Annotated in this window: 46 protein-coding genes and 3 pseudogenes (1 of these 49 running past the window's edge); 32 read left to right on the top strand and 17 right to left on the bottom strand. The window is 71.6% G+C overall.

Annotated features, from left to right (window positions below; all coding sequences use genetic code 11):
• On the bottom strand, nucleotides 1-136 hold the 5' end (the start) of the coding sequence (locus tag AB0I54_RS25520; RefSeq protein ID WP_363298468.1) for an HD domain-containing protein. The gene continues 269 nt to the left of window position 1, outside the view; the window shows 136 of its 405 coding nt (coding positions 1-136); the start codon lies at nucleotides 134-136; its stop codon lies off the left edge, out of view.
• Between the two features lie 448 nt (nucleotides 137-584).
• Here AB0I54_RS25520 and AB0I54_RS25515 point away from each other — a divergent pair, with 448 nt between their 5' ends.
• Together AB0I54_RS25515 and AB0I54_RS25510 are read left to right on the top strand one after the other, a co-directional pair.
• Complete coding sequence (locus tag AB0I54_RS25515) at nucleotides 585-758, top strand: hypothetical protein (RefSeq protein WP_110633937.1); 174 nt, start codon at nucleotides 585-587, stop codon at nucleotides 756-758.
• Between the two features lie 55 nt (nucleotides 759-813).
• Nucleotides 814-1,299 (top strand): GNAT family N-acetyltransferase, encoded by a 486-nt coding sequence (locus tag AB0I54_RS25510; protein WP_363298467.1) that lies wholly within the window; start codon nucleotides 814-816, stop codon nucleotides 1,297-1,299.
• 19 nt (nucleotides 1,300-1,318) lie between these two features.
• Here AB0I54_RS25510 and AB0I54_RS25505 read toward each other — a convergent pair whose 3' ends face one another.
• The 4 genes from AB0I54_RS25505 to AB0I54_RS25490 all read right to left on the bottom strand — a co-directional run bounded on the left by AB0I54_RS25505 (nucleotide 1,319) and on the right by AB0I54_RS25490 (nucleotide 8,959).
• The gene (locus tag AB0I54_RS25505; RefSeq protein ID WP_363298466.1) at nucleotides 1,319-2,662 is read right to left on the bottom strand and encodes an amidase family protein; all 1,344 of its coding nucleotides are present in this window, start codon (nucleotides 2,660-2,662) and stop codon (nucleotides 1,319-1,321) included.
• Nucleotides 2,663-2,791: 129 nt separating this feature from the next.
• Nucleotides 2,792-7,522, bottom strand: a complete 4,731-nt coding sequence (locus AB0I54_RS25500) for a trypsin-like peptidase domain-containing protein (protein ID WP_363298465.1) — start codon at nucleotides 7,520-7,522, stop codon at nucleotides 2,792-2,794.
• 2 nt (nucleotides 7,523-7,524) lie between these two features.
• Nucleotides 7,525-7,869, bottom strand: a complete 345-nt coding sequence (locus AB0I54_RS25495) for a CU044_2847 family protein (protein ID WP_363298464.1) — start codon at nucleotides 7,867-7,869, stop codon at nucleotides 7,525-7,527.
• On the bottom strand, nucleotides 7,853-8,959 hold the full coding sequence (locus AB0I54_RS25490; protein ID WP_363298463.1) for a LacI family DNA-binding transcriptional regulator: 1,107 nt from the start codon (nucleotides 8,957-8,959) through the stop codon (nucleotides 7,853-7,855). Before AB0I54_RS25490 ends, AB0I54_RS25495 begins: the two co-directional genes overlap by 17 nt.
• 221 nt (nucleotides 8,960-9,180) lie before the next feature.
• Between AB0I54_RS25490 and AB0I54_RS25485 the strand changes: the two genes are divergently transcribed.
• The 7 genes from AB0I54_RS25485 to AB0I54_RS25455 all read left to right on the top strand — a co-directional run bounded on the left by AB0I54_RS25485 (nucleotide 9,181) and on the right by AB0I54_RS25455 (nucleotide 19,149).
• On the top strand, nucleotides 9,181-10,473 hold the full coding sequence (locus AB0I54_RS25485; protein WP_363298462.1) for an extracellular solute-binding protein: 1,293 nt from the start codon (nucleotides 9,181-9,183) through the stop codon (nucleotides 10,471-10,473).
• A gap of 6 nt (nucleotides 10,474-10,479) precedes the next feature.
• Nucleotides 10,480-11,376, top strand: coding sequence for a sugar ABC transporter permease (locus AB0I54_RS25480; protein WP_363298461.1), 897 nt, complete (start codon nucleotides 10,480-10,482; stop codon nucleotides 11,374-11,376).
• A complete protein-coding gene (locus tag AB0I54_RS25475; RefSeq protein WP_363298460.1) occupies nucleotides 11,373-12,275 on the top strand; it encodes a carbohydrate ABC transporter permease in 903 nt (300 codons plus the stop codon). The genes AB0I54_RS25480 and AB0I54_RS25475 overlap by 4 nt, the downstream gene beginning before the upstream one ends.
• Before the next feature lie 30 nt (nucleotides 12,276-12,305).
• On the top strand, nucleotides 12,306-13,562 hold the full coding sequence (locus AB0I54_RS25470; protein ID WP_363298459.1) for a glycosyl hydrolase: 1,257 nt from the start codon (nucleotides 12,306-12,308) through the stop codon (nucleotides 13,560-13,562).
• Nucleotides 13,559-15,562 carry an endo-beta-N-acetylglucosaminidase gene (locus AB0I54_RS25465; protein WP_363298458.1) on the top strand — a complete coding sequence of 668 codons (2,004 nt, stop codon included), beginning with the start codon at nucleotides 13,559-13,561 and terminating at the stop codon, nucleotides 15,560-15,562. Before AB0I54_RS25470 ends, AB0I54_RS25465 begins: the two co-directional genes overlap by 4 nt.
• Nucleotides 15,563-15,591: 29 nt before the next feature.
• Nucleotides 15,592-18,615 (top strand): glycoside hydrolase family 38 C-terminal domain-containing protein, encoded by a 3,024-nt coding sequence (locus AB0I54_RS25460; protein ID WP_363298457.1) that lies wholly within the window; start codon nucleotides 15,592-15,594, stop codon nucleotides 18,613-18,615.
• A 66-nt stretch (nucleotides 18,616-18,681) separates the two neighbouring features.
• Nucleotides 18,682-19,149 (top strand): DUF4231 domain-containing protein, encoded by a 468-nt coding sequence (locus AB0I54_RS25455; protein ID WP_363298456.1) that lies wholly within the window; start codon nucleotides 18,682-18,684, stop codon nucleotides 19,147-19,149.
• 66 nt (nucleotides 19,150-19,215) lie between these two features.
• Here AB0I54_RS25455 and AB0I54_RS25450 read toward each other — a convergent pair whose 3' ends face one another.
• The gene (locus tag AB0I54_RS25450; protein ID WP_363298455.1) at nucleotides 19,216-19,917 is read right to left on the bottom strand and encodes an FCD domain-containing protein; all 702 of its coding nucleotides are present in this window, start codon (nucleotides 19,915-19,917) and stop codon (nucleotides 19,216-19,218) included.
• A gap of 164 nt (nucleotides 19,918-20,081) precedes the next feature.
• Here AB0I54_RS25450 and AB0I54_RS25445 point away from each other — a divergent pair, with 164 nt between their 5' ends.
• From AB0I54_RS25445 to AB0I54_RS25400, 10 genes and pseudogenes are all read left to right on the top strand, one after another.
• Nucleotides 20,082-21,152, top strand: a complete 1,071-nt coding sequence (locus AB0I54_RS25445) for a sugar ABC transporter substrate-binding protein (RefSeq protein ID WP_363298454.1) — start codon at nucleotides 20,082-20,084, stop codon at nucleotides 21,150-21,152.
• On the top strand, nucleotides 21,149-22,651 hold the full coding sequence (locus AB0I54_RS25440) for a sugar ABC transporter ATP-binding protein (protein ID WP_363298453.1): 1,503 nt from the start codon (nucleotides 21,149-21,151) through the stop codon (nucleotides 22,649-22,651). Before AB0I54_RS25445 ends, AB0I54_RS25440 begins: the two co-directional genes overlap by 4 nt.
• Complete coding sequence (locus tag AB0I54_RS25435; RefSeq protein WP_363298452.1) at nucleotides 22,644-23,669, top strand: ABC transporter permease; 1,026 nt, start codon at nucleotides 22,644-22,646, stop codon at nucleotides 23,667-23,669. The genes AB0I54_RS25440 and AB0I54_RS25435 overlap by 8 nt, the downstream gene beginning before the upstream one ends.
• A 38-nt stretch (nucleotides 23,670-23,707) precedes the next feature.
• Complete coding sequence (locus tag AB0I54_RS25430; protein ID WP_363298451.1) at nucleotides 23,708-25,048, top strand: L-fuconate dehydratase; 1,341 nt, start codon at nucleotides 23,708-23,710, stop codon at nucleotides 25,046-25,048.
• The gene (locus AB0I54_RS25425; protein ID WP_363298450.1) at nucleotides 25,045-25,800 is read left to right on the top strand and encodes an SDR family oxidoreductase; all 756 of its coding nucleotides are present in this window, start codon (nucleotides 25,045-25,047) and stop codon (nucleotides 25,798-25,800) included. Before AB0I54_RS25430 ends, AB0I54_RS25425 begins: the two co-directional genes overlap by 4 nt.
• Nucleotides 25,797-26,765, top strand: coding sequence for an aldo/keto reductase (locus AB0I54_RS25420; RefSeq protein WP_363298449.1), 969 nt, complete (start codon nucleotides 25,797-25,799; stop codon nucleotides 26,763-26,765). The genes AB0I54_RS25425 and AB0I54_RS25420 overlap by 4 nt, the downstream gene beginning before the upstream one ends.
• A 122-nt stretch (nucleotides 26,766-26,887) precedes the next feature.
• A pseudogene (locus tag AB0I54_RS25415) lies at nucleotides 26,888-27,013 on the top strand (aldo/keto reductase); the annotation flags it as partial.
• A gap of 122 nt (nucleotides 27,014-27,135) precedes the next feature.
• Nucleotides 27,136-27,261, top strand: a pseudogene (locus tag AB0I54_RS25410) (aldo/keto reductase); the annotation flags it as partial.
• Nucleotides 27,258-27,572: an L-rhamnose mutarotase gene (locus AB0I54_RS25405; RefSeq protein WP_363298448.1), complete on the top strand. Its 315-nt coding sequence runs from the start codon at nucleotides 27,258-27,260 to the stop codon at nucleotides 27,570-27,572. The pseudogene AB0I54_RS25410 and the gene AB0I54_RS25405, both read left to right, overlap by 4 nt.
• A complete protein-coding gene (locus AB0I54_RS25400) occupies nucleotides 27,569-28,408 on the top strand; it encodes an amidohydrolase family protein (protein WP_363298447.1) in 840 nt (279 codons plus the stop codon). Before AB0I54_RS25405 ends, AB0I54_RS25400 begins: the two co-directional genes overlap by 4 nt.
• Here the strand turns inward: AB0I54_RS25400 and AB0I54_RS25395 are convergent.
• A complete protein-coding gene (locus AB0I54_RS25395) occupies nucleotides 28,396-29,817 on the bottom strand; it encodes a lipase maturation factor family protein (RefSeq protein ID WP_363298446.1) in 1,422 nt (473 codons plus the stop codon). The two genes, AB0I54_RS25400 and AB0I54_RS25395, sit on opposite strands and share 13 nt — an antisense overlap.
• 125 nt (nucleotides 29,818-29,942) lie before the next feature.
• On the opposite strand from AB0I54_RS25395, the gene AB0I54_RS25390 reads away from it, so the two are divergent.
• From AB0I54_RS25390 to AB0I54_RS25380, 3 genes are all read left to right on the top strand, one after another.
• Complete coding sequence (locus AB0I54_RS25390) at nucleotides 29,943-31,256, top strand: DUF6777 domain-containing protein (RefSeq protein WP_363298445.1); 1,314 nt, start codon at nucleotides 29,943-29,945, stop codon at nucleotides 31,254-31,256.
• Nucleotides 31,257-31,315: 59 nt separating this feature from the next.
• On the top strand, nucleotides 31,316-33,403 hold the full coding sequence (locus tag AB0I54_RS25385) for a SpoIIE family protein phosphatase (RefSeq protein ID WP_363298444.1): 2,088 nt from the start codon (nucleotides 31,316-31,318) through the stop codon (nucleotides 33,401-33,403).
• A 240-nt stretch (nucleotides 33,404-33,643) separates the two neighbouring features.
• A complete protein-coding gene (locus tag AB0I54_RS25380; protein WP_363298443.1) occupies nucleotides 33,644-34,507 on the top strand; it encodes a DNA-formamidopyrimidine glycosylase family protein in 864 nt (287 codons plus the stop codon).
• A gap of 483 nt (nucleotides 34,508-34,990) precedes the next feature.
• Here the strand turns inward: AB0I54_RS25380 and AB0I54_RS25375 are convergent, their stop codons facing one another.
• From AB0I54_RS25375 to AB0I54_RS25365, 3 genes are all read right to left on the bottom strand, one after another.
• Nucleotides 34,991-35,644: a zf-HC2 domain-containing protein gene (locus AB0I54_RS25375; RefSeq protein ID WP_363298442.1), complete on the bottom strand. Its 654-nt coding sequence runs from the start codon at nucleotides 35,642-35,644 to the stop codon at nucleotides 34,991-34,993.
• A 141-nt stretch (nucleotides 35,645-35,785) separates the two neighbouring features.
• On the bottom strand, nucleotides 35,786-36,301 hold the full coding sequence (locus AB0I54_RS25370; protein WP_363298441.1) for a hypothetical protein: 516 nt from the start codon (nucleotides 36,299-36,301) through the stop codon (nucleotides 35,786-35,788).
• A gap of 146 nt (nucleotides 36,302-36,447) precedes the next feature.
• Nucleotides 36,448-36,996 (bottom strand): sigma-70 family RNA polymerase sigma factor, encoded by a 549-nt coding sequence (locus AB0I54_RS25365; protein WP_363298614.1) that lies wholly within the window; start codon nucleotides 36,994-36,996, stop codon nucleotides 36,448-36,450.
• Between the two features lie 228 nt (nucleotides 36,997-37,224).
• Between AB0I54_RS25365 and AB0I54_RS25360 the strand changes: the two genes are divergently transcribed.
• A complete protein-coding gene (locus AB0I54_RS25360; protein WP_363298440.1) occupies nucleotides 37,225-38,376 on the top strand; it encodes a CapA family protein in 1,152 nt (383 codons plus the stop codon).
• A gap of 18 nt (nucleotides 38,377-38,394) precedes the next feature.
• Here the strand turns inward: AB0I54_RS25360 and AB0I54_RS25355 are convergent, their stop codons facing one another.
• Nucleotides 38,395-39,807 (bottom strand): amino acid permease, encoded by a 1,413-nt coding sequence (locus AB0I54_RS25355; RefSeq protein ID WP_363298439.1) that lies wholly within the window; start codon nucleotides 39,805-39,807, stop codon nucleotides 38,395-38,397.
• 51 nt (nucleotides 39,808-39,858) lie between these two features.
• Nucleotides 39,859-40,821, bottom strand: coding sequence for a LysR family transcriptional regulator (locus tag AB0I54_RS25350; protein ID WP_363298438.1), 963 nt, complete (start codon nucleotides 40,819-40,821; stop codon nucleotides 39,859-39,861).
• A gap of 76 nt (nucleotides 40,822-40,897) precedes the next feature.
• Between AB0I54_RS25350 and AB0I54_RS25345 the strand changes: the two genes are divergently transcribed.
• Nucleotides 40,898-42,178, top strand: a complete 1,281-nt coding sequence (locus AB0I54_RS25345) for an MFS transporter (protein ID WP_363298437.1) — start codon at nucleotides 40,898-40,900, stop codon at nucleotides 42,176-42,178.
• On the opposite strand, the gene AB0I54_RS25340 is transcribed toward AB0I54_RS25345, so the two are convergent.
• On the bottom strand, nucleotides 42,114-42,584 hold the full coding sequence (locus tag AB0I54_RS25340) for a universal stress protein (protein ID WP_363298436.1): 471 nt from the start codon (nucleotides 42,582-42,584) through the stop codon (nucleotides 42,114-42,116). The two genes, AB0I54_RS25345 and AB0I54_RS25340, sit on opposite strands and share 65 nt — an antisense overlap.
• Nucleotides 42,585-42,671: 87 nt before the next feature.
• Between AB0I54_RS25340 and lysX the strand changes: the two genes are divergently transcribed.
• A complete protein-coding gene (gene lysX / locus AB0I54_RS25335; RefSeq protein ID WP_363298435.1) occupies nucleotides 42,672-45,950 on the top strand; it encodes a bifunctional lysylphosphatidylglycerol synthetase/lysine--tRNA ligase LysX in 3,279 nt (1,092 codons plus the stop codon).
• Nucleotides 45,951-46,039: 89 nt separating this feature from the next.
• Entirely contained in the window at nucleotides 46,040-46,873 is an 834-nt protein-coding gene (locus tag AB0I54_RS25330; protein WP_363298434.1) for a polysaccharide deacetylase family protein, read from the top strand.
• A gap of 27 nt (nucleotides 46,874-46,900) precedes the next feature.
• Here AB0I54_RS25330 and AB0I54_RS25325 read toward each other — a convergent pair whose 3' ends face one another.
• Nucleotides 46,901-47,578 (bottom strand): class F sortase, encoded by a 678-nt coding sequence (locus tag AB0I54_RS25325; RefSeq protein ID WP_363298433.1) that lies wholly within the window; start codon nucleotides 47,576-47,578, stop codon nucleotides 46,901-46,903.
• A 987-nt stretch (nucleotides 47,579-48,565) separates the two neighbouring features.
• On the opposite strand from AB0I54_RS25325, the pseudogene AB0I54_RS25320 reads away from it, so the two are divergent.
• Nucleotides 48,566-48,958, top strand: a pseudogene (locus AB0I54_RS25320) (hypothetical protein); the annotation flags it as partial.
• Between the two features lie 323 nt (nucleotides 48,959-49,281).
• Here the strand turns inward: AB0I54_RS25320 and AB0I54_RS25315 are convergent.
• Complete coding sequence (locus AB0I54_RS25315; RefSeq protein WP_363298432.1) at nucleotides 49,282-50,046, bottom strand: hypothetical protein; 765 nt, start codon at nucleotides 50,044-50,046, stop codon at nucleotides 49,282-49,284.
• Nucleotides 50,047-50,088: 42 nt separating this feature from the next.
• Nucleotides 50,089-50,580, bottom strand: coding sequence for a hypothetical protein (locus tag AB0I54_RS25310; protein WP_363298431.1), 492 nt, complete (start codon nucleotides 50,578-50,580; stop codon nucleotides 50,089-50,091).
• 321 nt (nucleotides 50,581-50,901) lie between these two features.
• Between AB0I54_RS25310 and AB0I54_RS25305 the strand changes: the two genes are divergently transcribed.
• From AB0I54_RS25305 to AB0I54_RS25295, 3 genes are all read left to right on the top strand, one after another.
• Nucleotides 50,902-51,867 (top strand): SCO0930 family lipoprotein, encoded by a 966-nt coding sequence (locus tag AB0I54_RS25305; protein WP_363298430.1) that lies wholly within the window; start codon nucleotides 50,902-50,904, stop codon nucleotides 51,865-51,867.
• A gap of 391 nt (nucleotides 51,868-52,258) precedes the next feature.
• Nucleotides 52,259-53,071: an SAM-dependent methyltransferase gene (locus AB0I54_RS25300; RefSeq protein WP_363298429.1), complete on the top strand. Its 813-nt coding sequence runs from the start codon at nucleotides 52,259-52,261 to the stop codon at nucleotides 53,069-53,071.
• Nucleotides 53,068-55,209 carry an EAL domain-containing protein gene (locus tag AB0I54_RS25295; protein ID WP_363298428.1) on the top strand — a complete coding sequence of 714 codons (2,142 nt, stop codon included), beginning with the start codon at nucleotides 53,068-53,070 and terminating at the stop codon, nucleotides 55,207-55,209. Before AB0I54_RS25300 ends, AB0I54_RS25295 begins: the two co-directional genes overlap by 4 nt.
• A gap of 152 nt (nucleotides 55,210-55,361) precedes the next feature.
• On the opposite strand, the gene AB0I54_RS25290 is transcribed toward AB0I54_RS25295, so the two are convergent.
• Nucleotides 55,362-56,246: a LysR substrate-binding domain-containing protein gene (locus AB0I54_RS25290; RefSeq protein ID WP_363298427.1), complete on the bottom strand. Its 885-nt coding sequence runs from the start codon at nucleotides 56,244-56,246 to the stop codon at nucleotides 55,362-55,364.
• 120 nt (nucleotides 56,247-56,366) lie between these two features.
• On the opposite strand from AB0I54_RS25290, the gene AB0I54_RS25285 reads away from it, so the two are divergent.
• Nucleotides 56,367-57,038, top strand: coding sequence for a succinate dehydrogenase (locus AB0I54_RS25285; protein WP_363298613.1), 672 nt, complete (start codon nucleotides 56,367-56,369; stop codon nucleotides 57,036-57,038).
• Nucleotide 57,039: 1 nt separating this feature from the next.
• Nucleotides 57,040-57,671 (top strand): FAD-binding protein (locus tag AB0I54_RS25280; RefSeq protein ID WP_363298426.1); only part of this gene is annotated, 632 nt, incomplete at its 3' end.

Below are 57,671 nucleotides of genomic sequence, written 5' to 3'. Positions count from 1 at the left end.
CGTGCACCAGTCCGGCCACCTGGAGCTCCTTGTCGGCGGGACGGCTGCGGCGCAGCAGGGCGGCGGTCCGCAGCGCGTGCTGGTGCCGGCAGGCATACAACAGGTCCATCAGCTCCTCGACGCTGCGCAGCTCCATGCGTCAGTCCTCCCGCGAGACAGCCGTTGCGGTACCTCAGCAGATCATGGCGAGCTTGCGGCGCGGCCAACGGCAACTGAACTGCACGACGTGGTCGCTCATGTACGCCAAGTGGGTGATCCGAACCAAGCAATATGTAATGAATAGTCCCAGAATGGTGCTGATGGAGTACCGAGCGACTCGAGATAGTTACACCTTGTTTGCACTCCCGATCGAGCGGACCCCCGCTCATTTGGTTACTCTGTACTCCGACGGACAGCAGTACGGGGTCCCACCCACACCCACGGTCCGTCCCGGGACGAGCCGGTTCACCACGGCCTGCCCTTGCGAGTAACCGGCGCCACCGCGTCCGAACTGGCCTTCAATCCAGACCCGAGCGGGCGTCAGGCACCGGATCGCAGACTGACCGGTACGCCCCGAGGGTGACCCGACACATAAGGAGTGCGCGGTGACACCGGAGAAGACGAATCGCGATCAGCGCCCCAAGGAACGCACGGAGCGCGCGGGCCGCAGGCCCGGAGAGCTCGGCAGCCTCGACGTGTGGGCCCGCTCCGCCCCGATCCGCCTCGCGGGCTACGAGGACGACCTCGCCGAACCCCACATCCTGCCGAGCGTGGACTGATCCACCGGTCGGCCGCATCGCGTTCGCCCGGCATGGGCGTGCGAGACTCACGCCCATGCTGATCAGAGAAGCCGTGGCCGACGACTGGCCACGGATCTGGCCCTTCTGGCACCGGATCGTCGCCGCCGCCGAGACGTACGCCTGGGACCCGGACACCTCGGAGGAAGCGGCCCGGTCCCTGTGGATGGGACCGGGCAAGCGGGTGTACGTCGCCGAGGACGACACCGGCGCCGTGGTGGGCTCCGCGTATCTCACCCCGAACTACGGCGGCCCCGCCGCGCGCGTCGCCAACGCCGGGTTCATGGTCGACCCGGACCGGGCCGGCCGCGGCGTCGGCCGCGCCCTCGCCGAGCACCTGCTGGCCGAGGCCGGGACGCAGGGCTATCGCGCGATGGTCTTCAACGCCGTCGTGGAGACCAATCCCGCCGTGAAACTCTGGACCTCCCTCGGCTTCACGATCCTGGGCACGGTGCCGGAGGCGTTCGACCACCCCCGGCACGGCCGGGTGGGGCTGCACATCATGTACAAGGCCCTGGGCTGACGGGCGCGGGACGCGTGCGCTAGTCGAGAGGCGCCGTGCGCTGCCACGGGTGCAGCTTCTCCAACTGCTCGGCCAGCTCCAGCAGGGTCGCCTCGGTGCCCGGCCTGCCCACCAGTTGCACGGCGCAGGGTGCGCCCGAGGGCAGCGTGCCGAACGGCACGGACATCGCGGGCCAGCCCGTGAGGTTCCACGGTGGCGTCAGCGGCGAGTAGTTGGTGTTGGCCAGGACGTTGGGCAGCCAGCCCCGCTCGTGCCAGGCCACCGACCGGGGGGAGCGGCGGGCCAGGGCCGGGGTCAGCAGGACGTCGTGCTCGGTGAAGAAGGGGGTCAGCCGGCTCCGGAGGCGTTCGCGCCGCTCGCCGGTGCGCACGCCCCGCACGAAGCGGCGGCCGACGGCCGCGTGCACCCGGGTCCGCCGGGCCAGCCGCGCCGGGTCGAGGCCCTCGGCGTCCACCGCCGTGCCCGCCGTCCAGTGCTGGAGCGCGGTGACGCCGAGCGAGAGGGGGTACGGCGGATTCGCCCGCCGCACCTGGTGACCGGCCCCGGCCAGCACACCGGCCGCCTCGCGGACCGCGGTCGTGTACGGCTTGGTGACCGTGACACCGGCGAGGGGGCTGCGCAGCGAGACCGCGATCGTGCGGGTCGCGGGCTCCTCATGCCGTACGAACTCCTCCTGGGCCAGCACCGAGAGCACCAGGCGCAGATCCTCGACGGTGGTCGCCAGCGGTCCGTTCTCCGACATGCCGAACCAGTCGCCGTTGCCGATCCCGGCCGGCACCACCCCGTGGCCCGGCTTCAGCGTGACGAGGCCGCAGTTGGCCGCCGGTATGCGCAGCGAACCCATGCCGTCGTTGCCGAGGGCGACCGGGACCATCCCGGCGGCCACCGCTGCCGCGCTGCCGCCCGAGGAACCGCCCGCCGTGCGCGAGGTGTCCCACGGATTGCGGGAGGTGCCGAGCACGCCCTCCGTGGTGCCGAAGATGCACAGCTCGGGCACATTGGTCAGGCCCACGACCAGCGCGCCCGCCGCCCGTAGCCGGGCCACGGTGACATGGTCGTCGTCGGCCGGCGTGTCCGGGGTCGCCACCGAGCCGACGAGGGTGGCCTCGCCGCGCACGGCCAGATTGTCCTTGACCGCCACGGGCACGCCCGCCAGGGGGAGTTCGGCCAGATCGGAGCGGTTCGCCAGCTCGTCGGCGGCCGCGAGCGCCGAGTCGGCCAGCACCTTGCGGAACGCGCCGATGCGGCCGTCGAGGCGCTCGATCCGCGCCAGGTGTTCCGCCACCACCTCCCGGGGAGTGGCCCGCTTCTCGCGTACGGCGGCGGCGATCTCGGCGGCGGTCCGACCGATCCAGCTGGTCACGGGCGCTCCTAGGGAAGGTGCGGGGTGGTGCGCGGGCGCGTACCGGTCGGTACGTAGGGAGAACTGTGCACGGTCGCGCGCGGCGCGTCGAGAGGTCGTCGGGGCCCGGGGTGTCTGTCGAGCCGCCGGTCATCCCCTTCGCTCGACGTACGCCCGCAGGTCGGCGGGCAGCAGGTCCGCGATGCGCGACCGTTCCTCCGGGGTCGCTTCCGGGGCGGGCGCCAGCCGCAGCAGCCCGAGGTGCGCGTCGGCGGGCTCGTGGGCCGCGATCAGCTTCTCGGCCGCCTCGATCCGCACGGTGACGGGCACGTCCTGGTCGGCGAGCACCGAACGCAGGGCTTCCCGCGCCCGGTTGCGTGCCGAACGCCACCTCATGAGGCCGTCCGCCGCCAGGACACGGTGGCGGGCGGGTGCGTGTCCGTCCTCCACGACCCGGCGGTAGGCGGCCTCCGCCTCGCACCCGACGTCCAGCTTCACCCAGGCGGCAGCCACGCCGAGATGGGCCTCGGGGTCCGCCGTGCCGGGACCGGAGAGCGACCGCAGGACGACACGGCCCTCCTCGCCCAGGTCCTCGACGAGCAGAGCGGCGGCCCGCGCGCGGACGTCGACCGGACAGGCCGTGTCCGCGGCCAGGGCGCGGACGACGGGAATGCGGTTGAGGGCGCCGCTCGCGGGGAGGTGCTCGCAGAGGGCGACCCGGAGTTCCGGTGGCGTGGTGCCCTCGGTGGCGAGGGCGTGGCAGGACTCGTCGAGGCTCGCGCCGAGGGTCGTCACCGCCGCGATCCGCTCGGCGAGGGGCGCCGTGGAGTCCCGCACCCATGAGATGAGCTGCTCCCGTACCCGCTCCGAGGTGCCCTCGTCGTGCACCAGCAGCCACAGATGGCCCAGCCGGGTGACCGCTTCCGGGCGCCGCCGTTCGACGGACTCGGTCCAGTACGCCGCGGCCGCACGGGGATCGACGCCGGCCAGCGCGCCCACCGGGACGATCACAGCCTCCTCGCCCTGGGCGAACGCGAGGGTCTGCCACACCGCCGGGTCGTACGCGGAGGTTCCGATTCCGCCCAGGTTCAGCTGGAGGCTCAGCACGTGCAGGGGGTCCGGGCCGACCCCGGCCATGAGGTCCTTCCAGCGCGGGTACGGAACCAGCCCGAGCAGAGCGCCGGCAGCCCGGGCGCGTGCCCACGGCTCGGCCGCGGGATCCTCCGCGATCCGGGTCAGGGTGTCCCGGAGGCGGGGGACGACGACGGCGACCTGCAGCAGGGACTCGGCCTCGATGTCCAGGAGGGATTCCGCGGGCACCGTCACGTCGTCGATCAACGCGTCCAGGCGCCTGCGCAGCGTCACGTCCGGGGTCATGGCATCGGCCAGGGCGAGCAGCCGCCACAGGTGCTCGTCGGGCAGCCCTGCCTCGTCGAGGACGCGGTTCAGGGTCTCGGCGGCGGCTCGCAGGTCGACGTCGGCCAGGTGGTCCAGGGCCCTGATGCGGTCGAGCATGCCGACGCCGGTGTCCTCGGCGATGCGGCGCAGCACAGCCGAGGCGGCGCCCCGGTCACCGGTCTTGAGGAGTTGGGCTGCCGCGTCGCGGCGCACCCGTCCCGGCACGGCGTCGTCCGCCGCGATGCCGTGGAGCAGACCGGCGGTGACGGCAGGGTCGACGTCCTCCAGGGCCTCCACCGCTTCGAGCCGGTCCGCCGCCGCGACACCGGCGTCCTCGGCCATGCGCAGCAGGTGCGTCCGCAGCAGGTCCGAGGCGCCCAGGCCGATGAGCGAGGAGACGTGTTCGAGACGGTCGGTGACCGTGTTGCGCGGATCCTCGAAGGCGTCGACCAGGATCTGCCGGGGTCCGGCCGACTCCCCGAGTTCACGCAGGAGTTCGGAGACCCGCGGAAGGTGCCAGCGGTCGACCGAGAGGGCGCCGAGGCATTCGGCGGCGACGGCCGGCCGGTCGAGCCGGATCAGCCGCCCGACGGCCCGGAGCCGGGTGTACTGGCTCAGCCGGTCGTCGCGTGCCACGCGCTCGACGAGGGCCGCGTCGTCGATGCTGTCCACCGCAATGGCGATCGCGTCCTCGGACGCCCCCGGGCTCTGCACGACCTGTGTGCACAGCAGACGCATCGTCTCCTGGTCCGGGTGCCCCCGCTGTCCGGGGAAGTACTGGGTGGCCCGGTGCCGCAGATACAGCGGAACGGCGGGGTCCGCGCACAGTTCCGCCAGGAGGTCCGGCCGGGCGCGCACCAGCAGAACACCGCTCAGATAGTCGATGATGTGCGGGTCCTCGGCCTGCAGGGGATGCCCGGCCAGGGCGTCGGTGAGCGCCGCGCACGTCTGCGGCGGCAGGTCGTCGGGGAGCAGCCGCAGCAGGTTCTCGACGCACGTCCGGGGGAAGTCCGCGGTGCGCAGGAGCAGGGCGAGCGCGTCGGTTCCCGCGGCCTCGTCCAGTGCGAGGAGCGCGACGGCGGCCTCCTGCCGGGTTTCCGGCACATGGTCGCGATCCCCGGCCAGAGCCGTCAGACGTCGGCACGCGGCCTCGGGATCGCCCGCCCGCGCGAGGTGGGTGGCCGCCACGACCCGCAGGTCGGCCGGAAGATCCGGGTCGTCGGCGAGTCCGGCGGCGAGGGCCGCGGCCTGTTCCGCGTCGCGCCGCACGTAGTGCCTCAGCGCCCCGGAGCGCGCCCAGTGCGGGACGGTGGGATCGCCGATGACGTCGACCAGGCCCTGAGGGTCGAGCACCGCGTACAACCGGTCCAGCACCGTGTCCACGTCGAGGTCGCCCACGGTGACGTCGCCGTCGTACAGCTTGAGCACGGCCCGGGTGAACCGCACCGTGAGCCGCTCGTCCGTGACGAGTTCGTCGCTGAGGATCGTGGCGCACAGCAACAGGTCGCGCCAGCCGCCCCCGTCCACCACCGCGCGCAGGAACTCGGCGATCGGCATACCCTGTTCGTGCCAGCGGGCGGCCATGAACAGGGCCTGGTTGGGACGTTCGGCCGCGATCGCCTCGCGCACCGTGCGCAGGGCTTCCGGATCCTTCGGATCGAGGCGGTCGGCCAGGGCATGGCCGGCCAGATACTCCTGGACGGTGTGGTGAAGGAAGTAGAGGTCCTCGCCGCGCTGTCGCACCAGACCGGTGAACGTCAGCGCGCGCAGCACGGTCTCCCGCGTCGCCGCATGGGGCGGGTCGTGGTCGGCGAGCACTTCGAGGACCTGGTCGAGCAGCGAGCGGGTGTCCCCGCGCTGCCTCAGCTCCGCCACCGGATGCAGGGCGTCGTACACCCGCTCCAGCAGCAGGGGTGTGATGCCGTGGACGGCCGGGTCGCTCCGTACGAGCCGCTGGGCTCCCTTCTCCCGGAGGATGCCGATGAACCGCGCGTAGAGCCCGGCGGGGTTGCGCGGCAGGTCCCGCACGGCGGCGACCGCACAGATCATCGTCAGGTACAGCGGATTGCGCGCCACCTCGGCGAGCCGTCCGCGGCGCAGATCGCCGGCCAGCGCGAACGCCCGCCGCCCCGCGTCCTCGACGTCGAGCGCCTCGAACCACGCGTGGGCGAGCTGCTCGATCTCGTCGTCGTCGAATTCGAGCAGGGCGTACCGCTCCAGCTCGTCCAGCCGGTTCAGCTCCGCCGTCACCAGCGACCGGCTGGCCACCACGAAGCGCAGATACGGCTCACGCGCCCACCGCTGGATCAACCGGATGACCCTGCCGCGGTCCCCGGGGTCCAGCACTTCGTCGAGCCCGTCGACGCAGACGAGCCAGTCCACCGTCGGCATCGGCCCGTTCTCGAAGAGCTCCGGTGCCGGCGAGCGGCGCAGACCCGGCAGATCCCGCGCCAGCGCGTCGGCCAGCGCCTCGGGCAGTGGGCGGTCCAGCAACTGGTCGGCGGCGACCAGCACCGGGACGTACGGGGGTGCCGCGGCGGGGTCCCCGAGCCATGCGGAGGCGGCGGCGAAGACCAGACGGCGCAGCAGGCTCGACTTGCCGCTGCCCGCGCCTCCGGTGAAGAGCACATGGCGGTGCTCGGCGAGCACACGCCCGGCGGCGGACCTGTTCCGGCCGGCCGGGCGGTGGCCCGGGCTCTCCTCGGCCCGGTCCTCGGTGTGCGAGGCCTCCTGGCGGACGTAGACCGTGGACAGCGGGACGCCGCCGGAATCGGTGAGCAGGGCGGCGTAGGGATGCTCGTCGGCGGCCTCCCGCGCCGCCTCCAGGTAGTCACGCAACAGCGCGCCCGGATATCTGAACCCGCCCGCGCGCAGCTGTTCGTCCGTGAGTGTCCCCAGCCAGGCGACCGGCGCCTGCGGAACCGGGCAGCGGGCCACGACCTCGGAGATCGGGACCAGGTGCGCGCTGCCCGCCTTGTTGGAGCGCGCCAGCATCCCGCACACCGCGCCCGTGCGCTCGTTGACGACCGGGCTGCCGCTGAAGCCCTCGCCGACCGGTGTGCCGTAGCCGCGGGGCATCGGCATCGCGCCGTCGAAGGCGAGCCGGGAGTCGCCCTGGTACTCCAGGCCGGCCCACTGGCCCGCGCGGTAGTCGCCCCTGGGATGGCCAAAGGCCCACATGCGGTCGCCGAACTCGACGTACGGGGAGGTCAGGGCGCACGGCGCCGAGGACACCTGCGGAGTGAAGCGCAGGAACGCGATGTCCAGGCCGTTCACCGCCCGGTACCGTTCGTCGTCCGACACCGTGAGCGTCAGTTCGACGCCCGCGCCGATACGCCCGCGCACACCGCCCGGCCCCGCCACCACATGGGCGCATGTCACCACGACGCCCGGGGCGATCACGAAGCCGGTTCCGCCGGAGCCCGCCTCCGGCAGGTCCAGCGCGACCGTCGCCGCCTCCAGCAACTCCCTCCAGCCGGCCACCCCTACGCTCCCGGAGCCTCCGGCGCGCTCCACTCCAGGGTCACCTTCCAGGTGGACCTGGACGACGCCTTGCCCACCACCGCCAGGAACTGTCCGGTGTCGAAGGAGACGTCGCAGCCGAACTCGACCGTGGCCTTCGACGCCCCCGTCTGCTGGAGCCGCGTGCCCATGGCACGGGCGACCGCCGTCAGGCCGTCGAGCACCGGTTCGAGACGGGGGCGGCGCCAGCCGATCTCCTGTTCCTCACCCAGGTCGAGCCCCGGCTGCCGTCCGCCGGGAGCGACCGACATCAGCACCGTCTGGCCGTCGATCTCGACCGGGACCATCGTCTCAGCGCCCTCGTCCAATCCCATGTTCCTTCCCCCGTGGCCGACTTCGGACGGACGGCTCATCGTAGCGAGCGGCGGCCGCGGTGCTGCCCCGGACCGTCAGGCGCGGCACCGGTACCCGCACCGCGCGCGCCGCGCCCCCGTCCAGCAGCGCGGTCAGCTCGCGTGCCGCCGTACGCCCGAACTCCCCGCTGTCCCGGGACAGCGCCGACAGCCACGGCTTGACCATGCGGCACAGCGCCGAGTCCTCCCAGGACACCACGGACACGTCCGCGGGCACGGAGAAGCCGAGTTCGGCGGCGGCGGCGACACCGGCGACGGCCATCACGTCGTTGTCGTAGATGAGGGCGGTCGGGGGAGGGGAGCCGCGCAGCACCCGGCGGGTGACGGCCGCGCCCTCGGCGTCCGAGTAGTCGGTGGTCACCGACGTCACCCCGGTCAGGCCGCGCCGCTCGGCCTCGGCGCGCAGGGTGCGGATACGGCGCTGGGTGTGCGCGAGCCCGGGCAGTCCGGCGATGTGGACGATCCGGCGATGGCCGAGGGCGGTCAACTCGTCGACGACCGAGGCCATCGCGCCCGCGTCGTCCGCCCACACCGTCGACAGCCCGGGGTGCCGCTCGTCGGGCGCGCCGCCGATCACCACGGCGGGCAGACCGAGTTCGTCCAGCAGGTCGGGGCGCGGGTCGTCCACGCGCGGGTCCACGACGAGCACTCCGTCCACCCGGTGCTCGGCCCACCAGCGCCGGTACACCGCGCACTCGTCAAAGACGTCCTCCACCACCTGGAACAGCAGCCCGAGATGACGCTCCGCCAGCACCTCCTGGATCCCGGAGAGAAGCTGCAGGAAGAAGGAGTCCACGCCGAGCGTGTGGGCGGGACGGGCCAGGACGAAGCCGACCGTGGCCGCGCCCTCCCCGGACAGGGCGCGGGCCGCAGTGCTGGGCCGCCAGCCCAGCTGCTCGGCGACCCGGCGCACCCGGTCGCGGGTGACCTCGGAGACGCCCGGACGGCCGTTGAGCGCGAAGGACACCGCGCTCTCGGAGACACCGGCGCGCTGCGCGATGTCCTTCATCGTCGGCCGGCGGGCGGGGGAACGCTTGGCTGTCACGTTGCTCCCATTTCTGCGCGGATTACAGCTAATGCGCTTGAGTGGAAGAACCCTAAAGCGCATTAGCGATCCATCGCAAGTTTTCAGCCACACCCGCATTGAACTGCACTAATGTCAGGAGAATTTCTTTAGCTGCGGCCAATCCATTGACTTCTCCCGAACGCCGCGGGCATGGTCGCTGGCGTCCCAGCCGCCGACGCCGCCAAGGGAGCCGTGTCACCGTGCCCACATCCCGCAGAGCCTTCGCCGCTGCCGCCGTCGCCGCCCTCGTCCTGCCGCTGAGTGCCTGCGGCTCCGGCGACGACGGCGGCGGATCGACCGACGCCTCCGGCAAGGTCGAGGGCGACATCACCTTCCAGACCTGGAATCTGCGCGCCAACTTCAAGTCCTACTTCGAGGGCGTGATCGCCGACTTCGAGAAGAAGTACCCCGGGACCCACGTCAAGTGGATCGACCAGCCCGCCGAGGGATACGCCGACAAGATAAGCGCCGACGCCGCCGGCGGCACCCTGCCCGACGTCGTCAACGTCTCACCCGACCTCGTCGCCCCGCTCGCGATGGCGGGCCTCGCGCTCGACCTCGACAAGGCCGCCGCCAAGTACAAGTCCGAGTACCTGGACGGGGCGTGGGCGAGCCACCGGATACCGGGGACGAGCGGGACGTACGCCTTCCCCTGGTATCTGAACACCGGCCCGCTGTTCTACAACAAGTCCCTGTTCGAGAAGGCCGGGCTCGACCCGGAACAGCCCCCGAGGACCTACGACGAACTCTTCGCCGACGCCCTGAAGCTGGCCGGGCAGAGCGACGGCAAGGTCGCCACCCTCGCCAACGTGCCCACGATCGAGGACTTCGGCCGCTACGGCGGCCGGCTCATGAACCAGCAGGGCACCGGCTTCGCCTTCAACGACACGAAGGGCGTCGAACTCCTCACCAAGTACAAGGAGTTGTACGACGCCAAGGCGCTCGACCCGCAGGCCCTGACCGCGACCCCGGAGTCCTCCGGCAAGAAGTTCCTCACCGAGGCCGTCGCCATGAACCCCGGCAGCGCCCTCGACCTCGGCAACTTCAAGAAGCAGGCGCCGAACCTGTACCGGAACATCGGCATCACCGACCAGATCACCAGCACCGGTCACGTCAACATGTATGTGATGGGCGTGATGGTCAACTCCCGCACCAAGCACACGCCCGCCGCGGTCGCCTTCGCGCACTATGTGACCGACGCGCGGAACCAGATGTCCTTCGCCAAGAAGGTCGCCATCTTCCCGAGCACCGCCGGCTCCCTCGACGACCCGTACTTCACCAAGGAGGACGGGACCGACGAGACGAAGGTGCGGATCGCCGCCGCCAAGTCCCTGAAAAACGCCGTCAATTACACACCGGTGCTGTTCAGCGAGCAGATGAAGACCGCGCTGCGCAACGAGGTCGCCAAGGCGCTCCAGGGCAAGGAGAGCCCCAAGACGGCTCTTGACAACGCTGTCAAGGCCTGCGACCGGCTCCTTCAGCAGCAGGGCTGAGCGGAGATGGCGGATCTCACGGTACGGTCCCGGGTGCGGCGCCAACTGCCCACCAGCCCCTGGCTCTTCGCGGCCCCGGGGCTCCTCGTCACCGGCGCCTTCGTGCTCTACCCCTTCCTCTCCACCCTGTACAACTCCCTCACCGACCGGCGCACCCTGATCCCGGGCCGCTTCGTGGGCCTCGCCAACTTCCGTGAGCTGCTCCACGACGACATGTTCTGGACCGGGCTGCGCAACAGCACGCTCTACGTCCTCGGCGTCGTACCGGCGCTGGTCGTCCTGCCGCTGCTGCTCGCCCTGCTGGTGCAGAAGAACATCCCCGGCATCACCTTCTTCCGGTCCGCCTTCTACACCCCGGTCGTCGCGTCGATCGTCGTGGTCGGGCTCATCTGGGTGTGGCTGCTGGACGAACGCGGGCTGGTCAACTCCCTCCTGGAGACGGTCGGGATCGGCCGGGTCGGCTTCCTCAGCGACCAGTGGCTGCTCCTGCTGAGCGCCATGGCCGTCACGGTCTGGAAGGGCCTCGGCTACTACATGATCATCTATCTGGCCGCGCTGGCGAACGTCCCCCGCGAACTGCACGAGGCCGCGGCGGTGGACGGCGCGGGCCCGGTGCGCCGCTTCCTCGCGGTCACCGTGCCCGCCGTGCGCTCCACCATGGTCCTGGTCGCCGCGCTCTCCTCGGTCGCCGCCTTCAAGGTGTTCTCCGAGGTCTATCTGATGGCGGGCCCGAGCGGCGGCCCGGCCGGCGAGGACACCACCCTCGTGATGCTCGTCCAGCGCACCGGCACCGGCCTGACCGGCCGCGTCGGCTACGCGTCCGCCCTGTCGGTCGTCGTCTTCGCCGTGACCGTCGTACTGATGCTGCTGGTCCTGCGCGCCGACCGGAGGGACGAGACATGAGCGTCATGGAGAGGGTACGACCCCCGCGGGCGCCCGCCGCCCGGGAGACCCGGGTCAGGGACGAGCACGGACGCCGCATCCGGGTGGGGGAACTGGTGCTGCGCTACACGCTGTTGCTCATCGTGCTGGCGCTCACCGTCGGACCGTTCCTGTGGCAGCTGTCCACCTCGCTCAAGGGCCCCACCGAGGACATCTTCGGCTCCCCGCCCACGTTCCTGCCCCGCCATCCCACCCTGCACAACTACGCGCGGGTCGCCGACACCATCCCCGTCTGGGACTACGCCCTCAACTCACTGAAGGTCGCCGGCGCCAACGTCGTGACCAACTGCGTCGGTTCGGCGCTCGCCGGGTACGCCCTGGCCCGGCTGCGCTACCGAGGCCGCGGGGTCGCCACCCTCGCCTTCGTCCTGGCGATGCTCGTGCCCGTCGAGGGCATCGTCATCGCCCAGTTCACCACCATGCGCGAACTCGGCCTCAACAACACCCTCATCGGCGTCGTCCTGCCCGGCTCCATCGGCGCCGTGAACGTCCTGCTGATGCGCAACGCCTTCCGCAACCTGCCGTACGAGATCGAGGAGGCCGCCTTCGTCGACGGCGCGAGCGCCTGGCAGCGGTTCCTGCGGATCGCCCTGCCCTCGGTGAAGGGGACCCTCGCCGTCGTCGCGATCTTCGCCTTCATGGGCGCCTGGGACGACTTCCTGTGGCCGCTCATCGTGCTCAGCGACCCGTCCAGGTTCACCCTCACCATCGGACTCAACTATCTGCACGGCACCTTCGCCAACGACGAACGGCTCGTCGCCGCCGGCACGGTCATCGCCGTGGCACCGCTCATCGCCCTCTTCGCCTGTCTCCAGCGGTACTTCTTCCGCGGGGTCGGCGAGGGCGCCGTCAAGGGCTGAACCCCGTTTCCCCGCTCGCAAGGACACCGCATGCCTCCTGCCGTGCGCTTCGGCGTCAACTACACCCCGAGCGAAGGGTGGTTCCACCACTGGCTGGACTTCGACCCGGACTCCGTGCGCGCCGACCTCGACTCGATCGCCGCACTGGGCCTCGACCACATCCGGGTATTCCCGCTGTGGCCGTACTTCCAGCCGAACCGCACACTGATCCGGCCGCGCGCCGTGGAGCAGCTCGTCGCGCTCGCCGACGCGGCCGCCGAGTGCGGACTCGACGTCAACGTGGACGGACTGCAGGGGCACTTGAGCAGCTTCGACTTCCTGCCCGCCTGGACGGGCACCTGGCACCGGCGCAACCTCTTCACGGACCCGGACGTGGTCGAGGCGGAGGCCGACTACCTGCGGACCCTCGCGGCCGCCCTCGCCGACCGGCCCAACTTCATCGGGATGACGATCGGCAACGAGGTCAACCAGTTCGCCGCCGGTCCCCACCCCGACCCCGACCGCATCACCTCCGAGCAGGCGGCACAGTGGCTGTCCCGGCTCCTCGCCGCGTGCGCCGAGGGCGCTCCCGGCCGGCTCCATCTGCACGCCTCGTACGACGCCGCCTGGTACCAGGACGACCAGCCGTTCACCCCGGAGCACTCGGCCCTCCTGGGCGACGTCACCGCCGTGCACTCCTGGGTCTTCAACGGCACCGCCCAGCGCCACGGCCGCGCCTCCGTGCCGACCGAGCACCACGCCGCGTATCTGATCGAACTGAGCAAAGCCTGGGCCGACCACCCGCACCGGCCCGTGTGGCTCCAGGAGGTCGGCGCGCCCGCACCGCTCGTCCCGGCCGCACACGCGGCCGCGTTCACCGAGGCGACCGTCGCGAACGCGCTGGACTGTCCCGATCTGTGGGGCATCACCTGGTGGTGCTCCCACGACGTCTCCCGCACCCTCGCCGACTTCCCCGAACTCGAATACACACTGGGCCTGTTGACCAACGACCGACGGCCCAAGGACATCGCGCGCGTGCTCGCGGCCGCGGCCCGCGAACCCCGGGCCGAACCCACCGCCCGCGGTACGGCACTCGTCGTACCGGCCGCACCGGCCCACCGCTCGCGGTGCGCCCCCGGCGGACCCGTCTTCGACGCGTTCTTCCGGCTGACCGCCGACGGCGCCCGCCCCACCACCGTCCTCGACTCCCGCGCGGACGACAAGGACCACCTCGCCGCCCGCGGCATCACCGAAGTCGTCACTTCCGACCAGGTACTCCCCACCCCACAAGGAGGCACCCGCTCGTGAACCCGACCAGACGCACCGTCCTGATCGCCGCCGGCGCGGCGGCCCTGACGCCGTCCCTGCCCGCCGCCGCGGCCCCGAAGGCCGGCGCCGCGACCCAGCCGTACGCCTCCTACTGGTACCCGGACTCGTTCCCCTCGGGCACCCCGGACACCGGCGTCACCTGGCGCAGCCTGAAGAGCTGGCGGGCCGCCGACGACCCCGACCTCGCCTTCAACGCGGCCACCGTGCCGCTCGCCGCCCGCTTCACCCCGACCCCGGCCAACACCACCGCCCGCGCGGGCCAGGCCCGCATCCAGGCGCTGGTCTCCTTCGGGCCCACGTCCGGCAACCCGTCCCAGGGCTCCGCCACCGCCGACCACTACGCCCTCACCCACTGGGCGTACCTGGACGAACTCGTCTTCTGGGGCGGCTCGGCGGGCGAGGGCCTGATCCTCGCCCCGAACGCGCCGATCGTGGACGCCGCCCACCGGCACGGCGTACCCGTCCTCGGCAACGTCTTCCTGCCGCCCGTCGCCTACGGCGGACAGCTCCAGTGGACCCGCGACCTCGTCCAGAAGGACTCCGCCGGGCACTACCCGCTGGCCGCGCAGCTCGTCGCCGTGGCGGCGGCACACGGCTTCGACGGCTGGTTCGTGAACGCCGAGACGGGCGGCGGGAACAGCGCCCTGGGCTCCGCCATGCTCGGTTTCGTACGGGAGCTGAAGTCCCTCGCCGCGGCGAAGGGGCAGCGGGTCACCTGGTACGACGCCATGACCGTGAACGGGAGCGTGAGCTGGCAGGGGGCGCTCGACAGCCAGAACCAGGCGTTCTTCCAGGCCGCCGACGACATGTTCGTCGACTTCCGGTGGAGCTCGGGCACGCTCGCCTCCTCGGGGCGCAAGGCGGTCCGAGTGGGGCGGAACCGCTATGAGCTGTGGGCGGGGGTCGATGTCGAGTCCAACGGCTCGAACACCTCCGTGAACTGGGACGCGATCGTGCCGACCGGGAAAGCCCATGTCACCTCGATCGGCTTCTACCGGCCCGAGTGGACGCGCAACCATCTGCCGGCGGGGCGTACCCCGGGCGACTTCCACGCCGCCGACGACCGGTTCTGGACCGGGCGGTCGCTGGATCCGTCGCGGCCGGACGGGAGCGACCCGTGGCGGGCGCCCGCGGTGTCGGTCGCGGACCGCTCGACCGTGTCGTCGGTGCCGTTCGCGAGCGTCTTCAACACCGGGCACGGGCTGCGCTGGTACGAGGAGGGGGCGGTCGCCTCGGACACGCCGTGGAACCACCTCGGCCTCCAGGACCGGCTGCCGTCCCGCCGGTGGGCGGTGCGCACCACGGGACAGCGGCCGACCGTCACCTTCGACTTCGCGGACGCGTGGCGGGGTGGCAGCAGTGTGCTGGTGGACGGTGAACTGGATCAACCGGTCGTCCTGGACCTGTATGCGACACGGCTGCCGATCACTGTTGACACGGTTGTCGAGCTGACGCATCGGGCCGACGCCGGAAGTGTGGACATCGAGCTGGCTGTTGCCACCGCCGAACCGGGCAGCGCCGGCGCGACACCGCCGTACACCTATCTGCCTGTGAACTCGGTCAACGCCTGGCACACATCGACCGTACGGCTCACCGGCCTGTCCGGGACGATCCACGCCCTCGGCATCCGTCTCACCGCACCGGGCGGCGGCTCCGTGCGCTGGCGGCTGGGCGGCCTCGCCGTCCGCGACACCGCCGCGGCTCCGGCGGCCCCCGCCGACCTGCGGATCACCGCCGCCTCCGGGGGCGGCGACCTGCGCTTCGCGTGGAGCGCCGCTCCCGGACCCGTACGCCACTACGAGCTGCACCGCCTCCTGCCCGACGGCACCCGCCGCTTCCTCGGCGGCACCTGCCAGCGCGTCCACCACGCGGCCGGTCTGCAACCCGCACCGGGAGAGACGACCGCACGATTCGAAGTGCGCTCGGTGGGGGAGCTGTACAACGCCTCGACTCCCGTGACCGTCACCCACACCTGGTAATCACCGGAACCCAGCAGGGAGCACCCCGCATGCATGACGACCGCAGCCTGGTCGAAGCCCGTCTGAGGCGCGTCCTCGACGAACGCGTCCGCCCCGCCGTGTACCCCGAGTCCGTGCCCCTCCAGGTCGCGGTGTGGCACGCGCCCGGCGAACCCGTACCGGTCGCCGAGGGGCTCGCGGCCGAGCCCGAGCCGATCGCGGTGGGCGCCCGGTGGGGTGCTCCCTGGGGCACCAGCTGGTTCCGGGTGACCGGGACCGTGCCCGAGGCCTGGGCCGGAAGGACCGTCGAAGCCCTCCTCGACCTCGGCTTCGACGAGAACATGCCCGGCTTCCAGTGCGAGGGCCTGGTCTACCGGCCCGACGGCACCCCGGTGAAGGGCCTCAACCCGCGCAACCAGTGGGTGCGCATCGGCGCGCCCGTCGAGGGCGGCGAGGAGGTACGGCTGCACATCGAGGCCGCCTCCAACCCCGTCATCCTCGACTACCACCCCTTCCGGCCCACACAGCTGGGCGACAAGGACACCGCGGGCAGCGAGCCGCAGTACACCCTCGCCCGTATGGACCTCGCGGTCTTCGACGAGACCGTGTGGCAGCTGGTGATCGACCTGGAGGTGCTCGGCGAGCTGATGGCCGAGCTGCCCCTGGAGTCGGCGCGCCGTTGGGACATCCTGCGCGCGCTGGAGCGGGCGCTCGACGCCATCGACCTACAGAACGTCAACCAGTCGGCGGCCGCGGCTCGTTCCTGCCTCACCGAGGTCCTAGCGGCCCCGGCCGTCCCCTCCGCCCACCGCATCAGCGCCGTCGGCCACGCGCACATCGACTCGGCGTGGCTGTGGCCGCTGCGCGAGACGGTCCGCAAGGTGGCCCGTACGACGGCCAACATGACCGCCCTCATCGAGGACGAGCCCGACTTCGTCTTCGCCATGTCGCAGGCCCAGCAGTGGGCGTGGGTGAAGGAGCACCGGCCCGAGGTGTGGGCGCGGGTGAAGAAGGCGGTGGCGGACGGACGGTTCGTGCCGGCCGGTGGCATGTGGGTGGAGTCGGACACCAACATGCCGGGCTCGGAGGCGATGGCCCGTCAGTTCGTGCACGGCAAACGGTTCTTCCTCGACGAGTTCGGCATCGAGAACGACGAGGCCTGGCTGCCCGACACCTTCGGCTTCGCGGCCGGGCTGCCGCAGATCATCAGGGCCGCCGGTGCCAAGTGGCTGCTCACGCAGAAGATCTCCTGGTCGCAGACCAACAAGTTCCCGCACCACACCTTCCAGTGGGAGGGCATCGACGGCACGCGGATCTTCACGCACTTCCCGCCCGTCGACACCTACAACTGCTCCATGCGCGGCGCCGAGATCGCCCACGCGGCCCGCAACTTCAAGGACAAGGGGTCCGCCCGGCACTCCCTCGCGCCCACCGGCTGGGGAGACGGAGGCGGTGGCACGACCCGCGAGATGGTCGCCAAGGCGGCCCGCCTGCGGGATCTGGAGGGCTCGGCGACGGTCGTCTGGGAGACCCCCGCGGCCTTCTTCGAGAAGGCGGAGGCCGAGTACGCCCATCCGCCCGTCTGGGTCGGCGAGCTCTACCTCGAACTCCACCGCGCCACCCTCACCAGCCAGGCGCGGACCAAGCAGGGCAACCGCCGCAGCGAACACCTCCTGCGCGAGGCGGAGCTGTGGGCCGCGACGGCCGCCGTGCGCACCGGATTTCCTTATCCCTACGAGGAGTTGGACCGGATCTGGAAGACGGTCCTGCTGCACCAGTTCCACGACATCCTGCCCGGTTCCTCCATCGCCTGGGTGCACCGCGAGGCCCGCGCCACGTACGACCGTCTCGCCGCCGAACTCGACGCGATCATCGACGCGGCCCAGCGGGCCCTGGCCGGTGAGGGCCCGACCCCCCTCGCCTTCAACGCGGCCCCGCACACCCGGGCCGGCATCCCGGCGGGCGGCGCGGGCACACCGGTGACCGAGGGCGGGACGACCCTGTCACCCGGCCCGGACGGCGGACACGTGCTGGACAACGGTCTGCTGCGGATCGTGATCGACGCCAACGGCCTGGTCGTGTCGGCGTACGACATCGACGCCGACCGCGAGACGATCGCCCCGGGCCGGGCCGCCAACCTCCTGCAACTCCACCCGGACTTCCCGAACATGTGGGACGCCTGGGACGTCGACGCCTTCTACCGCAACACGGTCACGGACCTCACGGACACCGACGAGGTGACCGAGGGGGAGGACGGCCGGTCGGTGCGGATCGTACGGTCCTTCGGTGCCTCCCGAGTCACCCAGGTGCTGTCGCTGCCGCCGGGTGAGCGGCGACTGGTCCTCGACACCGAGGTCGACTGGCACGAGACGGAGAAGTTCCTCAAGCTGGCCTTCCCACTGGATCTGCACGCCGAACGGTACGCGTCCGAGACCCAGTTCGGGCACTTCCACCGGCCCACGCACACCAACACGTCCTGGGAGGCTGCCAAGTTCGAGGCCTGCAACCACCGCTTCGTCCATCTGGAGGAGCCCGGGTGGGGTGTCGCGGTCGTCAACGACTCGACGTACGGCCATGACGTGACCCGTACCGTCCGCACCGACGGCGACCGCGGTACGACCACCACGGTGCGCGTCTCCCTGCTGCGCGCCCCGCGCTTCCCCGACCCCGAGACCGACCAGGGCGTCCACCGCTTCCGGCACGCGCTGGTACCGGGCGCGGGCATCGGCGACGCGGTCCGCGAGGGCTGGCGGATCAACCTCCCGGAACGCCGGCTGACCGGCGCCCACGAGGTCGCTCCGCTGGTGGCGGTGGACGACTCCGCGGTCGTGATCACGGCGGTGAAGCTGGCCGACGACGGCAGCGGCGACGTGGTGGTGCGCCTGCACGAGGCCCACGGAGGACGGGCCAGGGCGACGCTGACGGCAGGCTTCGAGGTCGCGGACGTCACGGCCACGGACCTGTTGGAGCGCGCGTGGGACGAGGGGGAGCAGCCGCCGCAGCGGGACGGCGACCGCGTCACCGTACGGCTGCGCCCGTTCGAACTGCTGACGTTGAGGCTGCGCAGGGGATGAACCCGCGGTACGCACGGCCCGCGCCCGGGGTTTCCCTGGCGCGGGCCCGGCCACGATGATGTGCCGATGAGACGAAGAAGGGTCCCGGACAACTCCTGGACCGCGGAGCCGGATCCCCTGCTCGCCCTCGCCCGACGGGAGTTGACGTTCTACGCACGGACCTGCGACCGGGCCAGGAAGCTGCACCACGTCACCGAACTCGGCGCTCTGCTCACCACGTCGGTGACGGTCGTGGCCGCCGGTCTGCACGCTCCCGCCTGGCTGACCGCGCTGATCGCGGGCGGCGCCGTCTTCTTCACCGGCATGCGCCAGCTGTACGGCGCCGGCTCGCGCTGGGTGCTGGCCGCGCAGGCGCGCGAGACCCTGCGCCGGGCGATCGACCGCTACCTCCTCCTGCCCGAGCCCGAACGAGACACCGCGGCCCGGCAGGCATTGCAAACGGTGGTCGAGGAGGTCGGGGCCAACGAGCTACGGGCCTGGTCCGAGGCACGCGGAGGGCGCCCGGAGCCACCGGTGCCGGTGGCGGGCGGGTGACCGGGTGCGGGTGGGGCGGGGCCCCGGCTGGGTCTTGAGCCGCTCCTCGATCTTGATGTGGGCTGGTCAGGGCCCCAGTTGGGCTCTGAGCCACTCCTCCACCTCGCCCACGTGCGCGGCCGCCGCCGCGCGGGCGGCCTCCGGGTCGCGGGCGGCCAGGGCGCGGTGGATCGCCGTGTGTTCGCGGCGGGTGCGGGCGAACGCGCCCTCCTCCTGGTAGCCGCGCCAGACGCGGGCGCGGAAGGTGCGGGAGGACAGGCCCTCCAGGATCGCCGCCATGGTGTCGTTGCCCGCGGCGGCCGCGATCTCGCGGTGGAAGGCGAGGTCGTGGGCGAGGATCTCCTCGGGGTCGTCGGTGGCGTTCATCGCCGTCAGATGCTTCTCCACCTCGGCGAGCCGGTCCGGGGTGATGCGCGCGGCGGCCAGGGCGGTCGCCGTGGACTCCAGGATCCGGCGCACCTCCAGCAGTTCGACCAGTCGCGGTCCCCGGGAGAGGTCGGCGACCACCCCGAAGGTCTCCAGGAGGTCGCCCGCCTCCAGCGCGGTGACATAGATACCGGATCCGTGCCGGGCCTCCAGGACGCCCAGCACGGTCAGCGCGCGGATCGCCTCCCGCATCGAGCTGCGGGAAATACCCAGCTGGGCGGCCAGATCCCGCTCGGTGGGCAGACGCTGGCCCGGTTCGAGGCTGCCGTCGGCGATCATCGCCTTGATCCGCTCGATGGCGCGCTGCGTCACGGTGCCCTTCTGCGGGGCTGCTTCCTCCACGCCATTCCTCCAGTCGCCGAGTGCGTCGCAGTCTAACCATCAAGGTGGTCCGACCACTACGGGCAAGAAGCGGCGAAATCTGCGTTCGGAGGCTGTTGTATTGCGGGAGTGGTCTGATAAGTATGCGGGCATCTGCTCGAACACGCTCGATGAGGAGCTGCCAGATGCCCGGCAGAACACTGAGGAAGCGGAACAGGACCCGGATCATCGGCGTGGCGGCCCTGGCCGTCGGCGCCTCGCTCGTACTCGCCGCCTGCGGCAGCACCAAGGACGACGGCGCCACGGGCGCCAAGGGCGGCGGCACCGGCAAGGTCGGGGTGATCCTGCCCCTGCTGACCTCGCCGTTCTGGCAGTCGTACAACGACTACGTGCCGAAGATGGCCAAGTCGGAAGGTGTCGACGCGCTGAAGACCGTCAACTCCAACAGCGACGCCTCGCAGCAGATCACCGACATCAACAACGAGCTCAACCAGGGCGTCAGGGGCCTGGTCGTCGCCCCGCTGGACAGCGCCGCCATCGAGGCCGGACTCGACCAGGCCGACCGCAAGGGGGTGCCGGTCGTCGCCGTCGACGTCGCGCCCGACAAGGGCAAGGTCGCCATGGTCGTCCGCGCCGACAACGTCGCCTACGGCACCAAGGCCTGCGACTACCTCGGCAAGCACATCACCGGCGGCAAGGTCGTGCAGATCATGGGCGACCTCGCCTCGGTCAACGGCCGGGACCGCTCCGAGGCCTTCCGGACCTGCGTGAAGAAGAACTACCCGAAGCTCAAGGTGCTGGAGATCCCCGCCAAGTGGGAGTCCGACACCGCGGCCTCCAAGCTCGACACGCTCCTCAACGCCAACCCCGACATCAAGGGCATCTACATGCAGGCCGGCGGGGTGTATCTGGCACCCACCCTGCAGACCCTCAAGTCGAAGAACATGCTCAAGGCGGCGGGCCGGCAGGGCCACATCGCCATCGTCTCCAACGACGGCATCCCGCAGGAGTACGACGCCATCCGCAAGGGCGAGATCGACGCCACGGTCTCCCAGCCGGCCGACGCCTACGCCAAGTACGGCATGTACTACATCAAGGCGGCGATGGAGGGGAAGACGTTCCAGCCCGGCCCCACCGACCACGACTCGACGATCGTCAAGCTGCCCAGCGGCATCCTGGAGGACCAGCTGCCCGCGCCCCTGGTCACCAAGGACAACGTCGACGACCCGAAGCTGTGGGGCAACACCGTCGAATGAGCGCACCCGAGTACACGCCGCTGGTGGAGGCACGCGGCATCGTCAAGCGCTACGGCCCCACGGTCGCCCTCGCCGACGGCCGGCTCACCGTGCTGCCCGGCGAGTCGCACGCCCTGGTCGGCCGCAACGGCGCGGGCAAGTCCACCCTTGTCAACGTCCTCACCGGCCTTCAGGCCCCGGACGAGGGCACCGTCCGCTTCGACGGCCGGCCCGCGCCCCCGCTCGCCGACCGCGACGCCTGGCGGAGCAAGGTCGCCTGCGTCTACCAGAAACCCACGGTCGTGCCGGAGTTGACGGTCGCAGAGAACCTCTTCATCAACCGTCAGCCGCTCAACCGGGGCTTCATCAGCTGGCGCAGACTGAAGACCGAGGCCGCCGAACTCCTCGGCACCTGGGACGTCCACGTCGACCCCGAGGCCCGCACCGCCGACCTCAAGGTCGAGGACCGCCAAATGGTCGAGATCGCTCGGGCGTTGAGCTTCGGTGCCCGGTTCATCGTGCTCGACGAGCCGACCGCCCAGCTCGACAGCCGGGAGATCGAGCGGCTGTTCAGCCGGATGGGGGCGCTGCAGGACTCCGGCGTCACCTTCCTGTTCATCTCCCACCACCTCCAGGAGGTGTACGAGGTCTGCCAGACCGTCACCGTGCTGCGCGACGCCCGCTGGATCACCACCGCCCCCGTCGCCGACCTGCCCAGGGCGGCCCTGGTGGAGTCGATGGCGGGGGAGACGGTCACCCGGTACGACCAGGTGCGCGCCACGGTCGCCGCCGATTCCCCCGTCGTGCTCGACGTGCGCGCCCTCCACTCGGCCGCGTACCGGGACGTCGACCTCACCGTGCGCGCTGGTGAGGTCGTCGGACTCGCCGGAACCAGCGGCAGCGGCAAGGTCGAGCTGGCCGAGTCGCTCGCCGGACTGCACACCCCGAGCGGCGGGTCGGCCCGGCTCGACGGGAAGGCGCTCCCCTTCGGCGACGTACGGGCCGCGCTGACGGCGGGTGTCGGCTGCGTTCCCCGCGACCGGCACGAGCAGGGCCTCGTCCCGTCCATGACCATCGGCGACAACACGACCATGAGCGTCCTGGACCGGCTCGGCCGTCACGGCTTCGTCGGCACCCGGCGCAGGCGCGGCTTCGCCACCGAGCTGATCGAGCGCCTCGACATCCACACCGAGGGCCCCGAACAGCCCGTGTCCGACCTCTCCGGCGGCAACGCGCAGAAGGTCGTCATGGCCCGCGCCCTCGCCTCCGACCCCCGTCTCCTCGTCCTCATCAACCCCACCGCCGGCGTCGACGTGAAGTCCAAGGAGTCCCTGCTGGCCCGCATGGACGGCGCCCGCGAGGACGGCACCGCCGTGCTCGTCGTCTCCGACGAACTCGACGACCTGCGCCGCTGCGACCGCGTCCTCGTGCTCTTCCACGGCCGCGTCGTCGCCGAGCACCCGGCCGGCTGGCGCGACCACGAGCTGATCGCCTCCATCGAAGGAGTGGACCATGGCTGACACCAAGGCCCCACCGCTCACCCCGGTACGCTCCCCCGACCCGCGGGCGGCCAGGGCCGTACTGATCCGCCGGGCCCGCGAACTCGCCCTCGTACCGGCCCTGTTGCTGCTGATGGTGCTGGGCGCGGTGGTCAACGACTCGTTCCTCACCGAGCGCAACCTCATCTCCGTCCTCGGCGCCTCGGCCGCGCTCGCGATGGTCGTGCTCGCCGAGTCGCTGGTGCTCATCACCGGCAGGTTCGACCTGTCCCTGGAGTCGGTCGTCGGCATCGCGCCCGCCGTCGGAGCGCTTCTGGTGCTGCCCTCCGCCCAGTCCGGCTGGGGCACCGAACTCCCGGCACCGCTCGCGCTGTTCGCGGTCCTCCTCGTCGGCGCGGCCGTCGGTGCCTTCAACGGCGTCCTGGTCGTCAGGTTCCGGCTCAACGCGTTCATCGTGACGCTCGCGATGCTGATCGTGCTGCGCGGACTGCTGGTCGGCGCGACCAAGGGCAAGACGCTCTTCGGCATGCCGGACAGCTTCTACTCGCTGGCGACCACCACCTTCCTCTCCGTCCCGATGTCGGTGTGGGTCGCCGCCGTCGCCTTCGCCGTCGCCGGGTTCGTACTGAAGTACCACCGCGTCGGCCGCGCCCTGTACGCCATCGGCGGCAACGCGGACGCGGCCCGGGCGGCCGGTATCCGGGTCGAGCGCGTGATGCTCGGCGTGTTCGTCGTCGCGGGGGTCCTCGCCTCGGTCGGCGGGATCATGCAGACCGGCTATGTGGGCGCGATCAGCGCCAACCAGGGCAACAACATGATCTTCACCGTGTTCGCGGCGGCCGTGATCGGCGGCATCAGCCTGGACGGCGGCAAGGGCACCATGTTCGGCGCGCTCACCGGCGTACTCCTGCTGGGTGTCGTACAGAACCTGCTCACCCTCGCCCAGGTGCCGTCGTTCTGGATCCAGGCCATCTACGGCGGAATCATCCTCGTCGCCCTCATGATCGCCCGAGTGACGACGGGCCGGGCCCAGGACTGACCCCCGCCGCCCCCTCTTCACCGACCGAAAGGCCTTCCGTGTCCCCGACCCCCGCCCGCGTCACCGCGCTCGACACCTACGACATCCGCTTCCCCACCTCGCGCGAGCTGGACGGCTCCGACGCGATGAACCCCGACCCCGACTACTCGGCGGCGTACGCCGTGCTGCGCACCGACGCGCCCGACGGACACGAGGGGCACGGGTTCACGTTCACCATCGGGCGGGGCAACGAGGTCCAGGTCGCCGCGATCGACGCACTGCGGGGCCATGTGCTCGGCCGCTCCGTGGACGACATGTGCGACGACCCGGGTTCGCTCTTCCGGGACCTGATCGGGGACAGCCAACTGCGCTGGCTCGGCCCCGAGAAGGGCGTGATGCACATGGCGATCGGGGCCCTGGTGAACGCGGTCTGGGACCTCGCCGCCAAACGCGCCGGCAAGCCGCTGTGGCAGCTGCTCGCCGACGCCGAACCCGAGTGGATCGTGCGGCAGATCGACTTCCGGTACATCACCGACGCGCTCACCCCCGAGCGGGCGCTGGACCTGCTGCGCCGCGGCCGGGAAGGTACCGCGGGGCGCCGGGCCCGGCTGCTGGAGCGCGGCTACCCCGCCTACACCACCTCCGCCGGCTGGCTCGGCTACGACGACGACAAGCTCACCCGGCTGGCCGCCCGGGCCGTCGCCGACGGCTTCCGGCAGATCAAGCTGAAGGTGGGCGCCGACCTGGATGACGACGTACGCCGCTGCCGGGTCGCCCGCTCGGTCGTCGGACCCGGCATCCGCCTGGCGATCGACGCCAACCAGCGCTGGAACGTCGACGAGGCGATCCGCTGGACCAAGGCGCTGGCCGAGTTCGACCCGTACTGGATCGAGGAGCCCACCAGCCCCGACGACGTCCTCGGACACGCGGCGATCCGCGAGGCCGTCGCCCCGGTGAAGGTCGCCACCGGCGAGCACGTCCAGAACCGGATCGTCTTCAAGCAGATGCTTCAGGCGGGCGCTCTTGACGTGGTCCAGATCGACGCGGCCCGGGTCGGCGGTGTCAACGAGAACCTCGCCATCCTGCTGCTCGCGGCCAGGTTCGGCGTCCCGGTCTGCCCGCACGCGGGCGGCGTCGGACTGTGCGAACTCGTCCAGCACCTGGCGATGTTCGACTACCTCGCGGTCTCCGGCACCACCGACGACCGGGTCATCGAGTACGTCGACCATCTGCACGAGCACTTCCTCGCCCCGGTGGTGATCCGCCAGGGTCACTACACGGCACCCACCACGCCGGGCTTCTCGGCCACCATGCGGCCCGAGTCCATCGCGCGGTACACCTACCCCGGCGGCACCTTCTGGGCCGCCGACCCCGACACACAGAAGGGACGGGCGGCGTGAGCGACTTCGAGGGACTGAGCGCCCTGGTGACCGGCGGCGCCTCCGGGATCGGCCGGGCCACCTCCGCACTCCTGGCCGCACGCGGCGCCCGGGTCGCCGTCCTGGACGTCGACCCGTCGTCGGTGGACAAGCCACTGCTCGGTCACCGGGCCGACGTCACCGACGACACATCGGTGCGCGAGGCCGTCGAACGGGCGGCCCGGGAACTCGGCGGACTGGACATACTCGTCAACAACGCCGGCATCGGCGCCCAGGGCACCGTCGAGGACAACGACGACGAGGAATGGCGGCGCGTGTTCGACGTCAACGTCCTCGGGATGGTCCGCACCGCCCGTGCCGCCCTCCCGCATCTGCGCCGGTCGCGGCACGCGGCGATCGTCAACACCTGCTCCATCGCCGCCACCGCCGGACTGCCGAGGCGGGCGCTCTACAGCGCCACCAAGGGCGCCGTGTACTCCCTGACCCTGGCCATGGCCGCCGACCACGTCCGCGAGGGCATCCGCGTCAACTGCGTCAACCCCGGTACCGCGGACACCCCGTGGATCGGCCGGCTGCTGGACGCGGCACCCGACCCCGCCGCCGAGCGTGCCGCGTTGGAGGCCCGGCAGCCCACCGGACGCCTCGTCTCCGCGGAAGAGGTCGCGGGCGCCATCGCCTACCTGGCGAGCCCGCTGTCCGGCGCCACCACCGGCACCGCCCTGGCCGTCGACGGCGGTATGCAGGGCCTCAGGCTGCGCCCGGCGGGCCGATGAGCGCCCTCGGCCGCAGCGGCGTCGAGGTCAGCGCGCTGGCCTTCGGCGCCGCCGGGATCGGCAACCTGTACACCGAGGTCGGCGAGGAGCAGGCGCACGAGGCGGTGGCCGCCGCCTGGCAGCGCGGCATCCGCTACTTCGACACCGCCCCGCACTACGGGCTCGGTCTGTCCGAACGACGGCTCGGCGCGGCCCTGCGGAACTTCCCCCGGGCGCGGTACACCGTCTCCACGAAGGTCGGCCGCCGCCTGGAGCCCGCGGACCTCCCCGGCGACGACCTGGCCAACGGCTTCGCCGTGCCCGCCACGCGGCGCCGGGTCTGGGACTTCGGCGCCGACGGCATCCGCCGCACCCTGGAGGCCAGTCTGGAACGGCTCGGCCTCGACCGGGTGGACGTCGTCTACCTCCACGACCCCGACGACCACGCCGAGCAGGCCTTCCACGAGGGCTACCCGGCCCTGGCGAAACTCCGGGACGAGGGCGTGGTCGGCGCGATCGGCGCGGCCATGAACCAGACCGCGATGCTCACCCGCTTCGTCCGCGAGACCGACGTCGACGTGGTGCTGTGCGCCGGCCGCTACACCCTCCTCGACCACAGCGCGCTCACCGACCTGCTTCCGGCCGCCCGCGAACGGGGCACGTCGGTCGTCATCGGCGGCGCCTTCAACTCCGGCCTGCTGGCGGATCCCCGGCCGGGAGCGACCTACGACTACGGGGCGGCGCCGCAGGAACTGCTGGACCGCGCCCTACGCCTCAAGTCGGTCGCCGACCGCCACGGCACCACCCTGCGCGCCACCGCCCTCGCCTTCTGCGCCGCGCATCCGGCGGTCGCCGGCGTCCTGGTCGGGGCCCGCTCCGCGTCCGAAGTTCACGACTGTGCCGACCAGTTCGAGGCCGCGGTCCCGGAGGCCTGCTGGCGGGAGTTGCGGGAGGCGGGTCTGTTGCCCGGCGAGGAGGTGTCGTGAGAGTCGCCCTGCACACCGGGGTCCGCGCGGACCGGGTGGCCGCGTCCGAGGCCGGGCACGGTGAGGTTCCGGCGGTGCTGTCGGACGTCATTCGCGTGGGGTGTCCGGTGGTCGTGAGGGGCCTGGTCGGGGCCGGTTCGGCGTCCGAAGTTCACGACTGTGCCGACCAGTTCGAGGCCACGGTCCCGGAGGCCTGCTGGCGGGAGTTGCGGGAGGCGGGTCTGTTGCCCGGCGAGGAGGTGTCGTGAGAGTCGCCCTGCACACCGGGGTCCGCGCGGACCGGGTGGGCGCGTCCGAGGCCGGGCACGGTGAGGTTCCGGCGGTGCTGTCGGACGTCATTCGCGTGGGGTGTCCGGTGGTCGTGAGGGGCCTGGTCGGGGCCGGTTCGGCGTCCGAAGTCCAGGACTGTGCCGACCAGTTCGAGGCCACGGTCCCGGAGGCCTGCTGGCTGGAGTTGCGGGAGGCGGGTCTGTTGCCCGGCGAGGAGGGGTCATGAGAATTGCCCTGCACACCAGGGTTCGCGCGGACCGCGTCGACGCGTACGAGGCCGCCCATCGTGAGGTTCCGGTGGAGCTCACCGAAGCCATCCGTGCCGCCGGCGCCTCGTCCTGGACGATCTGGCGCAGCGGTACCGACCTCTTCCACGTCCTGGAGTGCGAGGACTACGGCCGCCTCCTCGCCGAACTGGAGAAGCTGCCGGTGAACGTCGCCTGGCAGACGCGGATGGCCGGACTCCTCGACGTCGTGCACGACTACTCCGCCGACGGCGCGGGAGCCGGCCTGCCCGTCGTGTGGGAGCTGCCGTGACCGTCGACGCCCACCACCACGTGTGGGACCTCTCGGTCCGCGACCAGGACTGGATCACCGGCCCCGAACTCCGGCCGCTGCGCCGGAACTTCACTCTCGCCGAGCTGGCACCGCAGGCGCGGGCGGCCGGAGTCGACCGCACGGTCCTCGTCCAGACGGTCACCGTGCCCGAGGAGACCCCCGAGTTCCTCGCCCTCGCCGACGCGCACGACCTCGTCGGCGCGGTCGTCGGCTGGACCGACCTGACCCGCCCCGAGGTCGCCGACGAACTGGCCCGGCTGCGCGAACTCCCCGGCGGCCGGTACCTGAAGGGCATCCGTCACCAGGTCCAGGGCGAGCCCGACCCGCAGTGGCTGCTCCGTTCGGATGTCCGCCGAGGGCTCGCCGCCGTGGCCGACGCGGGCCTGGTGTACGACCTCGTCGTCCTGCCCCACCAGCTCCCCGCCTGCGCCGAGGCGGCCGCATCACTGCCCGGGCTCACCTTCGTCCTCGACCACCTGGGCAAACCTCCCATCGCCGCGGGGGAACCCGAGCCCTGGGCCACGGCCGTCCGGACCCTGGCCGCACTGCCCAACACCGTGGCCAAACTCTCCGGCCTGGTCACCGAGGCCGACCACGCCTCCTGGGCGGCCGGCGACCTGCGCCCGTACACGGACGTGGCTCTGGAGGCCTTCGGACCGCACCGCCTGATGTTCGGCTCGGACTGGCCGGTGTGCACACTGGCCGCCACCTACGGCGAAGTGGTCAGCGTCACGGGCGAGTTGACCCCACAGCTCAGCGAGCCGGAGCGCGCCGCCCTCCTCTCGGGCACCGCCACCCGTGTCTACCGCCTCTGAACGGCCTCGGCGAGCCGCGTCGGCGGCAGATAGTCCCGCACATACGTCCGCTCCCAGCACGCGCCCGTCTCCCGCAGCTCCCGCCAGGTCGTGTAGCGGTAGCGGAAGAGACGGGCCCGGATGTAGCGGGGCGGCTCGTCGGGCGGGAACGGGGAGCTGCGCAGCAGTTTCAGCGTGTCCCGGTCGTTCTCCAGCAGCCGCTCCACCAGTGCGCCGAACCAGGACCCGGCGTAGGCGGGCGAGAGCGCGGCGAACCACATCAGCCAGTCCAGCCGCAGGTGGTACGGCGCGAACTGGCGCGGCCAGCGCCGTGGATCGCCCGGCTTGCCCTTGAACTCGTACTCCCGCCACCGCGCGTCCTCGTGCAGGACGTCGTCGAGCGTGCCCTCCACCACCACCTCGTAGCGGATACGGCTGACGCTGCCGAACGCGCCGTAGGTGTTCACCAGGTGCAGCGGGTCGAAGGAGCGGTTCATGACCTGGCGGCGGGAGATCATGTTCAGCACCGGGTGGTAGCTCAGCCAGACGATGAGCGCGGCCACGGCAAGGACCACGACCTCGTACCAGAGCGGCGTCGGCGGCACGGACGGCGCGGCGGCGGGGATCCGCAGCGCCGACAGGGCCAGCACGATCGTGATCCAGTTCAGCCAGGAGAAGTTGCCGGACAACACGAGCCACAGCTGCGTGACGATCATCAAGGACGCGGCGGCCGTCGCGATCGGCTGCGGGGTGAACAGCAGGACCGGCACCACGAGTTGGGTGAAGTGGTTGGCGGCCACCTCGACACGGTGCAGCGGCTGCGGCAGATGGTGGAAGAACCAGCTCAGCGGGCCCGGCATCGGCTGGGTCTCGTGGTGGTAGTAGAGACAGGTCAGCTGCCGCCAGCAGGCATCGCCGCGCATCTTGATCAGACCGGCGCCGAACTCGACGCGGAACAGGATCCAGCGCAGCAGGAACAGCACCACGACGGGCGGCGCCACCTCGTCGTTGCCCACGAAGGCACCGAGGAAGCCGACCTCCAGGAGCAGCGACTCCCAGCCGAACGCGTACCAGGTCTGGCCGACGTTGACGACCGACAGATACAGCGCCCAGGGCACCAGCCACAGCACCAGTCCGCCCCACAGGGGCAGTTGTGAGTCCACGCCCGCCAGCAGCGCCGCCGACACGGCACAGCCCGCCCAGCAGCAGCCCGCGAACAAACGGTCCGAGTAGCGGAGGTGGAACAGGCTCGGCGCGTCCCGGAACCGCACCCGGCGCAGAAAGTGGGGGATCGGCAGCATGCCCCGCTCGCCCAGCAGCGCACGGAACTGCAGGGCCGCGGTCAGGAACGCGACGAGATACACGCCGGCCAGAGCCCGCTGGAAGATCAGTCGGCTCCACCAGTACTCGGGTGCGGTGAACCAGTCCACGGCCGTGCGCTCCTGCCTCCATTGTGGCGCCGCGAGCACGGCGCGCCCCACGTGCTCGTCACCCTGTGTACCGCACCGCTCCACTTGCGTAACCCAAGCGAGTGAAGCAGACAATAGTGAACAAATTGCCCCAGCTGATGTGGGAGAACGTGGTGCGGATACCCACCGGAACCACCGTCATGGCCTGTCTGCTCTCGGCGGTGCTCCTCGTCGCCGGCTGCGCCCGCGACCGCGCCGGGGGCACCGGTCCGAGCGGCGAGGTCTTCCTGCAGCCGGTCGCGGCCCAGGGCCCCGACCCCTTCACCGGTTCCACGGCGACCGGCGGCCCGGACCCCGCGGACCAGATCACCCGGACGGCGCAGTCGGTCGGCCCCATCGGGAACATCGCCCGGCCCGTGAGCGGGGTGCGGTCCGTCTCCGGCGGCACACCCGGCCTGTACGGCGGCACCGCACGGGTCGGCAGCTGCGACGTCGAGCGGCAGATCGGCTATCTGGCCGCCGACCCGGCCAGGGGCGGCGCGTTCGCCCGGGCCGAGGGCATCACCCGGACGGCCGTACCCGGATATCTGCGCGGTCTGACGCCGGTCGTGCTGCGCGCGGACACCCGGGTCACCAACCACGGGTACCGGGACGGGCAGGCGGCCGGATTCCAGTCCGTCCTGCAGGCCGGTACCGCCGTGCTGGTCGACGACCGCGGTGTGCCGCGTGTGCGCTGCGCCTGCGGTAACCCGCTGAAGCCGCCCACATCGACCCACGGCGCCGCCGGCACCGACGGCACCGGCGGGCAGGCCTGGTCGGGCTACCGGCCCGGCGAGGTGTTGGAGGTGACTCCGGCACCGCACGCCGTCACCAGCATCACGATCGTCGACCTCGGGTCACATGCCTGGATCGAACGCCCGATCGGCCACGATGTCTCCCACGACCACGTCGTACACCCGCCGGTGAGCGCGACACAGCCGCCGCACACCCAGCAGCAGAAGCCGCACGAGCACGAGAACCGCCCCAGTGCCTCCCCCGGCGAGAGCGGCAGGGCGCCGGTCACCGCCCCGTCCGCCGTCCCGACCGGCTGCGCCACCCCGACGCCCACGCGCCGCCCGGACTCCGGCGGTGCGACGGCCCCGGTCGCCGCGGACGTCGGCGGTGCCGTGGCCCCGGTAGGGCCGCAGGCGTCGGGCTGTGCCACCCCGACCCCGTCCGCGACCGTCCCCCGGACCCAGCAGGCTCCAGTCGGCGGCCGGCCCACCCCCGGCATCTCCAGGTCCTCCCCGGACTCCACCGCCACCGGGCCCGCCGCCTCCCCGGACACCGCCGACGAGACCGGCCCGAGGACCGTCCCCGACGTGCCCGACCTGCCCGACGGCGGCGGACTCGTCCCCGACGACGGCACGACGGTCACCGACAGCATCTTCGACAGCCCCACCGGCGTCTTCGGCGGCTGAGCCCCACCGTGCCCTCGATCCCGGTCGAAGAATCGGACGAATCCTGGCAAGGTGGCCCCATGGCTGATCAGGGGGCGCCGGCCCTGTCAGTCCCGGACGACTGGCCCGCCCACCCGGATCCGATTCTCGCGCTCAACCGCATGGGCTCGTTCGACTGGGACCTGGACAACGGCCTCTTCCACATGGACGCCCAGGCCCACGAGGTGTTCGACATCCTCCCCGAGGAGTACGACGGACGCCCGGAGAGCCTGTCGCTCCGCGTGCCCCAGCCGGAGAGCAGCCGGCTCGACGCCGTGGTCGCCCGGGCCATCAAGGACGGCAGCGAGAACTACGGCGCCTACTTCCGCATCCGCTGCCGCGACGGCACGCTGCGCTGGACCCACACCCAGGGCTACATCCGGCGGGACGAGACGGGCCGGCCGCGGCGGGTCATCGGCATCGTCCGGGACGCCACACAGGAACTGCAGGACAGCGAGGCGCGCAGCCTGCGGGAGGCCCAGGGCGAGGCGGTCCGCAGACAGACCAACGTCGTGCAGGTCATCACTGCGGCCCTGTCGCACGCCCGCAGCGTCCAGGACGTCATCGACGTCCTCAAGGACACCCACGGCGTACGGCACCTGGGCGCGACCAGTCTGGTCATGGGCCTGGTGGAGGCCGGGCGGATCCGGCTGGTGGCCGAGGGCCCCGAGGGCAGCTTCGTACCCGGCACCCGGGTCACCCGGATCGACGAGCCCTACCCGATGAGCGAGGTCGTACGGACCCTCAGCCCGCGCTTCATCGAGTCCCGGGAGGAGTTCGCCCAGGGGTACCCGATCCTGTGGCCGCACATCACCGACCTGAACATCACCTCGGCCGCCTATCTGCCGCTCATCGCCCAGGCCCGCCCGATCGGTGCCATGGGGCTTCTCTACAACGACCGGCAGGGCTTCGCCGACGAGGAGCGCACCGTCATCGTCGCGCTCGGCAGCAGCATCGCGCAGAGCCTGCAGCGGGCCATGCTCTACGAGCAGGAGAAGGACCTCGCGCAGGGGCTGCAGCAGGCGATGCTGCCGCGCACCATTCCCAGCGTGCCCGGCGCCGATGTAGCCGTCCGCTACCGTTCCGCCTCCGCCGGGGGCTCCCTCGGCCGGGACATCGGCGGTGACTGGTACGACCTCATCCCGCTGCCGAGCGGCCGGGTCGGGGCCGTCATCGGCGACGTCCAGGGGCACGACACGCACGCGGCGGCCGTCATGGGCCAGCTGCGCATCGTGCTGCGCGCCTACGCGGCCGAGGGGCACACCCCGGCCACCGTGATGGCCCGTGCCTCCGTCTTCCTGCACGAACTGGACACCGACCGCTTCGCCACCTGCCTGTACGCGGAGGCCGACCTGTCCACCGGCGTGGTGCAGGTGGTCCGCGCCGGTCATATCGACCCGCTGGTGCGGCGGACGGACGGCAGCTGCCACCGGGTCTGCGTGGAGGGCGGGCTGCCGCTCGGTCTGTCCGCCGAGTTCGGCCGGCTGGAGTACCCGGTCTCCACCCTCGAACTCGACCCCGGCCAGACCCTGCTGCTGTGCACCGACGGACTCGTCGAGCAGCCCGGGGCCGACCTGGACGACGGCGTGCAGACCCTCACCTCGCTGATCGCCGCGGGCCCGGACGACGTGCGCAGCCTCGCCAACCGGCTGATCCAGGTGGCCGAGGCGCGCGGCGGCGACGACGACGTGGCCCTGCTCCTGCTGCGCCGCCGCGTCCTGGACAGCGTGCGGACCCCCGCCCGGCTCCAGCAGCACGTGGCCCCCGGCGACCCCGAGGCGCTGACGCTGGCCCGGCACATGATCCGCGCCGCGGTCCGCGCCTGGGGCGCGGGCGACCGCGCCGACGAGGTCGAGCTGGTCGCCGACGAGCTGATCACCAACGCCCTGATGCACACCGAGGGCTCCGCGGTCGTCACCCTCAGAGTCCTCACCGGCAGCGACCGGCGCCTGCGCGTGGAGGTCGAGGACTCCTCCAGCGCCCTGCCGCGCCGCCGGGAGGCGGGGGAGTCGGGGGTTTCCGGCCGCGGCCTGCTGCTGGTCGACATGCTGACCGACGTGTGGGGCGTGGAGGCACGGGGCGGCGGCAAATGCGTGTGGTGCGAGTTCCTGGTACCGGAGCGCGGCTGACGGGGCTCCCTCCGGGCCTCGGGTGCCCGTGCGCGGCTGACCGGGGCGGCCTCGGATGGCACCCCGAGCCATGCGGGGGCTCTCCGAGGGTTTCGCGGTCGGCACCGTGAGAGTTCTCACGGGCAGCGGCCGCCGCCTGCGTGTGGAGGTCGAGGACTCTTCCAGTGCCCTGCCGCGTCGCCGGGCCTCGGGTGCCCGTGCGCGGCTGACCGGGGCGGCCTCGGATGGCACCCTGGAGCCATGCCGGAACTCCCCGAGGTGGAAGCGCTCAAGGGCTTTCTGACCGAGCAGCTGGTCGGTCATGAGGTCGTGCGGGTGCTGCCGGTCGCGATCAGCGTGCTGAAGACGTACGACCCTCCGGTCGGCGCGTTCGAGGGCAGCGAGGTGACCGCCGTGCGCCGGTACGGCAAGTTCCTCGACATCGAGGGGGACCAGGGCCTGCACTTCGTGACGCACTTGGCCCGCGCGGGCTGGCTGCAGTGGAAGGACCGGCTGCCCGACGGTCTGCCGCGCCCCGGAAAGGGCCCGCTGGCTCTGCGGGTCGCGCTGGAGACCGGCGCGGGCTTCGACCTCACCGAGGCCGGCACGCAAAAGCGCCTCGCGGTGTACGTCGTACGGGACCCGCAGGAGGTGCCGGGCGTGGCGCGCCTCGGTCCCGACCCGCTCGCCGATGACTTCGACGAAGCCCGTCTCGCCGCCCTGCTGAAGGACGAGCGGCGGCAGCTCAAGGGCGCCCTGCGCGACCAGAGCCTGATCGCCGGAGTCGGCAACGCCTACAGCGACGAGATCCTGCACGCGGCGAAGATGTCCCCGTTCAAGCTCGCCGCGTCCCTGACCCCGGAGGAGATCCGGCGACTCCACGAGGCGCTGCGCGGCACGCTCGGTGAGGCGGTCGAGCGTTCCCGGGGGCTGGCCGCCGGCCGGCTCAAGTCGGAGAAGAAGAGCGGCCTGCGCGTCCACGGCCGTACCGGCGAGCCGTGCCCGGTCTGCGGCGACACCATCCGTGAGGTCTCCTTCAGCGACTCCTCGCTCCAGTACTGCCCGACCTGCCAGACGGGCGGCAAGCCACTGGCGGACCGCCGGATGTCCCGACTGCTGAAGTGAGCCCGCCTCAGCCCTGGCTGCTGCGGAACCCCCTCCCGCTGCCGGGCCATGCGTCTGGTGAGCAGTCCGGCCTGCAGCCCGTTGAGAGTGAGCGCCAGTATCAGGCTCAGCTTGACCCGGGTGACGGTGGAGGCGAGGTCCGGCTGGAGCATCGCACCGCTGACGACGAGTTCGGCGCGGCCGGTCCAGATCGGGACGTGCAGCCGGTGCGCGCTGCTCAGGGCCTCGCGCAGGGTGCACCGGCCGGTCAGCCAGGGCAGCGCGGAGTAGTCCGCCGACAGGACGGCCCCGAAGCCGAGCACCAGCGACGCCAGATGCACGAAGAGGGCGACGGTGTGCAAGGTGGCGTCCACCCGCAGGTGCAGTGAGATCCATGAGCAGGCCGAGAGTCCGAGACAGACGGCGACCGCGGCGGCCGTGACCGTCCACCAGGCGTCGTACAGTCCGAGCCGCTGTGCTCCGGTCAAGTCCCCCGCGGGCCCCCTACCGGGGCTGGAGAGTCAGCAGACGCTCCCCGGTCGCGCTGCGCACCTCGTACCGGACGATCTCTTCGGGATGCATCGCGGAGCCGCCGCGCATGGTGTTCGTCCCGGCGCCGTCGCCGCTCTCGCGCCAGCTGGTCACGATCTCCTCGGAGCCGTTGCGGCCGATGGCGACGAGGCGGCAGGAGTTCTGGCCCGGCGCGTCCTTCACCTTCAGTTCCAGCTGGCTGCCGAAGTCGGCGTCCGCGGTCCTGACCTGCGCCCACACGCCCGACTTCGCGTCGGTCGCCGCCGTGACCCGGACGGCCTGGCTCTCATGGCCGGCGTAGGCGACGATCCCGGGACCGGCCAGGGCGATCACCACCGAGGCGGCCAGGCCGTACAGAAAGCGCCGGCGGCGTGCCCGGTGCCGTACGACGACCTCGCCGAGCAGACGGTCCAGCAGCCGGGGGCCGGCCTGGGTCATGGGGTGCACGAAGCGCGGCGTGGCCCGCCGGTACAGCATCAACTGCCGTGTCGTCGGCCCGAATTCGGTCACGTGTGCCGCGCAGCGAGGGCACTCCATGAGGTGGTCCTCGAAGCGGAAGGCCTCCGCCTCGTCCAGCACGCCGAGCGCGTACGCGCCGACGTCGCGATGCCGTTCCAGGGACCTCATGCAGAATCCTCGTGCCGAAGGGTGTGGGTGGGGTTACTCCTTGCTCCCACCCGTACGCACCAGACAGCCGAATCACTCAAGGCGCCTACAGAATCGTAATCAAGGGATTCGGAGCGGCCGGGCCCGCGGATTGGTCCTGAATCAAAAAAGATGGATCGCGAGATGTCCGAGGGGCAGTCCGAGTTGCCAGGCGGGTGTCCAGACCTTCGGTCCGTCCTCCTCGCCGACCACCGCGGCGCCCCCCGGCACCGCGTCCAGGTCGGGGGCGAGCAGCTCGGTCTCCTCCAGCCAGCGCCAGGCCTCGGCCGCGAGGTCCAGGTCGGGCGAGGGGGCGCCGGACTCGGCAGCGGTGGCGGCCAGCTGGGCCATCCGCTCGGCCACCCAGTCCTGCCACGGCTGGTCGTACGCCGTCAGCGAAAGCCAGGTCTCCAGCTGGGTGACGACCCGGATGCCGGAGAGCTCGCCGTCGGTGTCGGACAGGAAGATGGTCAGCGCCAGCGCGTCCCGGCCGGCCCGGAACTCGAAGGACGTCGGTGGCATCAGGTCGCCGGTGCGCAGCAGCTCGTCGGCGATGTACTCCGCGTACAACCACGCCATGGGAACGGTCAGTTCACCGCCGCCGGTGCCGTCCGTGCTCTCTTGACCTCTGTGCAGCATCCCTTCCTGCCTTCCTCCGGTGCGTGCGCGTCGCCCGAACCCGGGCCTGGGGCAGGGCCCCATCCGGAACACGGATGAAGACAGCTGATTGCTCAAACGTGGTCCTCAGCAAGGCGCTTTGCGAAGGCTTTACGTCGGCCTGGGTTTCACCGCAGGTCGGCCGCATATCCCGGAAGCACCCGGCGCAGGGCGCGCAGCGCGTAGTACGCGCGAGACTTCACCGTACCGGGCGGAATTCCGAGGGCCTGCGCGGCCTCCGCCACACTCGCCCCATGGAAATACACCAGCACCAGGACTTCACGGTGCTCGGGAGTGAGTGTCTTCACAGCCTCGCGGACGTCCAGGGCCGCGGCCGACGCCTCGGCGTGATCGGCGATCACCCGCGCGTTCTCCAGGATCGCGTCGCCCACCTCCGGCGGGCGCGCCTGCCGGGCCCGCCGCGCGTCGATGGCGAGCCGCCGTCCCACGGTCAGCAGCCAGGGCCGTACGGAGTCGAAGTCGTCCGCGCGCAGTGCCTCGGGATGCTGCCAGGCGCGTACGAAGGTCTCCTGCACGAGGTCCTCGGCGCGCTGCCGGTCCCCGTCGCACAGCCGCAGCAGCAGTGCGAACAGGGGTCGGCCGTGCTCGCGCTGCAGCGCGGCGAGCTCGTGCTCGGCGGTCGTCGTGCCGAGGGGGAGGGTGGTTCCGGCCGTCATGGCCGTATGGCATCGCAGGCCGCGCCGCCGGGACAGGGTGCGCACCGGGATCTGCGACGGACGGTCGATCGCGTCGACGAACGGTGCGACGAACGGTCCGTCAGACACGGTCCCCGACACCGGACGGGTTAATGAGACGCCCGAAGCCGTTTGCGACGGCATCCAGATTCGTACCCATGTGGCTATCGATATGACTTTCCGCTCATACGACGACTCTGGGGTGAGTTGATGATCGCACGCAGACGACAGGTGGCCCTGGCGCTGACCGCGCTCCTCGCGACGGCCGCCGCCTGCCAGGCCCAGGAGCGGCAGGGCGCCGACCCGCCGGGCCGTCCGGCGCCGGCCGCCGCCCGCGGATTCACCCTCGTCGCCTCCGGCGACATCCTGCCGCACGCCTCGGTCATGGACCGGGCCCGCTTCGACGCCGGCGGCCAGGGCTACGACTTCCGCCCGATGCTGTCCGGGGTCCAACCGGTGGTCGCCGGGGCCGATCTGGCGCTGTGTCACATGGAGTCCGTCTACGGCGCGGGCAGTGACCGCACCGGCTACCCGGCCTTCACCTACCCGCCGGAAGTCGCCCTCGGCCTCGTCGCCACCGGCTACGACGGCTGCTCCACCGCCTCCGACCACGCGCTGGACGGCGGCGCCGCCGGCATCGGCCGCACCCTGGACGCCCTGGACCGGGCGGGTGTGCGGCACGCCGGAACGGCACGCACCGAGGGCGAGGCACGCGCCGCCACGATCATGCCCGCGGGCACGGCCAAGGTCGCCCACCTGTCGTACACCTACGACACGAACGGCCTCGCGCTCCCGCCGAACCAGCCCTGGGCTCTCAATCTGATCGACGAGCGCCGGATCGTCGCCGACGCCCGGGCCGCACGCCAGGCGGGCGCCGACGTGGTGGTCGTCTCCCTGAACTGGGGCACCGAATGGCGCGAGGACCCCGACGACCAGCAGCTCACCCTGGCCAAGCGGCTCACCGCCTCGAACACCGGCGGCCGCGCCGACATCGACCTGATCCTCGGCAGCCACGCCCGCCTCCCACAGGCCTACGAGAAGGTCAACGGCACCTGGGTGGTCTACGGCCTGGGCGACCAGGTCGTCGGAGACCTGCGCAACAGCCAGGGAGCCCTGGACCTGCACGGCAACCAGTCCACCATCGGCCGCTTCACCTTCGCCCCGCCCACCCGGCCCGGCGGCCGCTGGGAGGTGACCAGGGCCGAGTTCATCCCGGAGCTCTACGACCTCGACGCCGGCCGCGTCGTCAACCTCGACGCGGCCATCGCGCAGGGCGCCGAACTGACCGGAGTGCGCGACCGGATCCGCGATGTCGTCCTCAGCCGGGGTGCCGCCAAGGACGGCCTGATCATGGGGCAGTGACGCGGTGCTCCACGGTGGTCAGCGTTCGGCGAGCTTCGACCGCTTGTACGAGTAGCCGAAGTAGATCACGCAACCGACCACGAACCACACGGCGAACCGCACCCACGTCTGCCACTTCAGGAACGTGATCAGCCAGATCGAGAAGACGACACCCAGCGCAGGCACGAACGGCATCCACGGCGTACGGAAGGCGCGCGGCAGCTCCGGCTGCCGGTAGCGCATCACGATCACCGCCGTGCACACCACCACGAACGCCAGCAGGATGCCGATGTTGGTGAGTTCGGCCGCCTCGCCGATCGGCACGAACCCGGCGAGGGCGGCCGACGCGAACCCGACGATCCAGGTGACGCGCGTCGGCACGTGCCGCGTCGGGTGCGTCTTCGCGAACCACGCGGGCAGCAGCCCGTCCCGGGACATGGAGAACCACACCCGGGTCACACCCAGCATGAACGTGAACATCACGGTGAGGATGCCGATGATCGCGCCCACCGCGATCACGTCCGCGAGCGCGCCCAGGCCCACCGACTTGAACGCCGACGAGAAGCCGCTCTCCGGGTCGATCTCCGTGTACTTCTGCATGCCGGTCAGCACCAGGCAGGCCGCCACGTACAGCACCATCGAGATCGCGAGCGAGTAGATGATCGCCTTCGGCATGTGCCGCGCGGCGTCCTTCGACTCCTCGGCCGCGGTCGACATGGCGTCGTACCCGAAGACCGCGAAGAACACGGTCGCCGCACCGGTGAACACCCCGCTGATGCCGAACGGGAAGAACGGGTGGTAGTTCGCCGTGTTGATGTGGAACACACCGACGCCGATCACCACCAGCACCACCAGCACCTTCAGCGCCACCACGAACGTCTCGAAGCGGGCCGCGCTGCGGATGCCCTGGTTCAGCAGCCAGGCGATGAGCAGACACAGGACCGCCGCGAACAGATCGACCCGGTGCCCGTGCCCGGTCCCCGGCGCGCCCAGCATCCACGCGGGCAGGTGCGCGCCCATGTCCTCGACCAGGAACCCGAAGTACCCGGAGATGCCGATCGCGACCACCGCGACGATCGCCGTGTACTCGAGGAGCAGGTCCCAGCCGATGAACCAGCCCGCGAACTCGCCGAGCACCGCGTACCCATAGGTGTAGGCCGAGCCCGCCTTCGGGATGAGCCCGGCGAACTCGGCGTACGACAGGGCGGCCGCCGCGCTCGCCACACCGGCGATGAGGAACGAGATGAGCACCGCGGGTCCCGCGACACCGTTGGCCACCGTGCCCGCGAGCGTGAAGATGCCCGCGCCGATGATGCCGCCGATGCCGATCGCGGTCAGCTGCCACAGCCCGAGCGCCCGGTCGAGCCGGGGTCCTGCGCTGATCTCCGTCTCCTCGATGTGTTCGATGGGTTTGCGCCGGAGAATGCCTTCACCCATGCGCATCTTGGCCATCTGACTCACCTCTTCGCCGACGGGAAACGGCTGACGGCGGATCATGATGGCTCAGGGGCGCCCCTCGCGGAAGACGCCACGCACGGCCTCGGCCCACGAGGGCGTCCAGGTCCTGGCGCCGGCGCGGGCGGGCCGGGCGGCGGCGAGATGCGAGCGGAGCGCGGCCAGCGCCGGATGGGCGTTGGCGGACTCCCACAGCAGCGAGTGCGGATAGACCGGCGTCGGGTCCCGCACGGTGATGCGGCGCAGATCGTGGCCGGCGGGCCAGACCAGCCGGGTCTGCTCGCCGATGAAGGTCGCCAGCACCGAGGAGTCGGCGACCGCGTCCAGGAGCGCCTCGATGCCGAAGTTGGGCCCGATCGAGTCGATGGTGAGCCCGAACTCGGCGGCCAGGGCCTCGTAGTAGGCGGCCCACTCGGTGCCGCGGACGATCCCGGGCATCCAGATCCGGTGCCCGGCGAGCTGTGCGGGCGTGACCGAGCGGGCGGCCGCGAGCGCATGGCCCGGCCCGGTGAGCAGGTGGAGGGGCTCGTCGAGGACCCGGGCCGCCTCGACGCCCTCGGGGAGCTGCCGTCCGGGCATGGTGACGGCGCGGAAGGTCGCGTCGATCGTGCCGGAGCGCAGCGCGGCGACGGCCGCGTCGGCGCCGAAGAGGGTCACGACGTCGAGTTCGATCCCGGGGTGTGCGAGATGGAAGCCGCGCAGCAGTGCCGCGGGAGCGAGGCGCTGACCGATCACGTCGACGCGCAGCGCCCGGCGGCCCGGCCGTACGGAGGCGGCCGCCCGCTCCTCGGCCCGCAGCAGCTCGCGGGCATGCGGCAGGAACGCCTGCCCGTCGATGGTCAGCTCGGCCCCCCGCGGCGTCCGGGCGAACAGCCGCACACCCAGCTCCCGCTCCAGCGCGGCCACGCGCTTGGACACGGCCTGCTGGGTGACCGCCAGCACCGCCGCGGCCTCCTGGAACTGGCCCGAGTCCGCGACCTCGACGAAGGTGCGCACCGCCTTGAGGTCCATGCCCCTCACCGTACAACCGTTGGTTGTGGCTCATGAGCCACGAGTTGTTTGATCCGGAGGCCGCCCGCTCGCTTTCATGGGCCCGGTCAACGGGAGGTTGTGCGTGGGACGGCGCTTTGGGTGGCTGTGGGCCGCGTACTCGGTGAGCGCGTTCGGCACCTGGCTCGCCTTCGACGCGTTCTCGCTGATCGCGGTCCTCGTGCTGCACACCGGGTCGGCCCAGGTGGCGCTGCTCGCCGCGACCGGACCCGCCGTGGGCGCCGTCCTCGCGGTGCCGCTCGGACCGTGGGTGGAGTTCCGGCGCAAGCGGCCGGTGATGGCCGGGACGGACCTGGTCCGCTGCGCCGCACTGCTCAGCATCCCGGCCGCCTACGCGTTCGGAGTCCTCGGCCTCGGCCAGCTCCTGGCCGTGTCCGTCGTCGTCGCGGCCGCCGACATCACCTTCAACGCGGCCTCCGGCGCCTTCCTGAAGGGACTCGTACCGACCGACCGACTGCTCACCGCGAACGCCCGCTTCGAATCCACGACCTGGACCGCCACGGTCCTCGGACCGCCCCTCGGCGGCGCCGCGTTCGGCCTGTTCGGGCCGGTGACGACGGTCGTGGCCAACGCGGTCAGCTTTCTGCTGTCGGCCCTCGGCATCCGGGCCGTCGGCGGCGGCGAACACCACCCCGAGCGCACCGGCGCCGCCCGTCTGCGCGCCGCCGACCTGCTCGACGGCTGGCGGCACATCCTCACCAGCCCGCTCCTGCGGCCCCTGTTCCTCAATACGCTCGCGGTCAACGGCCTGATCATGGCTGCCGCACCGCCGCTGGCCGTCCTCATGCTCGGCCCGCTCGGCTTCGCCCCCTGGCAGTACGGCCTCGCCTTCGCCGTGCCCTGCCTGGGCGGCCTCCTCGGCTCCCGGCTGGCCCGCCCGCTCGTCACCCGGTACGGGCAGCGGCGGGTACTGCGCACCGCGGGCACCCTGCGCGCCCTGTGGACCGTCGGACTGGCCTTCGTCCGGCCCGGCCTGCCCGGACTGCTGCTCGTGATGGCCGTGGAACTCGGGCTGATCACCTGCGCGGGCGTCTTCAACCCGGTCTCCGCCACCCACCGCCTGCAGTGCACCCCGGACGACCGCATCACCCGCACCCTGTCTGCCTGGTCGGTCACCGGCAAGGCCACCACCGCCGCGCTCACCGCCCTGTGGGGCCTGCTGGCGAGCCTCACCGGGCCGCGCACCGCCATCGCCCTCGCGGGCGTCCTGCTGCTGGCGACCCCGCCGCTGCTGCTGCGGGCACCCCGAAGGGCTACGGCACCACCGTCACCGGCCAGCGCCCCGCCTTCACCAGCCGGACCGCCACCGAGCCGATGATGCGGTGGCCCGCCTGCTCGGAGGCGCCCACCACCACCGCGTCCGCCTTCAGCTCGTCCGCCGCCTTCACCAGGCCGTTGTACGGGTCGCCGCGGAACGTGTGGAACTCCCAGCGCACGTCGAATATCCCCTTGACCCGCTCGGCCGCGTCCCGGATCTGCCCGATCAGATCCTCGGCGATCTCGTCGGTCGTCTCCGCCACCGGCGCCCCCAGCGCCGCGCCCGCCGTGAGCAACGGCTGCACATACACGACCGCGAGCAACGCGTGCTGCCGCCGGGCCAGCCCGCCGGCATAGGCCGCGGCGCGCAGCGAGGAGTCGGAACCGTCCACGCCGACCACGATGACCTTCGGCCCGTCCGTGCCCCGCTCGAACCGTTGCGTGTGCTGTTCGTGCTGTTCCGTCACAGCTGTGAGGCTATCGGAACACCCCGCTCCGGTGAGCACGGGACCGCTCGACGAGCGAGCCGCACGGCGCCTTCCTACAGTCGGAACATGAGTGCCACCGCGGAGGCCGCCACAGGGAAGAGCGCCGCGGGCCCGATACGGCCGCCCGCGAGCGGCTTCCTCAGCCGGGTGCCCGAGGGCTTCGCGGCCTTCTTCGGCGCCCTCGGACTGCTGTGCGGGCTGCTCGCCATCATCGCCCCGCTGCGCGTACTGCTGCGCCCGCTCGTCCACACCCTCGACCTGCTCCTCGTCCCGGTCAGCGCCAACCTTGCCTACGCCGTCTTCCTGTTCCTGCTGGCCGCCGCCACCGGCGCCCGCAAGAAGGTCGCCTGGTGGCTGGTCGTCGTCTATCTGGGCCTGATCGTCCTCTCGGACATCCTCGGCCTCGCGCTCGGCCAGTACGCCGAGTCGGTCCCGTCCCTGGTGGTGTGCGGTCTCGCGCTGGTCCTGCTGGTCGTGGCCCGCGAGGAGTTCTACGCCGCCTCCCGGCGCGCCGCCGTATGGCGGGCGCTCGCCGTGCTGATCGCCGGACTCGCCGTGGCGATCCTGGTCGGCTGGGGCCTGGTCGCGCTCTTTCCCGGCACCCTGCCCGAGAGCCAGCACCTGGCCTGGGCGGCCGACCGGGTGTGCGGCGGTCTGGTCTCCGACCAGGCCTTCGACGGCCGCCCGCCCCGCGCCGTCACCTTCGTGCTCGGCCTGTTCGGCGCGCTCGCCCTGCTGAACGCCGCGGCCGCCCTCTTCCGCTCACAGCGCCTGGAGGCCGCCCTGCACGGCGACGAGGAGACCCGCATCCGCGCCCTCCTCAAGGCCTACGGCGAGGACGACTCCCTCGGCTACTTCGCCACCCGCCGCGACAAGGCCGTCGTCTTCTCGCCCAGCGGCAAGGCCGCCGTCACCTACCGCGTCGAGGCAGGCGTCTGCCTGGCCAGCGGCGACCCCGTCGGCGACCGCGAGGCCTGGCCGCACGCCATCGCCGCCTGGCTCGACCTGGCCCGCCGCCACGCCTGGGCCCCCGCGGTGATGGGCGCCTCCGAGGACGGCGCCAGGGCCTACGTCCGCGGCGGACTCAGCGCGCTCCAACTCGGCGACGAGGCCATCGTGCACGTGCCTGGCTTCGACCTGGACGGCCGCGACATGCGCGTCATCCGGCAGGCCGTGCACCGGGTCCGGCGCACCGGCGCCACCTGCCGCGTCCGCCGGCACGCCGCCCTCACCGACGCGGAGATGGAGGAGGTCGTCGACAAGGCCGACGCCTGGCGCGACACCGAGACCGAACGCGGCTTCTCCATGGCCCTGGACCGGCTCGGCGACCCGGCCGACGGCGACTGCCTCCTCGTCGAGGCCCTCAGCGACGACGGCCGGCTCCTCGCCCTGCTCTCCTTCGTGCCCTGGGGCGGCGACGGCGTCTCCCTGGACCTGATGCGCCGTGACCGCACCGCCCCGAACGGGGTCATGGAGTTCATGGTCGCCGAACTCTGCGCGGCCGCCCCCAAACTGGGCGTGCACCGCATCTCCCTCAACTTCGCGGTGTTCCGCTCGGTCTTCGAGGAGGGCGCCCGCATCGGGGCGGGACCGGTCCTCAGGCTGTGGCGCCGCCTGCTGCTGTTCTTCTCCCGGTGGTGGCAGCTGGAGGCCCTGTACCGCTCCAACGCCAAGTACCTGCCCGAGTGGTACCCGCGCTTCATCTGCTACGCCGACACCGCCTCCCTCGCCCGCATCGGCCTCGCCTCCGGAATCGCCGAGGGCTTCGTCGCCGTACCTTCGCTGCGCAAACTCTGGGGAAAGGGGCACTCGAAGGCCGGGCAGCGGCCCACGACCACCGAGGGTCTGCCGCCCCTGTCGGAGCTCGGCCTCGACGGAGGGGGCGAGACCGGGCTTGCGGCCGCGGACGCGGGCCTGCCCGAACAGGTCCGCGTCCGCCACCACCGGGTCGACCGGCTGCGCGCCCAAGGCACCGACCCCTATCCCGTGGGAAGTCCCCGGCCCACCCATGCCCTGGCCGAGGTGACGGAGGGCCAAGAGGTCACCGTCGCGGGCCGGATCATGCTGGTCCGCGACTTCGGCGGCATCGTCTTCGTCGTCCTGCGCGACTGGTCGGGCGACCACCAGCTCGCCCTCACCCGCGGGGACTTCGGTCCCGCCCTCGACCGCTTCACCGCCGACACCGACATCGGCGACCACATCACCGCCACCGGCCGCGCGGGCCGCAGTGAAAAGGGCGAGCCGACCGTCTTCGTCACCTCCTGGCAGCTGACCGGCAAGTGCCTGCGCCCCCTGCCCGACAAACGCCGCGGCCTCACCGACCCCGAGGCCAAGGTGCGCATGCGCTATCTCGACCTGGTCACCAGCCCCGCCGCCCGCGACATCGTCCGCGTCCGCTCCACCGCCGTACAGGCCCTGCGCCAGGGCCTCCTCGACCGTGGCTTCCTGGAGGTCGAGACCCCGATGCTCCAGCAGATCCACGGCGGCGCCAACGCCCGTCCCTTCACCACCCACATCAACGCCTACGACCTCGACCTGTATCTGCGGATCGCCCCCGAGCTGTATCTGAAGCGGCTGTGCGTCGGCGGCCTGGAGAAGGTCTTCGAGCTGGGCCGCACCTTCCGCAACGAGGGCGTCTCCCACAAGCACAACCCCGAGTTCACGATGCTGGAGGCCTACCAGGCCCACGCCGACTACGACGTGATGCTCGACCTCACCCGCGAACTCGTCCAGGGCGCGGCCACCGCCGCCTTCGGCCGCCCGGTCGTCCGCAAGGAGGGCAAGGAGTACGACATCTCCGGGCGCTGGACGGTCAGCACGGTCTACGGCGCGATCTCCGAGGCGCTGGGGGAGGAGATCGATCCCGGCACCGAGCCGGAGCGCCTGCGCCGCCTGTGCGACCGGGCGGGTGTGCCGTACACCCCGGACGACGGGCACGGCGACATCGTCCTGGAGATGTACGAGCGGCTCGTCGAGGAGAGGACCCAGCTGCCGACCTTCTACAAGGACTTCCCGACCGAGGTCTCCCCGCTCACCCGGCAGCACCGCACCGACCCGCGGCTCGCCGAACGCTGGGACCTGGTCGCCTTCGGCACCGAGCTCGGCACCGCCTACTCCGAGCTGACCGACCCCTTGGAGCAGCGGCGCCGCCTCACCGCCCAGTCCCTGCTCGCCGCCGGGGGAGACCCCGAGGCGATGGAGCTCGACGAGGACTTCCTCGACGCCCTGGAATACGCGATGCCGCCCACCGGCGGACTGGGCGTCGGCGTCGACCGACTGGTCATGTTCCTCACCGGACTGACCATCCGTGAGACGCTGCCGTTCCCCCTTGTGCGCCATCGCTGACCGCCGGGACTGGGCCGAGCGGGTGCTTTTCGGCGGCCGTACCGGTGTCGCTGTGGTGCGCCGGAGCCTCTTCGGGCGACTGATGAGTCATGCAGAAGGATCAGTTGCTCACACGGCGCCGGGTGCTGCTCGGTGCCGCCGCTCTGGGAGCCGCCGGTACCGCGGGACTGCTCATGTCCGGCACGGGCGGCGAATCGGTACGGTCGGCGGCGCCCGCCTGGGGCCCGCAGGCGCGTGCCGCGCTCAAGCCCAACGCCTACCGGCTCCAGCCCCTCGCCGGTGACACAGCGCCGCGCAGGCGGCCCGGCAAGGTCGCGGTGCGCAGCGAACCCATCATGGAACTGCCCGTGCACGGCCGGCTCATGGTGCTGACCTTCGACGACGGACCCGACCCCCGCTACACCCCCGACATCCTGGACACCCTGGACGAGTACGGCGTCCGCGCGATGTTCTTCGTGTGCGGCGAGATGGCCGTGGACAACAAGGAACTGCTGGCCCGGATGGCCGACGCCGGCCACATCGTCGGCAACCACACCTGGACGCATCCGCTGCTGACCCAGCTCGACCGCGCCGAGATCCGCTCCGAGATGGTGCGCACCAGTGATGTCATCGAGGACGCCTACGGAGAACGGCCCTGGTGGTTCCGGGCGCCCTACGGTGCCTGGAACCGAGCGGCCTTCCAGCTGGGCGCCGAGATGGGGATGGAGCCGCTGGCCTGGACGGTCGACAGCCTCGACTGGACCACTCCGGGCACCCGCACCATCATCGACCGGGTGGAGAACGGCGCCGCTCCCGGGGTCGTCGTGCTCTCCCACGACGCGGGGGGCGACCGCTCGCAGACCGTGCGGGCACTGCGCAAGTGGCTGCCCCATCTGCTCGACGACGGCTACCACTTCACCGTTCCCCGACGCCGCACCGTCTGAGGTCCGGCCCGCCCCGCCGGGGAACGCTCAGCGGACCTCGGCCAGGCGGGCGAAGACGACGACGTTCCCGTCGTAGCCGTGCTGTTTGGAGAATCCGCCTCCGCAGGTGATGACACGCAGCTCGGGCGTGCCCTTGGAGCCGTAGACCCGGTCGCCGGGGAAGTTGTTCTTCGCGAAGACCTCGATGCCGTAGATCTCGAAGACCGCGGTCTTCCCGTCCTTGCGGGCGACCTCGATGCGATTCCCCTTCTTCAGGGACCCGAGTCCGTAGAACACGGCCGGGCCCTGCTTGTTGTCGACGTGTCCGACGATCACCGCCGTGCCCTTTTCCCCGGGCGAGACGGCGCCGGTGAACCAGCCGGCCAGATTGGGGTCCTCGGGCGGCGGCGCGCCGACCCAGCCGTTCGAGTCCAGGCCCACGGAGATGATGGGTGCGTCGACCCGGATCGAGGGGATCCTGACCCGGTCGGGCGCGGCGAACGGCAGGTCCTTCCGGCCCCCCGCGACGGTGGTACCGGGCACCCGGCTGTCCGCGGCCGCGGCCGCGGCCCGGGCGGGCTGCGGCGGCCCGACGTCGAACTCCCCCGAGCCGTTCCGGATGAGCGCGAGCCCGGTCAGCAGAACAAGCGCTATCACGCCCCAAGGGGCGCGCTTCTTTCGCCGGTCCTCCACTTCGACGAGCTCGGACAGCCCGGACGCATACATTCGCCATCCCCTCTCGACGAAGCCGTCGCCACGTCATTCGCGCATACGAGAACGCTAAGTCCCGCACGCGCGACCGGCGACGGGGCATACGGCGAACGGGTGGCCCGGGCACCCCTTGGTGCGCCATCCGAGTTGCCATCGACCGGAAATTTTCTGACGGTCCGTGACCTGCAATGTTGTCCGATTGTGCGGTTTTCCGTCGGCGTGTCCGCTCACCAGGACGGACCATTCTCGAAATGCGGGCGTGTTCCCCGCGCCCGAGGGTCTTCCTGGAGGTGCTTTCTCGCCGATCGACCGGGGACGGGTCCCGGGGTGCCTCCCGCGGAGGATCACATGAGGAACACACGTGCCCTGGCGGCCGCGGCCTTGACGGTCGCCGCCCTCGGGCTCGCCGCCCCCGCGGCCGTCGCGGACGGTGTGGGGAGCGGCGGCGGTCCGAGCAGCACCGATCTGAACGGTGTGAGCGGCGTAGGCGGCGTAAGTGGTGTAGGCGGCGTGGCCGGTGTGGGGGGTGTGGGTGGCATCGGCGGTGTGGGGGGCATCGGCGGTGTAGGTGGCGTGCTCGGCGGGGGCGATCTGGGAAACAACGGGCTCCGCCCCGGCAACAACAACGGCTATGGCAACAACAACGGGGTCGGGAACAACAACGAGAACCGGCCGGGGAACAACAACGGTTACGGCAACAACAACGGGGCGGGGAACAACAACGAGAGCCGACCCGGCAACAACGAGAACCGGCCGGGCAATGTCGACGGGTACGGAAACAACAACGGTGCCGGGAACAACGGTGCCGGGAACAACGCTTCCGGGAACAACAACGAATCCCGGCAGGGCAACGAGAACGGCGCCGGGAACAACAACGCCGCCGGCAACAACAACGGCGTCGGGGGAAACAACGGGGTAGGGAGCAACAACGGCGCCGGGAACAACAACGGGGTCGGCAACAACAACGGGCCGGGCAACAACAACCTCGGTGACTTCGCGAGGAACATCAGCGCCGCGCCCAACGCGATCGCCGCGGGCGGCCGGCTCACCATCACGGCGGAGGGCTGCCGGGGCGGTGGCACCGCGTCCTCGCGTGCCTTCCGCGCCGTCGCGCTGTCGCCGCTGGCCGGCACCAACGACACCGCGCGGGGCATCGCGACGGTCAACAACGACGCCCTGGCCGGCCCGTTCGACATCGCCGTCAACTGCAACGGCCGCACCCTGACCCGCCCGGCGGCCTTCAATGTGCTCGGCGGCGTCAACGGCGGCGTCGGTGGCAGCGTCTCGTCCGGGGCGACCAAGACCGACATGGCCATCGGCGGCGGTCTGGTGGCCGCGGCCGTGATCGGCGGCGGGGTGTTCCTGGTGCGCCGCAGGCACGAGAAGCGGATCTGAGCGGGTGGCCCCTCTCCCTGGCAAGGCCCCCTTCGGAGAGCACGGCGCACGGTGACAGGCCTTCGCCCCGGTCCTCGACGGATCCCGGGGCGAAGGCCTGCTGGGGCGTTGACGGGGGCAGACACCGTCCGCGGCAACGCGTATCGCGCCCATGGTCTGTCCCTCCTGTCACCGAGGAGCGGCGGCGGACCTGCTCCGCCGGCGCCTGACGTGCACCTCGCTGACTCGAACGCTAGGCACGCCGGCCCACGGCCGCGATCGGGACAGGGCGAACGGGTCAAGTCCGTGGGCCGCACGGGTGAGGGCTCACCCCCTGGCCGTCGTCATCCCTTGACGTGCGGGAAGAGCGCGAGGAACGGTTCGGCCGTCGCCGCGATGCCCCGGCTGTAGGGCGCGTCGAAGTCCCAGATGAGGAACAGCATGAAGGCGATCGTCGCGGAGAACAGCCCGGCCAGGACGAGCTCGCGCGGGGTGCGTCTGATCTGCAGGGCGAAGACCATGCCGATCGTGATCGCGGCCCCGGTGAGCAGCCCGAACCACACCACGCCGGGCATCGTCGCCCCGGTCGAGTCGGCCCGGGCGTTGCGCGCCTGGTCGGCCGTGGCCACCTGGTCGACCAGCGGCTGGTAGGCCTGCGCCTGGAAGTCCGTCTTCGGCTGGAAGTCGGTGACGTCGTGGCGGACGCGGTCGAGCAGTTCGGTGCCGCGCGGGGTGAGCCGGCCGTGGTCGGTCATCGACTTCCACTCGGTGGTGACGACGTGTCCGACATAGGCGTTGACATCGGCCCGAATCCGGTCGCGGACATCTGGCGGATAGACCCGGACCCGCTCCGAGACCTCGTGCAGAGCCTGGGCCTCCGCCTGTACGTGGTCCTGGGCGGCGCTGCGCGCCTCCCACGCCCCGGCGATGGCCAGGCCCAGCACGATGGCGTACACGACACCGATCCACATGGTCATGTACTCGATGACGTCGGGGGTCTCACTGGGATCGTCGTCCTCGGCGGCCGTGCGATGCCGTACGAGGGTGACGACGACCACCACGGCGCACGCGCCCAGCATCGCGAGGGTGAGAACAAGCCATTCCGACAACAGGTGCCTCCAAAGAACAGCGCGTGTCTGTGCGTCGACGCGTCAGCGCGGACGCAGCGCGGCGACGGCGATCACCGCGGGGACGGTGATGAGCAGGACGTAGGTGACCGGGGACGTACGCCCGTGCGTCGTTCCTCCGGTCGGCCTGGGCCGGTAGTGCGGGTACCGCACCGGTGTGGGCGAGGGGTGCGGGGTGGGCCTCGGCCCGGGCTTCGGTGGCGGGGGAGTGGGCGTCGGGGTGGGGGCGAGCGCCGGCCGGAGCGGGGGTGGCGGTTTCGGCGCGGGCTTCGGCGGTGGGGGCGGGGCCGGACGCGGGGTGGGCGTCGGCCTCGGCGGTGCCGGGGCGGGTGTCGGCGTCGGAGTGGGCGACGGGCAGGCGGGCGGAGTGGGCCAGGCGGGCGGCGTCGGCCAGGAGCGGCCCCCGGCGACGGCCACCGCGACCATGCCGTCCGGGCCTGTCGAGGCGTACGCGCAGGCGTCGGCCGCCGCCGGCCCCGCCGGGCAGCCGGCCAGGGTCCACGTCAGCGCCAGCACGGCCAACACCCTTGGGGCGGGCGCGAGTCGGGTCCGTTCGGGTCCATGCACGACGGAGATCATGGGCAGCGGAACGCCGTCCCACGCCGCCGTGCCCGGGGATTGCCCCGAAGGGAGGACCGGCGCCGCACGGCGGTTTGAACGGCGGGGCGGAGCGGCCGGGCGATTGCGCACGCGCGTGCGGTGTGCGGCGGGTTGTGGCACAGGGTTCGGAAAGAAATTTGTGCGCCGGTTGAACACAACGCCCGTCCCCATCCGTACCCAATGTCGTGCGGCGGCGCAGAGGCGCTGCAATATCCAGGCGATTATGGGGAGTTGACGATGAAGACCTCCTGGCGGAGCGCCTCACTTGTGGCGACGGCCGCATCGGTGCTGATGCTCACGACGGCGTGCGGTCAGGACAATGCCACCACTCCGTCGTCGGCGGCCCAGAACGTCGGTGCGACGGCCGCGGCGGGCGATTACGGCAGCGCCACCGCCGGTGCGGGGACCGGCGCCGGCAACGGCTACGGCGCCGACGGCAGCCAGAGTTCGAGCTCCCCGAGCCCGGCGGCCCCCGCCGGCAGCCTGTCCGTGGCCGCCAACCCGGACCTGGGCAAGGTGCTGACCGACGGTTCCGGTCTCACCCTCTACCGATTCGACGCGGACACCGCCAATCCCCCCAAGTCGAACTGCGACGGCGACTGCGCCACCACCTGGCCGCCGGTTCCCGCGGACGACGCCAAGGCCGGTGAGGGCATCGACAAGGCGCTCCTCGGTGAGGTCACCCGCTCCGACGGCACCAAGCAGCTGACCATCGGCGGCTGGCCGGCGTACCGCTACGCCAAGGACGTCAACGCCGGTGACGTCAACGGCCAGGGTGTGGGCGGCAAGTGGTTCGCGCTCGCCCCCAATGGCAAGAAGGCGACCCTCTCCGCTCTGCCCGGCCTGTCCGTCCGCAAGGACGCCAAGCTCGGCGACATCGTCGTCGACAAGAACGGTATGACGGTCTACCGCTTCATCAAGGACAAGGCATGGCCCAAGTCCGTCTCGAACTGCACCGGAGCCTGCCTGGAGAAGTGGCCGGCGGTCGCCGAGGTCAGCGCGAACGACACCAAGGGCGTCAAGAAGAAGGGCCTGATGGGCTTCACCCGGCCCGACACCGGCACCAAGCAGATGACGGTCAACTGCTGGCCGATCTACACCTTCTCCGGTGACAAGGCCCCCGGGGACACCAACGGGCAGGGCGTCGGCGGCACGTGGTACGCCGTCTCGCCCGAAGGAAAGCTGGTCGGCGCGTCGGAGTAGAGATCACCTCCCCAGGGTTGATCGCCTCGCCCATGTCGTATCGGACCACCGCGGAAGGGAGGGACGAGGACGAGCGAGAGTGCCGGACGCACGACAACCGGCGCGCGACCACAGGTCCGCCCCCTCCGCACCGCACGGAGGGGGCGGACCGCTGTGCGCGGGCGCCGGATCGCGCGCCCCGTGGAGACGGGGGTAACGGGGCGACTGGCACGAACCGCCCGCACCCGACCGACGGGCCGAACACACCCAAAGCGCAGCTCGGCGTTGCCCCAGGCAGTGACCGGGAACGGACGGTCAATTTCCGGTTCGGGTCGCTCCATTGGCGGGCGATCAGTAGCCTCAGCTCGAACACCGGATCGGCTGACCTGTCGCCTACGCCTTGGAGAGATACATGGAGCGTCCCGCCTGGGCCCCACGAAGCATCGACATCTCGGTGCCGAGCGTTTCGCGTATCTACGACTACTACCTGGGCGGATCGCACAATTTCGAGGTCGACCGCGAGGCGGCCCGCAAGGCCATGGAGTTCATGCCCGGCCTCCCGAAGATCATGCAGGCCAACCGGGCATTCATGCGCCGGGCCGTGGCCTTCGCGGCCGAGGAGGGCATCGACCAGTTCCTCGACATCGGCTCGGGCATCCCGACCTTCGGCAACGTCCACGAGGTGGCCCAGGCGGCCCGGCCCGACGCCCGCGTCGTGTACGTCGACCACGACCCGGTGGCCGTGGCGCACAGCCAGGCGGTCCTGGCGGACAACGAGCGCGCGGATGTCGTCGCCGCGGACCTCCGCAAGCCCCAGGAGATCCTGTCGAGCCCCCAAGTGGAGCGTCTGATCGACCCGAATCGGCCAGTGGCGCTGCTTCTCGTTGCCATACTGCACTTCGTGGAAGACGCGGACGACCCGTACAGTGCGGTGGCCGAGCTGCGAGAGGCGCTCGCGCCCGGCAGCCTGCTGATCCTCACGCATGCCTCGTACGAGGGAATCCCGCTGCCACCGAAGCGGGCGGAGGGTGCGGTGGACGTGTACAAGGACATTCGCAACCCGCTGATCATGCGTTCGCGCGACGAGATCGCGCGGTTCTTCGAGGGGTACGACATGGTGGAACCCGGGCTGGTGCCGATGCCTCACTGGCGGCCGCAGACGGCGCCGGAGGACGAGGATCCCTACGCCTTCTCCGGATTCGCCGGCGTGGGGCGTACGGCGTGACCGCGGAGCCGGACGGGCCGGAGGACAGACTCCGCCGGTTCGCGACGATCTGGAGCCGGGCCGTCTTCCCGGTGACCTCCACGTCGCTGACCCGGCCGGAGTTCGAGGAGCAACTCCTGCCGCTCGCACGCCGGTTGAGCGACGCGCTACGGGCCCGCAGCTTCGACGCCGACGAGGCCAGGGCGGTCGGCGCGGCGCTGATCGAGACGCACTGCACCGACCCCGAGGCGCTCACCCGCACCCTGGACTGCGTCGACGCCTACCTGGTGCTCTACTGCGGTGCGGACGGCCCCCAGGACGAGCTACGGATGCGCTCCTCGCGGGTTCAGCACTCCATGGCCGCCGGGTTCGCGCAGGCGCTGCGCGAGCGGACCCTGGCCGAGCAGGAGGCCATCGCCCGGGCCGCGCTCCAGGCCCAGGGCGTGGTCGCCCAGGCGCTGCACGCCAGCGAGGCCCGGTTCCGCGCGGTGTTCGAGGGCGCGGCCATAGGCATCGGCATCGCCGACCTCGACGGCAACGTCCTCCAGGTCAACGGGGCGCTGCTGCGTATGTTCGGCGGCTCCGAGCAGGCCGTGCGGGGCCGTAACGTCATGGAGTGGACCCACCCCGAGGACGCGCCCCAGACCTGGAAGCTCTACGACGAGCTGGTGCGCGGCGACCGCGAGCACTACCACGTCGAGAAGGCCTTCAACCGCCCCGACGGAACGGTCCTGTGGACCAATCTCACGGTCTCCCTGCTCAGGGACGCCGACGGCAGTCCGCAGTACCAGCTCGCGCTGATGGAGGACACCACCGAGCGCCGGCTGCTCAATCTGCGGCTGCGCTACGAGGCCACCCACGACGCGCTCACCGGCCTGCCCAACCGCACCCTGTTCTTCGAGCGTCTGGAAAAGGCCCTGGCGGCGGGCGAGGGCCAGCGCTTCGGCCTGTGCTACCTCGACCTCGACGGCTTCAAGACCATCAACGACAGCCTTGGTCACGCGGCCGGCGACCGGCTGCTCGTCGAGGTCGCCGACCGGCTCCAGTCCTGCGCGACCGCGCCCGGTGAGATGGTGGCGCGGCTCGGCGGCGACGAGTTCGTGGCGCTGACCACCGGTCCCGGCACCGAGCGCGAGGTCGACGAGCTGGCCGAACGCATCATGCACGCGCTCGTCACCCCGATCAGAATCGACGGCCGTGAGCTCCTGGTCCGCGGCAGCATCGGCATCGTCGAGGGCCCGGCGGGCGAGCGCACCCCGGCCGAGGTGCTGCGCAGCGCCGACATCACCATGTACCGGGCCAAGTCGGCGGGCGGCAACCGCTCGGAGCTGGCCGACCCGGAGGCCGACGCCCGCGCCATCACCCGGCACGGTCTGACCACCGCGCTTCCCGCGGCCCTGGACCGGGGCGAGTTCTTCATCGAGTACCAGCCGCTGGTCCACCTCGGCGACGGCAGCGTGCGCGGCGCCGAGGCACTGGTGCGCTGGCTGCACCCGCAGCACGGCGTCCTCGGCCCAGACCGGTTCATCCCGCTCGCCGAACACACCGGCCTGATCGTGCCGTTGGGCCGCTGGGTCCTTGAGGAGTCCGTCCGCCAGGCCCGCGACTGGCGCGAGCGATACGACGGGGCGGCCGACGGGCCGCTGCGCATCAACGTCAACCTCTCGCCGTGCCAGCTCACCCATCCCGGTCTGGTGCAGGACACCGTGGAGATCCTGGAGCGCGCGGGCGTCGCGCCGGACTCGCTGTGCCTGGAGGTCACCGAGTCCGCCCTCATCGGCGCCGACGACGATCTGCTCAAACCGCTGCGCAGGCTCGCCGAGATGGGCGTCGACATCGCCCTCGACGACTTCGGCACCGGCTACTCCAACCTGGCCAACCTGCGTCGGCTGCCGGTGAGCATCCTCAAGCTGGACCGCTCCTTCACCCAGAGCATGCAGCGGTTCCCCGCCGACCCCGTCGACCTCAAGATCGTCGAGGGGATCGTCTCACTGGCCCACAGCCTCGACCTCGCGGTCACCGTGGAGGGCGTGGAGACGGGCGCCCAGGCCGAGCAACTGCGCATCCTGGGCTGCGACACGGCCCAGGGCTGGTACTACGCCCGCCCGGGCCCACCGGAACGCCTGCACGACCTGGCCCTGGTGGACGCAACAGGCTGAATCCCTGAAACACGGCAGGCGCAGTTCCCCCCAAGGGACGCGGGGAACTGCGCAGTTCCTTGAGGGGCGCGGGGAACTGCGCGAGCAACCACGCACGACCCGCACCCCGCAACGGCGCCTCCGAGGCAGACGCACCCGGGCACAAAGCACCCTCACCGCTCAAGCAACATCCGCTGCAACTCACGCGCGGCCCGAGGCGGAGCCACATCGCTCCGATGCGCCAACGCGATCGTCCGATGCAACCCCGGCCGAGCCAACGGAGTGACCCGCAGTCCCCGGCCCGACCGCGTCGCCACCATCCGCGGTACGACGGCCACGCCGAGCCCCGCCCGCACGAACCCCAGCACCGCGTCCATCTCACCGCCCTCCACGGCGAAGTCCGGCTCGAACCCCGCGGAGCGGCACGCCGCCACCGTGAGTTCGCGCAGGTCGTAGCCGTGCCGGAACATCACGAGTCGCTCGCCCTCCAGGTCGGCGACGTGCACGGCCGGCGCGCCCCGGCCCGGCGCGGGCGCCTCCGGCGACGACACCACCACGAGATCCTCCCGCAGAAGTTCCACCGTGGTGAGGGCGGGCGAGGCCGGCGGCAGCGGGAGCACGATCAGGGCGAGGTCGAGGGCGCCGCGCGCGAGCTCCCGTACGAGATCGTGGGAGCCGCCCTCCTCGATCAGCAGCCGGATGCCGGGATAGCGGTCGTGGAAGGCCCGCAGCACGTCCGGGAGCAGGCCGGTGCACAGGCTCGGGGTGGCGCCGAGCCGGACGCGGCCGCCGCGCAGCTGCACCAGCTCCTGCACCTCGTGCCGGGCCGTGTCGGCGTCGGCCAGGATCCGGCGGGCCAGCGGCAGCAGCGCCTCGCCCGCGTCGGTGAGCGTGATGTTGCCGCGCGCCCGCAGGAACAGATCCGCCCCCAGCTCCCGCTCCAGCGCCTTGATCTGCTGGGACAGGGACGGCTGTGCGACATGGACCAGCTCGGCGGCCCGGGTGAAGTGCCGGGTCTCGGCGACCGCCACGAAATACTGGAGCTGCTGGAACTGCATGGTTCAAGAATAGCCCCAGCCTATGGAAACGAGCCGGACCATGTCTTGGACCGATCGGGACCATTGGCCCTAGCGTTCTGATTCATGGCTCTGGCAACGCGGACGGACCGACGGCCGTCCATGGCACGCACGGTGTGGGACTCCACCGTAGGCAAGAAGACCGTGATGGCGGTCAGCGGCCTGATCATGCTGCTGTATCTGGTCGCGCACATGATCGGGAACCTGAAGATCTACTTCGGGGCGGGCGAGTTCAACCACTACGCCCACTGGCTGCGCACCGTCGGTGAACCGTTCATGCACTACGAGTGGACGCTGTGGCTCATCCGCGTCGTCCTGGTCGTCGCCGTGGTGGCCCACGCCACGTCCGCCTACCAGCTCAGCCGCCGTGACATCAGGGCGCGCCCCAGCAAGTACGTGCACAAGAGGCCCCGGGCGAGCTATGCCACACGCACCATGCGCTGGGGCGGGATCATCCTCGGCCTGTTCATCGTCTGGCACCTCCTGGACCTGACCACCGGCACCGTGCACTCCGGCGGCTTCCAGGAGGGCCACCCGTACCAGAACGTCGTGGACACCTTCTCCACCTGGTACGGCAACGTCGTCTACATCGTCGCGATGCTCGCGCTCGGCCTGCACATCCGGCACGGCTTCTGGAGCGCCGCACAGACCCTCGGCGTCGGCAGCCGCGCCCGCGACCGCGCCCTGAAGACCGTCGCCAACGTACTGGCGCTGCTGCTCACGGCCGGCTTCATCGCCGTACCCGTGGGCGTCATGACCGGAGTGGTGAGCTGACATGACAACCTACGCGAACTACGAGACCGGCGCGCCCGTCGTCGACGACAAGGCGCCCTCCGGCCCCGTCCACGAGCGCTGGGACAAGCGCCGTTTCGAGGCCAAGCTGGTGAATCCCGCCAACCGGCGCAAGCACACGGTGATCGTCGTCGGCACCGGCCTCGCCGGCGGCTCGGCCGGCGCCACCCTCGCCGAACAGGGCTACCACGTCGTCCAGTTCTGCTACCAGGACTCCCCGCGCCGCGCCCACTCCATCGCCGCGCAGGGCGGCATCAACGCGGCGAAGAACTACCGCAACGACGGCGACTCCGTGCACCGGCTCTTCTACGACACCGTCAAGGGCGGCGACTTCCGGGCGCGCGAGTCCAACGTGCACCGCCTCGCGCAGATCTCGGTCGAGATCATCGACCAGTGCGTGGCCCAGGGCGTGCCCTTCGCACGCGAGTACGGCGGACTCCTCGACACCCGCTCCTTCGGCGGCGTCCAGGTCTCCCGCACCTTCTACGCCCGCGGACAGACGGGCCAGCAGCTGCTGCTCGGCGCCTACCAGGCGCTGTCGCGGCAGATCGCGGCCGGGAACGTGGAAATGCACCCGCGCACCGAGATGCTCGACCTGATCGTCATCGACGGACG

Origin of the sequence: Streptomyces sp. NPDC050625, from assembly GCF_040654755.1 — a bacterium.
In the GTDB taxonomy this organism is placed as follows: Bacteria; Actinomycetota; Actinomycetes; order Streptomycetales; family Streptomycetaceae; genus Streptomyces.
The sequence above is the reverse complement of the archived record's forward strand: the minus strand, read 5'-3'. Positions and strand labels throughout refer to the sequence as shown.

What these genes read in the sequence shown, in the direction of transcription:
- AB0I54_RS25360 (WP_363298440.1), top strand. Translation starts at nt 37,225, where the DNA reads ATGATCGCACGCAGACGACAGGTGGCCCTGGCGCTGACCGCGCTCCTC.
- AB0I54_RS25330 (WP_363298434.1), top strand. Translation starts at nt 46,040, where the DNA reads ATGCAGAAGGATCAGTTGCTCACACGGCGCCGGGTGCTGCTCGGTGCC.
- AB0I54_RS25510 (WP_363298467.1), top strand. Translation starts at nt 814, where the DNA reads ATGCTGATCAGAGAAGCCGTGGCCGACGACTGGCCACGGATCTGGCCC.
- AB0I54_RS25300 (WP_363298429.1), top strand. Translation starts at nt 52,259, where the DNA reads ATGGAGCGTCCCGCCTGGGCCCCACGAAGCATCGACATCTCGGTGCCG.
- AB0I54_RS25470 (WP_363298459.1), top strand. Translation starts at nt 12,306, where the DNA reads ATGCCTCCTGCCGTGCGCTTCGGCGTCAACTACACCCCGAGCGAAGGG.
- AB0I54_RS25440 (WP_363298453.1), top strand. Translation starts at nt 21,149, where the DNA reads ATGAGCGCACCCGAGTACACGCCGCTGGTGGAGGCACGCGGCATCGTC.
- AB0I54_RS25305 (WP_363298430.1), top strand. Translation starts at nt 50,902, where the DNA reads ATGAAGACCTCCTGGCGGAGCGCCTCACTTGTGGCGACGGCCGCATCG.
- AB0I54_RS25480 (WP_363298461.1), top strand. Translation starts at nt 10,480, where the DNA reads ATGGCGGATCTCACGGTACGGTCCCGGGTGCGGCGCCAACTGCCCACC.
- AB0I54_RS25350 (WP_363298438.1), bottom strand. Translation starts at nt 40,821, where the DNA reads ATGGACCTCAAGGCGGTGCGCACCTTCGTCGAGGTCGCGGACTCGGGC.
- AB0I54_RS25455 (WP_363298456.1), top strand. Translation starts at nt 18,682, where the DNA reads ATGAGACGAAGAAGGGTCCCGGACAACTCCTGGACCGCGGAGCCGGAT.
- AB0I54_RS25435 (WP_363298452.1), top strand. Translation starts at nt 22,644, where the DNA reads ATGGCTGACACCAAGGCCCCACCGCTCACCCCGGTACGCTCCCCCGAC.
- AB0I54_RS25375 (WP_363298442.1), bottom strand. Translation starts at nt 35,644, where the DNA reads ATGAGGTCCCTGGAACGGCATCGCGACGTCGGCGCGTACGCGCTCGGC.
- AB0I54_RS25405 (WP_363298448.1), top strand. Translation starts at nt 27,258, where the DNA reads ATGAGAATTGCCCTGCACACCAGGGTTCGCGCGGACCGCGTCGACGCG.
- AB0I54_RS25355 (WP_363298439.1), bottom strand. Translation starts at nt 39,807, where the DNA reads ATGGCCAAGATGCGCATGGGTGAAGGCATTCTCCGGCGCAAACCCATC.
- AB0I54_RS25385 (WP_363298444.1), top strand. Translation starts at nt 31,316, where the DNA reads ATGGCTGATCAGGGGGCGCCGGCCCTGTCAGTCCCGGACGACTGGCCC.
- AB0I54_RS25290 (WP_363298427.1), bottom strand. Translation starts at nt 56,246, where the DNA reads ATGCAGTTCCAGCAGCTCCAGTATTTCGTGGCGGTCGCCGAGACCCGG.
- AB0I54_RS25420 (WP_363298449.1), top strand. Translation starts at nt 25,797, where the DNA reads ATGAGCGCCCTCGGCCGCAGCGGCGTCGAGGTCAGCGCGCTGGCCTTC.
- AB0I54_RS25285 (WP_363298613.1), top strand. Translation starts at nt 56,367, where the DNA reads ATGGCACGCACGGTGTGGGACTCCACCGTAGGCAAGAAGACCGTGATG.
- AB0I54_RS25475 (WP_363298460.1), top strand. Translation starts at nt 11,373, where the DNA reads ATGAGCGTCATGGAGAGGGTACGACCCCCGCGGGCGCCCGCCGCCCGG.
- lysX (WP_363298435.1), top strand. Translation starts at nt 42,672, where the DNA reads ATGAGTGCCACCGCGGAGGCCGCCACAGGGAAGAGCGCCGCGGGCCCG.
- AB0I54_RS25460 (WP_363298457.1), top strand. Translation starts at nt 15,592, where the DNA reads ATGCATGACGACCGCAGCCTGGTCGAAGCCCGTCTGAGGCGCGTCCTC.
- AB0I54_RS25365 (WP_363298614.1), bottom strand. Translation starts at nt 36,996, where the DNA reads ATGACGGCCGGAACCACCCTCCCCCTCGGCACGACGACCGCCGAGCAC.
- AB0I54_RS25345 (WP_363298437.1), top strand. Translation starts at nt 40,898, where the DNA reads ATGGGCCCGGTCAACGGGAGGTTGTGCGTGGGACGGCGCTTTGGGTGG.
- AB0I54_RS25380 (WP_363298443.1), top strand. Translation starts at nt 33,644, where the DNA reads ATGCCGGAACTCCCCGAGGTGGAAGCGCTCAAGGGCTTTCTGACCGAG.
- AB0I54_RS25445 (WP_363298454.1), top strand. Translation starts at nt 20,082, where the DNA reads ATGCCCGGCAGAACACTGAGGAAGCGGAACAGGACCCGGATCATCGGC.
- AB0I54_RS25370 (WP_363298441.1), bottom strand. Translation starts at nt 36,301, where the DNA reads ATGCTGCACAGAGGTCAAGAGAGCACGGACGGCACCGGCGGCGGTGAA.
- AB0I54_RS25325 (WP_363298433.1), bottom strand. Translation starts at nt 47,578, where the DNA reads ATGTATGCGTCCGGGCTGTCCGAGCTCGTCGAAGTGGAGGACCGGCGA.